This is a genomic window from Paenibacillus sp. FSL K6-2859, from assembly GCF_038008265.1.
Lineage (GTDB): Bacteria > Bacillota > Bacilli > Paenibacillales > Paenibacillaceae > Paenibacillus_AQ > Paenibacillus_AQ nitricinens.
Genome location: NZ_JBBOYU010000001.1, coordinates 4,551,167 through 4,608,837, shown reverse-complemented (window position 1 = coordinate 4,608,837; position 57,671 = coordinate 4,551,167). Strand labels below are relative to the sequence as shown.

General features: G+C 41.2%; 60 protein-coding genes and 1 pseudogene (2 of these 61 running past the window's edge). 44 read left to right on the top strand and 17 right to left on the bottom strand.

From position 1 onward, the window contains the following. The 5 genes from MHB64_RS20650 to MHB64_RS20630 form a co-directional block, all read left to right on the top strand. On the top strand, positions 1-1,629 hold the 3' portion of the coding sequence (locus tag MHB64_RS20650) for a methyl-accepting chemotaxis protein (RefSeq protein WP_094870211.1). It extends 480 nt beyond the left edge of the window; only the last 1,629 of its 2,109 coding nucleotides appear in the window; the start codon falls outside the window, past its left edge; its stop codon occupies positions 1,627-1,629. A gap of 284 nt (positions 1,630-1,913) precedes the next feature. Then, positions 1,914-2,114: a cold-shock protein gene (locus MHB64_RS20645; RefSeq protein WP_036685790.1), complete on the top strand. Its 201-nt coding sequence runs from the start codon at positions 1,914-1,916 to the stop codon at positions 2,112-2,114. A 121-nt stretch (positions 2,115-2,235) separates the two neighbouring features. After that, entirely contained in the window at positions 2,236-2,463 is a 228-nt protein-coding gene (locus MHB64_RS20640) for a helix-turn-helix domain-containing protein (RefSeq protein ID WP_094870210.1), read from the top strand. Between the two features lie 240 nt (positions 2,464-2,703). After that, positions 2,704-3,798, top strand: coding sequence for an LCP family protein (locus tag MHB64_RS20635; RefSeq protein ID WP_094870209.1), 1,095 nt, complete (start codon positions 2,704-2,706; stop codon positions 3,796-3,798). A gap of 44 nt (positions 3,799-3,842) precedes the next feature. Next, positions 3,843-4,322 carry a DinB family protein gene (locus tag MHB64_RS20630; RefSeq protein WP_094870208.1) on the top strand — a complete coding sequence of 160 codons (480 nt, stop codon included), beginning with the start codon at positions 3,843-3,845 and terminating at the stop codon, positions 4,320-4,322. 25 nt (positions 4,323-4,347) lie between these two features. Here the strand turns inward: MHB64_RS20630 and MHB64_RS20625 are convergent, their stop codons facing one another. The 3 genes from MHB64_RS20625 to MHB64_RS20615 all read right to left on the bottom strand — a co-directional run bounded on the left by MHB64_RS20625 (position 4,348) and on the right by MHB64_RS20615 (position 6,887). After that, positions 4,348-4,557 (bottom strand): hypothetical protein, encoded by a 210-nt coding sequence (locus MHB64_RS20625; RefSeq protein WP_094870207.1) that lies wholly within the window; start codon positions 4,555-4,557, stop codon positions 4,348-4,350. 292 nt (positions 4,558-4,849) lie between these two features. Continuing rightward, positions 4,850-6,157: an ATP-binding protein gene (locus MHB64_RS20620; RefSeq protein ID WP_280786543.1), complete on the bottom strand. Its 1,308-nt coding sequence runs from the start codon at positions 6,155-6,157 to the stop codon at positions 4,850-4,852. Further along, entirely contained in the window at positions 6,150-6,887 is a 738-nt protein-coding gene (locus MHB64_RS20615; protein WP_094870205.1) for a LytR/AlgR family response regulator transcription factor, read from the bottom strand. The genes MHB64_RS20620 and MHB64_RS20615 overlap by 8 nt, the downstream gene beginning before the upstream one ends. A gap of 194 nt (positions 6,888-7,081) precedes the next feature. Here MHB64_RS20615 and MHB64_RS20610 point away from each other — a divergent pair, with 194 nt between their 5' ends. The 4 genes from MHB64_RS20610 to MHB64_RS20595 all read left to right on the top strand — a co-directional run bounded on the left by MHB64_RS20610 (position 7,082) and on the right by MHB64_RS20595 (position 9,564). Next, on the top strand, positions 7,082-7,993 hold the full coding sequence (locus MHB64_RS20610; RefSeq protein ID WP_280786542.1) for an ABC transporter ATP-binding protein: 912 nt from the start codon (positions 7,082-7,084) through the stop codon (positions 7,991-7,993). Positions 7,994-7,996: 3 nt separating this feature from the next. Beyond that, positions 7,997-8,794: an ABC transporter permease gene (locus MHB64_RS20605; protein WP_341135288.1), complete on the top strand. Its 798-nt coding sequence runs from the start codon at positions 7,997-7,999 to the stop codon at positions 8,792-8,794. 157 nt (positions 8,795-8,951) lie between these two features. Continuing rightward, positions 8,952-9,086 (top strand): hypothetical protein, encoded by a 135-nt coding sequence (locus MHB64_RS20600; RefSeq protein WP_256989810.1) that lies wholly within the window; start codon positions 8,952-8,954, stop codon positions 9,084-9,086. A gap of 118 nt (positions 9,087-9,204) precedes the next feature. Continuing rightward, positions 9,205-9,564: a hypothetical protein gene (locus MHB64_RS20595; protein ID WP_094870202.1), complete on the top strand. Its 360-nt coding sequence runs from the start codon at positions 9,205-9,207 to the stop codon at positions 9,562-9,564. A 34-nt stretch (positions 9,565-9,598) separates the two neighbouring features. On the opposite strand, the gene MHB64_RS20590 is transcribed toward MHB64_RS20595, so the two are convergent. Beyond that, positions 9,599-10,861, bottom strand: a complete 1,263-nt coding sequence (locus MHB64_RS20590) for a serine hydrolase domain-containing protein (protein ID WP_341135287.1) — start codon at positions 10,859-10,861, stop codon at positions 9,599-9,601. Between the two features lie 66 nt (positions 10,862-10,927). Here MHB64_RS20590 and MHB64_RS20585 point away from each other — a divergent pair, with 66 nt between their 5' ends. Genes MHB64_RS20585 through MHB64_RS20570 form a run of 4 tightly spaced genes read left to right on the top strand, consistent with a single transcriptional unit; the run spans position 10,928 to position 16,165 of the window. After that, entirely contained in the window at positions 10,928-11,611 is a 684-nt protein-coding gene (locus MHB64_RS20585) for a response regulator transcription factor (RefSeq protein WP_341135286.1), read from the top strand. A 2-nt stretch (positions 11,612-11,613) separates the two neighbouring features. Then, positions 11,614-12,888, top strand: coding sequence for a HAMP domain-containing sensor histidine kinase (locus tag MHB64_RS20580; protein ID WP_341135285.1), 1,275 nt, complete (start codon positions 11,614-11,616; stop codon positions 12,886-12,888). Positions 12,889-12,914: 26 nt separating this feature from the next. Next, a complete protein-coding gene (locus MHB64_RS20575; protein ID WP_341135284.1) occupies positions 12,915-13,820 on the top strand; it encodes an ABC transporter ATP-binding protein in 906 nt (301 codons plus the stop codon). A gap of 2 nt (positions 13,821-13,822) precedes the next feature. Further along, positions 13,823-16,165: an ABC transporter permease gene (locus MHB64_RS20570; RefSeq protein ID WP_341135283.1), complete on the top strand. Its 2,343-nt coding sequence runs from the start codon at positions 13,823-13,825 to the stop codon at positions 16,163-16,165. Between the two features lie 87 nt (positions 16,166-16,252). Here the strand turns inward: MHB64_RS20570 and MHB64_RS20565 are convergent, their stop codons facing one another. Further along, positions 16,253-16,681 (bottom strand): VOC family protein, encoded by a 429-nt coding sequence (locus tag MHB64_RS20565; protein ID WP_042189935.1) that lies wholly within the window; start codon positions 16,679-16,681, stop codon positions 16,253-16,255. Positions 16,682-16,869: 188 nt separating this feature from the next. Further along, positions 16,870-17,268 (bottom strand): DUF2871 domain-containing protein, encoded by a 399-nt coding sequence (locus MHB64_RS20560; RefSeq protein ID WP_094870196.1) that lies wholly within the window; start codon positions 17,266-17,268, stop codon positions 16,870-16,872. A gap of 349 nt (positions 17,269-17,617) precedes the next feature. On the opposite strand from MHB64_RS20560, the gene MHB64_RS20555 reads away from it, so the two are divergent. After that, on the top strand, positions 17,618-17,833 hold the full coding sequence (locus tag MHB64_RS20555) for a hypothetical protein (protein ID WP_234532155.1): 216 nt from the start codon (positions 17,618-17,620) through the stop codon (positions 17,831-17,833). Positions 17,834-17,950: 117 nt separating this feature from the next. Here MHB64_RS20555 and MHB64_RS20550 read toward each other — a convergent pair whose 3' ends face one another. Next, complete coding sequence (locus MHB64_RS20550; protein ID WP_094870195.1) at positions 17,951-18,916, bottom strand: NAD(P)H-dependent flavin oxidoreductase; 966 nt, start codon at positions 18,914-18,916, stop codon at positions 17,951-17,953. Positions 18,917-19,124: 208 nt separating this feature from the next. Between MHB64_RS20550 and MHB64_RS20545 the strand changes: the two genes are divergently transcribed. The 12 genes from MHB64_RS20545 to MHB64_RS20490 all read left to right on the top strand — a co-directional run bounded on the left by MHB64_RS20545 (position 19,125) and on the right by MHB64_RS20490 (position 32,716). Further along, positions 19,125-19,787 (top strand): MgtC/SapB family protein, encoded by a 663-nt coding sequence (locus MHB64_RS20545; RefSeq protein ID WP_042189928.1) that lies wholly within the window; start codon positions 19,125-19,127, stop codon positions 19,785-19,787. Positions 19,788-20,289: 502 nt separating this feature from the next. Next, positions 20,290-21,447 (top strand): ROK family transcriptional regulator, encoded by a 1,158-nt coding sequence (locus MHB64_RS20540; RefSeq protein ID WP_341135282.1) that lies wholly within the window; start codon positions 20,290-20,292, stop codon positions 21,445-21,447. A gap of 30 nt (positions 21,448-21,477) precedes the next feature. Then, on the top strand, positions 21,478-22,482 hold the full coding sequence (locus tag MHB64_RS20535) for an asparaginase (protein WP_094875560.1): 1,005 nt from the start codon (positions 21,478-21,480) through the stop codon (positions 22,480-22,482). Positions 22,483-22,571: 89 nt separating this feature from the next. Next, a complete protein-coding gene (locus MHB64_RS20530) occupies positions 22,572-24,176 on the top strand; it encodes a glutathione ABC transporter substrate-binding protein (protein WP_094870192.1) in 1,605 nt (534 codons plus the stop codon). Between the two features lie 113 nt (positions 24,177-24,289). After that, on the top strand, positions 24,290-25,213 hold the full coding sequence (locus tag MHB64_RS20525; RefSeq protein ID WP_094870191.1) for an ABC transporter permease subunit: 924 nt from the start codon (positions 24,290-24,292) through the stop codon (positions 25,211-25,213). Positions 25,214-25,282: 69 nt separating this feature from the next. After that, on the top strand, positions 25,283-26,194 hold the full coding sequence (locus MHB64_RS20520) for an ABC transporter permease (protein ID WP_094875565.1): 912 nt from the start codon (positions 25,283-25,285) through the stop codon (positions 26,192-26,194). Positions 26,195-26,207: 13 nt separating this feature from the next. Then, positions 26,208-27,209, top strand: coding sequence for an ABC transporter ATP-binding protein (locus MHB64_RS20515; RefSeq protein WP_341135281.1), 1,002 nt, complete (start codon positions 26,208-26,210; stop codon positions 27,207-27,209). Next, positions 27,206-28,198 carry an ABC transporter ATP-binding protein gene (locus MHB64_RS20510; protein ID WP_341135280.1) on the top strand — a complete coding sequence of 331 codons (993 nt, stop codon included), beginning with the start codon at positions 27,206-27,208 and terminating at the stop codon, positions 28,196-28,198. The genes MHB64_RS20515 and MHB64_RS20510 overlap by 4 nt, the downstream gene beginning before the upstream one ends. A 41-nt stretch (positions 28,199-28,239) precedes the next feature. Continuing rightward, the gene (locus tag MHB64_RS20505) at positions 28,240-29,694 is read left to right on the top strand and encodes a leucyl aminopeptidase family protein (RefSeq protein WP_341135279.1); all 1,455 of its coding nucleotides are present in this window, start codon (positions 28,240-28,242) and stop codon (positions 29,692-29,694) included. Between the two features lie 24 nt (positions 29,695-29,718). After that, positions 29,719-30,411, top strand: a complete 693-nt coding sequence (locus tag MHB64_RS20500) for a copper homeostasis protein CutC (protein WP_094873472.1) — start codon at positions 29,719-29,721, stop codon at positions 30,409-30,411. 27 nt (positions 30,412-30,438) lie between these two features. Next, positions 30,439-31,389, top strand: coding sequence for an ROK family protein (locus tag MHB64_RS20495; RefSeq protein ID WP_094875572.1), 951 nt, complete (start codon positions 30,439-30,441; stop codon positions 31,387-31,389). A 49-nt stretch (positions 31,390-31,438) separates the two neighbouring features. Then, entirely contained in the window at positions 31,439-32,716 is a 1,278-nt protein-coding gene (locus MHB64_RS20490; RefSeq protein ID WP_341135278.1) for an alpha-L-fucosidase, read from the top strand. Between the two features lie 78 nt (positions 32,717-32,794). Here MHB64_RS20490 and MHB64_RS20485 read toward each other — a convergent pair whose 3' ends face one another. Both MHB64_RS20485 and MHB64_RS20480 read right to left on the bottom strand, forming a co-directional pair. After that, on the bottom strand, positions 32,795-33,790 hold the full coding sequence (locus tag MHB64_RS20485) for an HAAS signaling domain-containing protein (protein WP_094873466.1): 996 nt from the start codon (positions 33,788-33,790) through the stop codon (positions 32,795-32,797). Further along, on the bottom strand, positions 33,777-34,124 hold the full coding sequence (locus tag MHB64_RS20480) for a PadR family transcriptional regulator (protein WP_280786530.1): 348 nt from the start codon (positions 34,122-34,124) through the stop codon (positions 33,777-33,779). Before MHB64_RS20480 ends, MHB64_RS20485 begins: the two co-directional genes overlap by 14 nt. A gap of 262 nt (positions 34,125-34,386) precedes the next feature. On the opposite strand from MHB64_RS20480, the pseudogene MHB64_RS20475 reads away from it, so the two are divergent. The 4 genes and pseudogenes from MHB64_RS20475 to MHB64_RS20460 all read left to right on the top strand — a co-directional run. Continuing rightward, positions 34,387-34,590: pseudogene (locus MHB64_RS20475) on the top strand (phosphotransferase family protein); the annotation flags it as partial. A gap of 108 nt (positions 34,591-34,698) precedes the next feature. Then, the gene (locus MHB64_RS20470) at positions 34,699-35,166 is read left to right on the top strand and encodes a MarR family winged helix-turn-helix transcriptional regulator (protein WP_094873465.1); all 468 of its coding nucleotides are present in this window, start codon (positions 34,699-34,701) and stop codon (positions 35,164-35,166) included. Positions 35,167-35,260: 94 nt separating this feature from the next. Then, a complete protein-coding gene (locus MHB64_RS20465) occupies positions 35,261-36,232 on the top strand; it encodes a ring-cleaving dioxygenase (protein ID WP_094873463.1) in 972 nt (323 codons plus the stop codon). Between the two features lie 339 nt (positions 36,233-36,571). Continuing rightward, complete coding sequence (locus MHB64_RS20460) at positions 36,572-37,666, top strand: winged helix DNA-binding domain-containing protein (protein WP_094873461.1); 1,095 nt, start codon at positions 36,572-36,574, stop codon at positions 37,664-37,666. A 207-nt stretch (positions 37,667-37,873) separates the two neighbouring features. Here MHB64_RS20460 and MHB64_RS20455 read toward each other — a convergent pair whose 3' ends face one another. Together MHB64_RS20455 and MHB64_RS20450 are read right to left on the bottom strand one after the other, a co-directional pair. Further along, positions 37,874-39,142 (bottom strand): alkaline phosphatase, encoded by a 1,269-nt coding sequence (locus tag MHB64_RS20455; protein ID WP_094873459.1) that lies wholly within the window; start codon positions 39,140-39,142, stop codon positions 37,874-37,876. Positions 39,143-39,270: 128 nt separating this feature from the next. Continuing rightward, a complete protein-coding gene (locus tag MHB64_RS20450) occupies positions 39,271-39,879 on the bottom strand; it encodes a methyltransferase family protein (protein WP_341135277.1) in 609 nt (202 codons plus the stop codon). Positions 39,880-39,977: 98 nt separating this feature from the next. Between MHB64_RS20450 and MHB64_RS20445 the strand changes: the two genes are divergently transcribed. After that, on the top strand, positions 39,978-40,508 hold the full coding sequence (locus tag MHB64_RS20445) for a peptidase M56 (RefSeq protein ID WP_341135276.1): 531 nt from the start codon (positions 39,978-39,980) through the stop codon (positions 40,506-40,508). Here MHB64_RS20445 and MHB64_RS20440 read toward each other — a convergent pair. Further along, positions 40,478-41,026, bottom strand: coding sequence for a MepB family protein (locus MHB64_RS20440; protein WP_094873454.1), 549 nt, complete (start codon positions 41,024-41,026; stop codon positions 40,478-40,480). The two genes, MHB64_RS20445 and MHB64_RS20440, sit on opposite strands and share 31 nt — an antisense overlap. 119 nt (positions 41,027-41,145) lie before the next feature. On the opposite strand from MHB64_RS20440, the gene MHB64_RS20435 reads away from it, so the two are divergent. From MHB64_RS20435 to MHB64_RS20390, 10 genes are all read left to right on the top strand, one after another. After that, positions 41,146-42,048: a phosphotransferase family protein gene (locus MHB64_RS20435; protein ID WP_341135275.1), complete on the top strand. Its 903-nt coding sequence runs from the start codon at positions 41,146-41,148 to the stop codon at positions 42,046-42,048. A 145-nt stretch (positions 42,049-42,193) separates the two neighbouring features. After that, positions 42,194-42,391, top strand: coding sequence for a cysteine-rich CWC family protein (locus MHB64_RS20430; protein WP_256989992.1), 198 nt, complete (start codon positions 42,194-42,196; stop codon positions 42,389-42,391). Positions 42,392-42,478: 87 nt separating this feature from the next. Further along, on the top strand, positions 42,479-43,045 hold the full coding sequence (locus tag MHB64_RS20425; RefSeq protein ID WP_094873450.1) for a 5' nucleotidase, NT5C type: 567 nt from the start codon (positions 42,479-42,481) through the stop codon (positions 43,043-43,045). A 155-nt stretch (positions 43,046-43,200) separates the two neighbouring features. Further along, complete coding sequence (locus MHB64_RS20420; RefSeq protein ID WP_094873448.1) at positions 43,201-43,527, top strand: PadR family transcriptional regulator; 327 nt, start codon at positions 43,201-43,203, stop codon at positions 43,525-43,527. Between the two features lie 6 nt (positions 43,528-43,533). Next, the gene (locus tag MHB64_RS20415; protein WP_341135274.1) at positions 43,534-44,496 is read left to right on the top strand and encodes a permease prefix domain 1-containing protein; all 963 of its coding nucleotides are present in this window, start codon (positions 43,534-43,536) and stop codon (positions 44,494-44,496) included. A 151-nt stretch (positions 44,497-44,647) separates the two neighbouring features. Next, entirely contained in the window at positions 44,648-45,271 is a 624-nt protein-coding gene (locus tag MHB64_RS20410; protein WP_341135273.1) for a TetR/AcrR family transcriptional regulator, read from the top strand. A gap of 45 nt (positions 45,272-45,316) precedes the next feature. Continuing rightward, entirely contained in the window at positions 45,317-47,656 is a 2,340-nt protein-coding gene (locus MHB64_RS20405) for an ABC transporter permease (protein WP_341135272.1), read from the top strand. A 15-nt stretch (positions 47,657-47,671) separates the two neighbouring features. Further along, on the top strand, positions 47,672-48,436 hold the full coding sequence (locus MHB64_RS20400) for an ABC transporter ATP-binding protein (protein WP_341135271.1): 765 nt from the start codon (positions 47,672-47,674) through the stop codon (positions 48,434-48,436). A 133-nt stretch (positions 48,437-48,569) separates the two neighbouring features. Continuing rightward, the gene (locus tag MHB64_RS20395; RefSeq protein WP_341135270.1) at positions 48,570-49,058 is read left to right on the top strand and encodes a GNAT family N-acetyltransferase; all 489 of its coding nucleotides are present in this window, start codon (positions 48,570-48,572) and stop codon (positions 49,056-49,058) included. Then, positions 49,055-49,807, top strand: a complete 753-nt coding sequence (locus MHB64_RS20390) for a hypothetical protein (RefSeq protein WP_341135269.1) — start codon at positions 49,055-49,057, stop codon at positions 49,805-49,807. Before MHB64_RS20395 ends, MHB64_RS20390 begins: the two co-directional genes overlap by 4 nt. 23 nt (positions 49,808-49,830) lie before the next feature. Here the strand turns inward: MHB64_RS20390 and MHB64_RS20385 are convergent, their stop codons facing one another. Both MHB64_RS20385 and MHB64_RS20380 read right to left on the bottom strand, forming a co-directional pair. Then, a complete protein-coding gene (locus MHB64_RS20385; protein WP_341135268.1) occupies positions 49,831-51,096 on the bottom strand; it encodes an MFS transporter in 1,266 nt (421 codons plus the stop codon). Between the two features lie 48 nt (positions 51,097-51,144). Further along, entirely contained in the window at positions 51,145-52,056 is a 912-nt protein-coding gene (locus tag MHB64_RS20380; RefSeq protein WP_341135267.1) for a LacI family DNA-binding transcriptional regulator, read from the bottom strand. A gap of 311 nt (positions 52,057-52,367) precedes the next feature. Here MHB64_RS20380 and MHB64_RS20375 point away from each other — a divergent pair, with 311 nt between their 5' ends. Next, positions 52,368-52,919, top strand: a complete 552-nt coding sequence (locus MHB64_RS20375; protein WP_094873430.1) for a polymer-forming cytoskeletal protein — start codon at positions 52,368-52,370, stop codon at positions 52,917-52,919. Positions 52,920-53,055: 136 nt separating this feature from the next. Beyond that, complete coding sequence (locus MHB64_RS20370) at positions 53,056-53,301, top strand: hypothetical protein (RefSeq protein WP_341135266.1); 246 nt, start codon at positions 53,056-53,058, stop codon at positions 53,299-53,301. Positions 53,302-53,365: 64 nt separating this feature from the next. On the opposite strand, the gene MHB64_RS20365 is transcribed toward MHB64_RS20370, so the two are convergent. Continuing rightward, on the bottom strand, positions 53,366-53,983 hold the full coding sequence (locus tag MHB64_RS20365; RefSeq protein WP_341135265.1) for a histidine phosphatase family protein: 618 nt from the start codon (positions 53,981-53,983) through the stop codon (positions 53,366-53,368). A gap of 155 nt (positions 53,984-54,138) precedes the next feature. Here MHB64_RS20365 and MHB64_RS20360 point away from each other — a divergent pair, with 155 nt between their 5' ends. Next, positions 54,139-55,074 carry a LysR family transcriptional regulator gene (locus tag MHB64_RS20360; RefSeq protein ID WP_341135264.1) on the top strand — a complete coding sequence of 312 codons (936 nt, stop codon included), beginning with the start codon at positions 54,139-54,141 and terminating at the stop codon, positions 55,072-55,074. Between the two features lie 42 nt (positions 55,075-55,116). On the opposite strand, the gene MHB64_RS20355 is transcribed toward MHB64_RS20360, so the two are convergent. Continuing rightward, positions 55,117-56,946, bottom strand: a complete 1,830-nt coding sequence (locus tag MHB64_RS20355; protein WP_341135263.1) for an ABC transporter ATP-binding protein — start codon at positions 56,944-56,946, stop codon at positions 55,117-55,119. Continuing rightward, a protein-coding gene (locus MHB64_RS20350) for an ABC transporter ATP-binding protein (RefSeq protein ID WP_341135262.1) crosses the window boundary here: on the bottom strand, positions 56,943-57,671 show its 3' portion. 1,113 nt of this gene lie beyond the right edge of the window; 729 of the gene's 1,842 nt are visible here — the last part of the coding sequence; its start codon lies beyond the right edge, outside the window; its stop codon occupies positions 56,943-56,945. The genes MHB64_RS20355 and MHB64_RS20350 overlap by 4 nt, the downstream gene beginning before the upstream one ends.

Sequence of the window (57,671 nt, the reverse complement as noted above, 5' to 3'; positions counted from 1 at the left end):
ACCGGAGATTACTACCTTATACCTAAAAAAAATAAGAAACCGATCTATCTTGAACCGTATTCTTATGAGACAACTGTTGGGTCTATGCAGATGATTTCGATTATACAGCCCATTGTAACCAATTCGGGTACTTTTCTTGGGACTGTGGGATTTGATATCTCGCTAGCAGAGCTTCAGGCAAAAGCGGTTAATTATAGACCTATGGGAGGTTATGTTGCTCTTATTTCAAATGATGGGAAATATGTAGCGAATCCTAATGATCCACAGAGTGTACTTAAAGATTTTGGGGATACGGAAGAGAAAGCTGCATTGTGGAGACAAGTGAAGAACGGGAAGAGTGTACAGGGGTATACCAATAATTCCAAAGGAGAAACTGTGCTCCGAATTTTTGTTCCAATCCAAATGCCAAAAAGTGAACAGGTATGGTATACCCAGACAGCCATTCCTAAATCTACAATTATGGCGGACTTCGAACAAGCCAAAACAGAATCTTTTATTATCATGTTAGTTGGGATGACGATTTTAGGACTAGTTGTAGGCTTTCAACTATGGTTGATGGTGATCAAACCGCTTCGAATGTTATCTGAGAAATTGCAGCTTATGTCTCAAGGGGATTTAACCCAAACCTTGCAGGTTCGAAATAATGATGAATTCGGCAAGATGGCTACGCATTTTAATCAGATGACACATAAGCTTCGAGAAATGTTTGGACTTGTAGCTGACTTGTCGATGTCAGTGGGTGCTACTTCTGAAGAGTTGACAGCGAACGCTGAACAGACAGGGAAAGCTGCTGAACAGATTGCTGTGGCTATTGGACGAGTCGCCGAGGGAGCGCAACTGCAGAATGGTTATGCAGGAGAATCTTCTCTGGCCATGAGCGATCTTAGCGTTGGAGTGCAACGTATCGCTGACTCTTCATCAGCGGTGTCTGCATCTGCCGATGAAGTAACCGATCAAACGAAGAGAGGCAGTGCACAGCTTCAAATGGCGGTGAACCAGATGACAGAGCTTAAGCAATCCGTGGACGAGACGAGTCTGGCGATTGAACGACTAGGTGAAAGATCTGTACAGATTAGTGGGATTATTGGTCTGATCTCGAGTATCAGTAAACAGACTAATCTATTGGCATTAAACGCAGCGATTGAAGCATCCAGAGTGGGTGAACAAGGTCGTGGATTTGCTGTAGTAGCTTCGGAAATACGGATGTTGGCGGATCAAACGAAACAAGCTGCCGAACAAGTTACTGAATTAGTCGAACATGTTGTCCAAGATACTAATAAAGCCTCACAGGCTATGGCCGTTGGTAATGAACAAGTACGTATCGGTGTGCAGGGTGTATCTGACAGTGATCTTTTGTTTACATCGATTCTTGCTGAAATGACACAGGTTACAGATCAGATTCAGGAGGTATCTGCAGCCGCACAGCAGATGACCGCTGGTACAGAGGAGATTTCAGCTAGTGTCAAAGTATTAGCCGATCTTGCATCGGAAGCTTCCGCAGATTCACAAAGTGTAGCAGCAGCGTCAGAGGAGCAGCTTGCTTCTATGGAAGAGATAACTGCCTCGACGGAATCCCTCAGCTCAATGGTGCAAGATTTGCTGGATAAATTGTCTTATTTTAAGATTTAAAATAATTGAGATGTTGTAATTGTAAGTGGGAAACCCGGTTCTTTTCTAAAGGATCAGGGTTTTTCCATTTCTTACATAATCTAAAAGGTATCTAGATGGCATCGGATGTGCTATAATCAATATATCGAAAGTAGTTACCTGCTAATTCACATAGCGTAGAGGGTTATTCTTAAGATGACAATAACCTTGTACCATATGTGAATTTTTATTTTTTTAGAGATTTTGTAAGAGATTTTTTTGGGATAAGAATAACATGTAAATTAAAAAAAGGTGGTAATTATATTATGCAAACAGGAACAGTGAAATGGTTTAACGCGGACAAAGGCTTTGGTTTTATCGAGGTTGAAGGTGGAGAAGACGTATTCGTACATTTCAGCGCAATCACTGGTGACGGATTCAAGTCTTTGGATGAAGGACAACGTGTAGAATTTAACGTAGTTCAAGGCAATCGTGGTCAACAAGCTGAGAATGTTGTAAAACTCTAAAGTTGTGAAAAAAATCCCCAAACTTATAGTTTGGGGATTTTTTTAAATATAAGAAATTATAAGTTTCACACAATACTATATGTCTTATATTTCTCGCTTAGTTGAAAGGTGGCGGATGTAAGTGCAGGTGTTTGAAGACTGGAATTTAAAAGTGAAGAAAACCTTTAACGCTACAAGCAACAAGGAAGTATTGACTGTGTCTGAAGCCGGTAGTTTACTTGGTCTGTCTAAAGATCAAATGAAAAGTTATGTAGACCAGCATAAGTTAACCAAAGTCCCAATTATGAGAAGTGTTGTCAGGTATCTTATACTGAAAAGTGAAATCGATACGATCCTGAACAAAACCTAATGTATTCTCAATAAACTTTGCAGACCCATCCTTCATAGGATGTGGTCTTTTTTTTTTTTTGCCTCAAAAATTTCTTATAAAAAGAAACTTATCGATCCAATGATCGTCTATAATTATGGGATATTTAGGTAATGGGGTAGGCATAAACAGTAATAGAAGTTTAAACGTAATTGTGTGGAATAAAAGGTGATGTTCATTAATGGTGAGAAGTCGCATAAACAGAAAGGGTAATTCATCCAAATGAAAAATAAACAGAGCACTCATCCATCTGCTTCATTTACTTTAAGCAGAATCGAGAAAAAGAAAGTGAAAAAAAATAAAATCAGTAAAAAAATGAAAATTTGGTACTTTTCGATGGCTATCGTACTTATTATTGGACTGGGATCTTTTATTTTCCGTAAAGAATTAATGATTTTTGGGTTTAATAATGTTGTAGCCCCAACGATTGAACACACCCTTAAGGACTCCTATGTGCCATTAGAAGACAGCGGAGAACCAGGATTACAACCAACGATAGAAAATAAAGACCGTCCTTTTTCTCTCCTTCTACTAGGCACCGATCAGCGTGGCAAAGAAAACGGGCTTTCTGATTCCATTATTTATACAGTTATTCGACCTGAAGACCATAAAGCACTGCTCGTCTCCATTCCCCGTGATTCCTATACAGAAATTATTGGAGCAGAAAATATCAAAGGAGCAAGAAAAGAAACCAAGATTAATGCGGCACATTCCTACGGAGGTCCTCAAATGAGTGTGGATACCGTTAAGAATCTTTTGAATGCGCCAATTGATTACTATGCTACGATTAATTTTAATGGGCTTGTGGGTGTTACAGATGCTCTTGGAGGAGTGGTGCTTCCAATCACCAAGGTGATAGAGAATAAGAGTCCCGATCATGAGAAACTAAGAATTGAGCCGAACAAACCGATCTATTCCGGTAAGGAAGCTTTAATGTATGTAAGATATCGGGAAGATTCTGATTTTAAGAGAACAGAGAGACAGCGGATTTTCTTGAAAGCAGCGCTTGATCGGATGAAAAGAATAGATAATATTCTTAATATACAGAACATTATCGAAATTGCTGGCAGTAACTTTAAAACGAATATGAAGTCAGATTTTATTTTGGATTTGGCTAAGAAGGTAATTCTTGAAGGTGGAACCCCTGAAATAACGAGTCATATGCTCCAAGGGGAAGGAAGACATACGGATCAATGGTATTATATACTCGATGAAAATGATGTAAAGCGTACTCATGATATGATTGAGATTTGGCTGAACCCAGACTCTACTGAGGCTGATTTAATCACTGCTTCTAAGGATGATGCTGCTGCATAATATTTTTGCTATTCTATTTTATATTCACACGGAGGTTAGCTTCTATGGCATTAAAATCAAAGGAGCAAATGATACTCGAATTTAAGTCTCTTATTCCATTCGTGAAATCATTAGAAGAGGTGCCAGATAAACATTGGGATAAGCCCATAGCTACTGGTAAATGGACCGTGAAGGATATTCTCTGTCACCTCATGCTATGGGATAAATATTTCTATGAAGGTGCTATTAAGCAGATTATTTTGAAAGAACCATTAACAACGAAACATTTGGATTTTAACGAATTTAATGCTAACGCGAGGGAGTATGCCAAATTGTTATCCAAGCAGACCTTGATTGAACAATTTGTGCTCTACAGATCTAGAATTTTAGATGCAGTCTCTGGATTAACGGATGAAGAATGCGAATTGGAATATAAGGATGGAGACCACAAGAAGTTCAGTGTTCGCAAGTATTTGAGAAGTTTTATCCCACATGATAAGCATCATAAAAAACAGATTGAACAATTTCTAAACTGCATCGAGTAGAGATGAATTGTTGTCTCCTTATGGCTTAAGCTTTAGCGCGATTCTGAACCATTTTCATGGATTGGCGAATAAGTATTGGACCGAACATGCTGCCAGCATAGGCGGCTATAAAAGAATGTAAGGGAAACTTTATAGCGAAATAAATGACCGATCCAGCTACAAAATCAATAAGAATGAATTTCTTGATCTCGGATAGTGGGATTGTGACGAATACAAATGATTCTTTATTTTTCAAACCGTTGGCCTCCTATTTGAAAATGTTTCAAAATAAATCCACTATTCATTCTATTTTGAGAACAAGATGTCCCATTCGAAATATTTAGACTAACGGCATACGATCATTACCATCGGGCTTATAAGACCATAATATCTGGGGTACGAATTTCCCTATGTGGTACGGTGAAGATGCAGTATTTCGTTTTCGTCTAAATTTACAATCGAACCGTAAGTAAAATAATAGATGTACTTGTGACTGAAATGCACCCCTTAGAATAAACATTGGAAAACCTTCTGGGCCCGATGTCTTTCTAGGAGGTGCATTTTTGCTCAGTTTCTGCAACTGATAAGATCTCAATGTTAAAAAGACAAATTTCCACTTGGAAAATTTGGTTTTCATAGGTAATATCCCATATTCCGCCGATTTCTTCTACCGCATTCTTTACGCTTTTTAGACCGATACCATGAAAATGCTTGTCTCGTTTTGTTGTGGCTAATTCTCCGAAATGATTCGTACGTATGGAATGCTGATATGGATTCTGTATTCTGATAAATAAAGTACCCTTATGATAATGAAGTTGGAACTTAATATAAGGCTGAGTCACACCTGGATGCTTGCATGCTTCTATAGCATTATCAAGGGTGTTCCCTAGAATAATGCTAAATGCATAAGCATCTAGGTCAAGCTGAGGTGGAATCTTAATATCTGTTTGAAAGGAGATACCCAGCTTTTTGGCAAATTGCGACTTGTAATTAATGATAGAGTCGATTAGGATGGAGCCGGTATTACTTTCACCTGAAGAGAGTTCTATTACTCCAAGAAGCTTATCTACATCATTCAGTCCGGCTTCTTTTTCCCCAGCTTGTAATTGAGACCTCAGGCCGAGCAAGATATTCCTGAAATCATGTTGAAACGTAAAGACTTCTTGCTGCCTTTCTTTCGTGAGCAGATACTGGTTCATATAGTAGGTGTTCTGCTGTTCCAACAAGTAGTTTTTATTCTGTGCCGATTGTATGGTTAATACACGATCACACAAAAGAATGATCAGGAAGTTGATCAACAGCATTCCTCCGGACAAGGCCGGATACAACGCCGGATATTCCCGCAATGACAGCTCGCCCGATAATTTTGCAATACTGAGAATACTGATAAACGGAAAGCAGAACAACCCGATCCAATACCAACTGCTTAGACTGCCCTCGCCAAAAGCTTTGGTAAAACGAAGCGTGATCTGTACCAGTATAAACATCAGAATCTTAGACAAAAACAAGGTAAAGATGTATCCGCTTGTCGTATACACAGGTGCAGTTGCTGCATCTGAAAGAATAATCAGTGCGACTATAAATAAAGCAGCACCAATACGCCATTGTATTTTTCCTTTATACAAAAAGGACAATAGAACGATCCCCACTATATTAAGCCCTAGCATCCATAAGCCTGGAAGTGGGCTGTTATGAAGGAGGAGTACGAAAATATAATAAGCAGTGTATACGGAATAAAGGATTACTTTGGATTCCCAAAGCCGTGGGAAACAATGATCATAGAAATAATGAATGATAAATGGGAGAGCTGCCAGTGTGAGGGCATAGAACAGCTCATCCAGTAGAATATTATTCAAGCAGACTCCCCCTGAATTGCAAATAACTCTTTTTCACTACGGTGCTTTGCTTATCGCTAATCGGAAGTTCTTCCCCACTCGTTAATACAATTTTTTTGCCCTGAATTTGTTTTATGTAATCGAAATTCACAAGATACGATTGATGAATCCGCACAAACTGCTTCGAAGGTAGCTTTCCTTCTTCTATAGATAAAGTACTGTAATATTCCGTTTGATCTTCCGTTGTTTGCAAAATGATTTTTCGGCGATCACTTGCCAAGTACATAATATTACGGATTGGAATCAGTAGTTTAGTTCCACTTTGGTGTACAGGCAGTAATTTTGGTTGATTTTGCTGACGCTTGACCTTTATTTGCTGAATCATAGAGAGTAGTTTTTTTTCAAAAGACTCGTTATGTATAGGCTTCTTTATAAAACCGGAAGGTTGAACGTCAAATAGTTGAACATGATATTCTTCGTGGCTCGATACGTAAATCAACCGAACCCTATCATTATCACAATCTCTCCGTAATATATGACCCGCTGTTATTCCGCTTATTCCCTTCATTTCTATATCCATAAAAATAAGATCAAATGGACAACCATGTTGTATGGCTTTCGTGAAACTTTCACCAGAATAGAATATGGATACCTCTATCTTTACGGTCTGCTGAATGGGATGGTTAAGGATCAATCTCTCCATATATTCTGTTGCCTTGAAATCATCATCACAAATAGCAATATGTATCATGTGAAATTCCCCTCCTGTGTTATAAATAATAATACATTATATGGGATTATAATCAACCTTTATCCTTTTAGGGATCACTTGGAAGTGGCGAAAGTTACATTTATTCCCGTGTTTTTTACCATAACGATTAGTAATTCTAGTAAACATGCTAATTTAATATCAATTAGTAGCAGACGGTATGGAGGAGTTGAAAAATGAATACAACAATCTTTGAAGCTGAGGGATTAACTAAACAGTACGGCAGTGCAAATGCGCTTCAAAATATAAATATGAAGATTAAACAGGGTGATATCTATGGCTTTGTAGGTGAGAATGGAGCAGGTAAAACCACACTCATGAAAATAATTAGTGGATTAGTTTATCCTACAAAAGGGACTATCCAATTGATGGGTAAAAGTAATGAGAAGGACCTCGCACGAGTCAGAAAAAAAATGGGGGTTTTAATAGAGCTACCTGCCCTCTACCCCCATATGAATGCTGAAGAGAATTTAAGCTTTTATTGCAAGATTCATGGTATTTCGGATTTCAAGAGAATTAAAGATGTGCTGAATTTAGTGGGACTAACGGATGTTGAAAACAAAAATACTACGGAATATTCTCTGGGCATGCGTCAACGATTAGGGCTGGCCATCTCCCTTCTCAACGAACCGGAATTTTTAGTTTTGGATGAACCGATTAATGGGCTTGATCCTACAGGGATTGTAGAGATGAGAAAATTATTGGCTAAGCTGGCACATGAAAAAGGGGTTACCCTCTTGATTTCCAGCCATATTTTGAGCGAGCTCCAATTGTTAGCTACCAAATTCGGGTTTATTCATAAAGGGCAGTTCATTAAGGAAGTCTCTGTGGAAGAACTCTTGCAATCAGCCGAAGCGCAAATTTGTATTAAGACCGTTGAAATAGCTGCAGCAATAAACGTGCTTAAGAACGATCTTAATATTCATTCGATCACATTGTCAGAGGCCGGAGAAATATTGGTTCCCAAGGATTTGACAGATCTTGAACAGTTAATGTCAACGTTAATTAGAAATGGAATTCCACTTGAAGGAATCAACCTGTCCACAGCGAATCTTGAGCATTATTATATGGATCTGATAGGAGAATGAGCAATGAGGGATTTTCTGAAAGCTGAGTCTTACTTTATAAGAAGGGATATCATGTTTAAGGGAATTTCACTGCTGTTCCTTATAGCAAGTCTGGTATTAGCAATCTGGATTGGCGGTAAATCTGGTTTTGAAATCGGTAATCTCGCGGAACCCTTAACGATTGTGACACCTTTATCTTTACTTTTTTATTTTATTATTCCAGTCTATGTATGTTTTTTTGCCACCGAAGGATTTGAATATGGATCTATCAAAGTTATTCTGGCTTCCGGACAAAGTAGGTTTATCTATATCACGGGGAAATACCTTTCTGTTTTTAAAATTATTATATGGTGGATTTTACAATTTACAGTAGTGTTTTATCTCGCTTATATGATAGCTGCTTTGATAATCGGGACTGACATCGGTAATCGTAATTTTTCTGCTGACTTGATTCAGGTTTCCCGTGTACTGGGATTAAATGTCCTTTATTTATCAGCTTATGCTGCTCTAATCATTATGGTTGGTATTCTTATTAAAAGAACGGCTTCAGCGGTGGTTGTAACTTTTCTAATTATATTCGGCGACTTCATGATATCCGGTTATTTCCGTGATGCTTCCTCCGCATGGTTAAGGGGGATTTCAGACCATGCTTTAACGACCCAAGTTATGAAGTTTTCCGGAATTTACGTCGTTAATTCACAAAATATAGTCCTAACAGGAGCAAAGAGCTTTATGGAAGTGGTGCTAATTCCTGTGATTATTATAGCTATTAGTTTGTCTGTCACCTATATTTCGTTTGGAAAAAGAGATATACACGCGTAGATAAAAGGAGGAATTGAAATGGACAGGGGTAATAGATCACCAAAAACGATCGTTATTGTAGGTGCTTTGCTAGCTATTGTAGTTTTTGTTGTTCTTTTTGTTGGTATTGAGATGGGATGAGGCTAGTCTCAGTATATGTCGCGGGGAGTTATGTGAAATGAAATACAATGTAGTATGGATCAGTATTAAAGAGTTATTTCATCCTTACCGTAAAAACATTTGGATAATCAGTATTGTTATGTTGGTGACTTCTATAGGGAGCTTTTTGACGCCTTGGTTTACCAAGCACTGAGAAATTTCTGTCCTTAAAAAATTTCGTGCGTATGGTCACAGAGGATTATTTTAATTATCGATATAATGAAAGCGTTATCTTTTTATTGCGGTTTACTTAAATTAAAAGGAGATAAGCTATGAGAGTGAGCAAAGTTTCTTTTAACCAGCTTGTGTTTATTTGTTTAGGGATTCAATACATGTTAATGCATTTGTTCTCTGCAGGCGAGGCGATTGTCATCACATCCATAGAGCTTGTTATATACATGGTTTTTACCGTTGTTGGCCTTGTAGGATTATTTATGCGGAGCAGAAAAGTGGATAGTGAGGCGATTTCTGGATTGGTCGCGCTATTCTTCAGTGTATTATGGATGGTATCTTTATTCTCCCAATTTCGGAAAGAAAGCTACCCGGATGCTTTAACAGTAATTAATTCGCTTGGTGTAACTACTGCCTTACTTGTACTTCTCGTTGAGTTTATCATTATAGCCAAGGCCTAGGGCAGACACGAATCAAAAAACAAGACAGGTCTATTTAAGACTTGTCTTGTTTTTTGTGCATCCCCAGAAATGAAAGCTCACCCTGAGCATTCCGCTTAAATTCATATTCCGAATCATGCTTCGTATGATGGAATCTTGTTTCCGAGATGGGATAAAAGGGAGTGACTTCTACATCATTCCAGACAAAATAGTAATCTTGCCCACTACGCTCCACGCTCGCTTTGCAGCCATATCCCTCATAGGTTCCCATATATGAAGCATAAATGCTGTCATCAAGAGGGAAGGCTTGTGGAGAGACAGGCACCCTTTCAGGTTCACCAAATATTAATCCAGCTAGAGATTCCGTTAATTTGGTGACGGGTACGCAATCGTAATTGGTCAACATGATGACGCTTGTTTGATCTTCAGGATATCTATGTAGTTCACTTCGGAAGCCGCGGTAGGCGCCGCCGTGATACATTCTTTTTCGATCAAAACGTTCGTCCAAGAACCAACCAAATCGATATTTGAGATTACTGGAATGAAAAGCCATCTCAAGGGTGTTATGAGACACTAATTGATCGGAGTACAAGGCTTGATCCCACAGGAAAAGATCGGCAGCCGTCGAATACATCCCGCCAGCGGATAAGATAGAGCTCATATCTATGTATTCCCCCTGAGTATACTCTCCCCAAGAAGAATGATAAGGCGAGGCTGATTTTGGAATAATCTGCTGATTGTTATAAACTCCTGTATTTACCATGCCCAGAGGCTGTAATATAAAAGTAGTGATATAATCTTCAAATGTCATCCCTGTAATCTTCTCAATAATCATCCCCAGCAAATAATAACCTGAGTTGTTATAGGCAAATGAAGTGCCAGGCATAAATGCAGGGGGTTGACTCACAAATAGCTGTAACATCTCTTGTGGAGTCAGCTTTAGCTTATTTAATTTTTGATTATATTCGGGTATGGAAGTGTAGTTGGCTATACCAGAGGTATGTCCCAGCAGGTGAAGGATGGTAATCCCCTCTAGTTGATGCTGCTGAGGGAGATATTTTAGGATTGGATCCTCCAGTCTAATACGTTTTTGTTCTTTTAGCATCAGGATAGCCATGCCAGTGAATGATTTGGTAAGTGACCAGATCCGGAATTTGGTATCTAAAGTATTCGCGACCTGATGTTCAAGATTGGCATATCCGTACGCTTTATGTAACTTGATTTCTCCACGCTGAGCTAGTAAGACTGTGCCACTTAATGGCCAGCTTTGTTCGTATTTATCTAAATAGTGCTCCAGACGCTGGAATTGTGTATCCACAGGTAACCCCTCCTTAAAGGCATATTCTAACATATTAATAAATTCTGTTGAAGCGGAGAGAAATCGATGAGATATGATTGTTTGATTATTGATGATGAAATTGAGCTTGCGGAGACCACCTGCGAATATTTTAATTTGTTTGATGTTCAAACCGCATTTGTTACGAGCGCCGATGCCTGCCGGAGCTTTTTGTGTGAGCATCAGGTGTCGATGTTACTCCTTGATATTAATTTAGGCGGTGAATCCGGCTTTCAGTTATGCAAAGAGCTGCGTCAGACGACCGGGATTCCCATCCTGTTTATTAGTGCCCGCTCCAGTGAGGATGATGTATTGATTGCACTTGATATCGGGGGAGATGATTATATTCATAAGCCGTATACCCTGAGAGTGTTGCTGGCAAAAGTAAAAGCGGTGCTTAAACGGTACAACAACGAAGTTGTAGCCGAGTCCTCTCTTCTTGAATCCGGCCCCATCCAGATTGATCCCGAACTCAGAAGGGCAAGTCTTAACGGCGTACCCCTCAAGCTGAAAACAATGGAATATAAATTGCTTAAGTTTTTGATCCAGCATAAAAATCGGGTAATCCCTAAAGAGGAGCTATTTACAGAGGTATGGGGGGATGTTTTTGCGGGAGATGGCACCTTAAATGTACATATCCGTCATCTTCGTGAGAAGATTGAGCAGAATCCTAACGATCCACAGTACATCCGTACCGTATGGGGTATCGGTTATGCTTTTGAGGATAAATAGCGATGACTAAAAAATTGCTACTGGCCCTAATGCTCACTATACTCGCTGCAAGTATAACTCTCTTATTCCTGATATTCAATTTGAAGGTGGAGACCTCCACAGACCGAGTGGCGATCAATACCATCGTTAAGCTTACAGAGCAGCATTGGGATAAAATTGATCCGAAACTGTACATGGAAAGTCCTTATGATTTCGCCATTATCGATACGTCTGGTAAATTAAAATATCAGACTGAAAATGCGATTTCCATTAGCATTAACGAAGCTATCAATAATCGGGATACCGTAGTCGACGTTGTTGTTCAGGATCAGCTGGTGGGTAAAGTAATTATTAATAATGATTACTGTACGATTTTTATACATATGAAACAACAATTTATACAAGTTTCTGTTGCGATGCTGCTTTTGCTTACAATTCTCGGCATCCTCTATATTTGGTTCCTGAATAGATCCATTCTTCGTCCATTTCGCAAAATGCAGCTATTTGCGAACCATATCGCAAGAGGTGATCTTGAAGTGCCACTTGCGATGGATCGTAATCATCTATTTGGTGCCTTTACCGAAAGCTTCGATATGATGCGGGAAGAGCTTGCGGCGGCTAGGCATAGTGAATATTTAGCGAACAAGAGTAAGAAGGAGCTGGTTGCCAGTCTTAGTCATGATATTAAGACCCCCGTCGCTTCGATGAAGGCGATTACGGAACTGATGTTATTAAGCGCAAGAGATGAGAAGACAAGCAGACAGCTAAACACCTTATATTCCAAAGCGGATCAGATTGATCGCTTGGTCACAGACATGTTCCATTCCACCTTGGAGGAGCTGAATGAACTAAAAGTCAGCTTAACGGAGGAGCATAGTCATCTGCTGACCCAAATTATAAATAATGTGAACTTCTACGAACGAATTTCAGCTGCATCTGTGCCAGACTGCATCATTATGGCGGATCCATTACGGCTGCAGCAGGTCATCGATAATGTAGTGAACAATTCCTATAAATATGCCTTCTCCGGTACACACATCGATATTAAATTCGAGATTAGGGATCATTATCTGGAGGTTGATATTCTGGATTACGGTCCTGGTGTTCCTGAGGAGGAATTACCTTTAATATTCAATAAATTTTTTCGGGGCAGTTTAGCCGTGAGCGAGAACGGTGCAGGCTTAGGTCTGTACATTTCTCGTTATATGATGCAAAAAATGCAGGGCGATATTGTATGCTCCAATCGGGAGGATGGATTTACTGTAAAGCTGCTGATTCCTTTAGCAGGAAAGAATTAAGAATTCGCTAAGGATTGCACAAAGACATGTTAAGAACATTTAACGTACGATTAGGTTGCAATTACGAATCAGCCAGTGATTGCAGCCATTATATTGTGCGAGAGCAAGGTTTACTGTTAACGCAATTAATGAGCATGAACGTAAATGGAGTGTTCAACATGAACGAAGTGAATAATAAAGTATTGATGCAGACCCATAAGCTTGGAAAAACCTTCTCCCATGGAGGAACTCAGCAGCATGTATTAAAAAATCTAGATCTGACCTTATATCATGGTGATTTCACGATTATCATGGGCAGCTCTGGTTCTGGTAAATCAACACTGCTGTATGCCATTTCGGGAATGGATAAGCCAACGCTTGGAGAGGTTTTGTTTGAAGGTCAAGATATTACGGCGATGAGTAATGATCAGCTGGCGATATTCCGGCGGAAGAACTGTGGATTTGTGTTTCAGCAGATCCATCTACTCGATTCAATGAGTGTCCTCGACAATGTATTATCAAGTGCTTTTCTTGTACAAAAGGATAGGGCCGGGGCTGTGGAAAAAGCCAAAAAGCTGCTCTTAGATGTAGGCTTGGATGACTCCATCTGGGGGAAGTTTCCGGCGCAAATCTCTGGAGGTGAAGCTCAGCGTGCCGGAATTATCCGGGCCCTGATCAACAGTCCAAAAGCGGTATTTGCTGATGAGCCAACTGGAGCGCTAAATAGCTCAGCTGGAATAGGGGTACTGCGTGTCCTAACCGAGGTGAATAAGCAGGGGCAAAGCATAATTATGGTAACACATGATCTCAAAACTGCGCTGCGTGGTAATCGGATCTTGTATCTGCAGGATGGAGTAGTCATTGGAGATTTGCGCCTTTCCCCTTATAGCGAAGATAGTGGACCTGAACGGCAACAGCAATTACAGTCCTTTCTGACCGAATTGGGGTGGTAGGGATGAGAAGCTTAATAGGGAAACTTGCTTGGTCCAATATTCGCAAAAGAAAAAGTGCAACGATTACGCTCTTCGTATTGATCATGATAGCTGCGCTGCTGTTGAACATTGGTCTCACGGTCAGCTTGAAGCTTAATTCTTTTCAGCAAGAAAAAATGACTGAATTAAAGACTCCAGAATTAAGTGCATATTTTGCAAAAGATGATCATCTAAAAGAGTACGAGGGGCTTGTGGATAGTTATCCATATACCGAATCTTGGGAGAATGAAGCAGCGATTCTATTAGCAGACGCAAAAATGAAGTATGGAGAAACGGATACAACTGTAGCTTTTATAATTCTCAATGCGGATACACCGCGGACAATGGGACTATTCAAGACTATTACCCCGCTCGAATCTAGGGATCCGAACTTGATCTATCTGCCTTATTTATTCCATGTAGGATCGGGGTATGAGCTAGGTGATAGCTTTTCTTTTGTATACAATAATAACCAATTCTCTTATACCATCGGCGGATTTATTGAGGAGCCACTACTAGGGACGTTAACGAATGGAGCTTTAAAAGTATTTCTAAATGATGAAGGCTATAAGCAATTGGAGGAACGTCTTGGAACTGAAGCTCAGTATAGCTTTCTATCAGCAGATGTGACCGATCCTTCAAAGGATGTAAAGCTGGAACAAATGATAAGTGAGCGGATTTTTGCCTCAGGAATTAAGAGTCCATTTCAAGTAATGCGGGCGGAAGTCGGACTCGAAGGGAACCGTGTTTTTGTTAATCTTTTAGCAGCTATTTTGATCGTATTTGCACTTATTATGGTTCTGATTTCGCTTATTGTAATCCGGTTTCAAATATTAGGACATATTGAAGATAACTTGACTAACATCGGTGTTTTAAAGGCGAATGGTTATACCTCATGGCAGATCAAAAACTCGCTTCTCCTTCAGTTCACCGCGGTTTCCATCATCGCAGCTATACCGGGAGGAGGGGTAGCTGGGTTAGTTATGCCCTTGGTAGGGAATATGATTTCGTCTTCGATCGGGCTGCTGTGGCCTGTATCATTTGAAGTGGGCAGTGCAGCGCTTAGTTTGGTTGTCGTCTCTGGACTGGTTGCTATTGTTACTTATTTGTCGAGCCGGCGAATTCGGAATATTACTCCGATTGCTGCTTTGCAGAGCGGAATCCATGCTCACAATTTCAAGCGGAACCCTATTCCACTCGAAACATCCCGAATGAATCTGCAATTCAGCTTAAGCCTTAAAGCTTTATTAAGACAGATGAAACAGAATATGATGATCATATTGATTGTTGCCGGATTAACCTTTTCTAGTATTTTTTGCTCTATACTGAATTTCAACTTTAAAGGAGATACCTCCGCCGTTATAAAGTTGGTAGGCATAGAACGAAGCGATTTCATGTTGTTGCCAAAGAACGGAGATCTGCAGCAGGGGATGTTTAGTGAATTAGAAGCTATGCCAATAGTTAAAAAGTTGACTGTATTGGATAGCCTGGCCGCTTCGATCAAAGATACTAACTTTATGCTTCGAGTGTCAGACGATTTTAGCCAGCTGGAGACGCAAACAACATACAAAGGCAGGCAACCCATTTATGATAACGAAATTTCGATTTCCGGTGTTATTGCAAAATTGGAGAATATAAATGTAGGGGACGAGGTTCCGGTCACTTTTAATGGTGTAACGGTGAATTATTTAGTCAGTGGTCTAAGCCAGCAGATTAATCAACTTGGGATGGTAGCGAGCATGACTGGTGATGGAATGAAAAGACTGCAACCGGAGTACACCCCTCAGTCCATCAATGTGTATCTGAAAGACGGGGGAGATTCCAATGCTTTTGTGAAGGATCTGGAAGCGCGTTTCCCCGGACAATGGAGCATTACTAACGTTCGAGAAGCGATGGATAGTACACTTAATACTTTTACCTCAGCAGTATCTTCTATGACAGCGGTGATTACTGTGGTTACGATTTTTGTAGTCAGTCTAATTTTGTATTTAGTGATTAAGACGTTGATTATGAAACGTAAGCGGGAATTCGGCATTCTTAAAGGTATCGGATATACCACCTTTAATCTAATGACACAGATTACGTTCAGTCTTTTTCCGGTGATTGTAGTTGGAGTAGTGCTGGGGAGTTTAGTGGGGTATATTTTCTCGGATTCGGCGTTTGTATTATTGCTTTCAAGTCTAGGCATCTATAACGTTCAGCTGGCGGTTAGTTTGCCTCAAGTGCTTCTACTGTGTGCGGTCATTCTAGTAGTTGCTTATGTGGTATCCATGCTAGTTGCAAGACGGATTCGGAAGGTTAGTGTATATGATTTGATTATGGACTAAGCGCTTGAACAAGAAACAACGAGTTGGAGGTAGGCCGCACCTGTATTAATAGGTTTCGCAGCCACTCCATACTCGTTGTTATTTTTATTACATATTCATTCGTCCGTCATCATAATTGAATTGCCAATCGATGCCGAATTTATCTTTTAGACTGCCATAACACGAGCTCCAGAAGGTTTCTTGTAATTCCATGCCTACTTTGCCGCCTTCTTTAAGCTTATGGAAATATTTTTTTATGCCATCCAAATCCTTACTTACTACCGAAAGACTTATGTTGTTTCCTTCCACGAAAGGCATGCCTGGAAAAACATCAGAGAACATTACATTACTGCCTTCGATATTCAAGCGAGTGTGCATAACTAAATCTTTGGCTTCTTCAGGAAGAGTGAAATTGGGATCGGGTGGTGTTTCGCCAAAGGTCATGATTTGTGGACGTTCAACACCAAACACCTCCGCGTAAAATTCTGCAGCTTGACGACAATTCCCGTTGAAATTCAGATAAACATCGATAGACATTACTTCACTCCTTAAAAGTTTTGGTGGCATCGAAAGCATAGTTTAAAGTTAAAATTTAAGATATCTCGCGACTTCCATATTGTATCATTTACCAGTGTATAAACAAATATACTTATAGTCTCATTTGGTATGAACTTAAATATGACTAATCAAAAGAGCCGCTGGAATAAGATCCAGCAGCTCTTTCCCTATGATTTAATTCGTTTACCGAGCAGAATTAGTAGCCATATGATACCAGCACCTACTATGGCATGGCCGAGACCTGCAATATGCGGTAAGAAGCTGATATCAGTCCCGTTAATTTGCAGCATCCCGCGAGTGGCCATAGTACCGATCGTGATCAGGAGACCAATGTTATATACAATGTACCATGCACCAAAGGATTTAGCCTCATGGATATTAAATAACTTGGCCAGGATCAATGCGATTATAAAGAAGAAGAAGCCCAGTACAAGGATATGAGTATGAAGTGCAACTAAGATGGTGTTTCCTTCAAAATCATTCATTTTGGTAATTTCACGATAAGCAACACCCGCTATCAAACCAAGAATGGCATAGAAAAAAGAAGTGTAATACAATTTTTTCATGATCATGACTCCTTTATGTTTATTGTTATATTGAAATCATATCTTGCAAATAAGAACGCAGTATGAACAAATGAATATGTAGTGATTAATTTCACGAAATTGACAAAATTTAAACTCTTAAGCATGTCCCACATAGTTTCCACACAATATTCATCTATAATCATTAATATTATTGAACCCCACTATTCATTGGATTCAGGGTGTTCGATGGCACGGGAGGATGAATATGAAAAAAGCGGATTGGATTATAGCCATTCTAGTTATGGGAATGGGTCTGATGTGCATGTTGGTTTCAGCAAATTTTTTTCGTATTGATTTTTTCCGTATTATAAAGTAGGAGATGGTTTTTTTGAAAAGAGGAGTATTTGCAGTAATCTGTGTAGTTATTTTGTCATTTGGAATTGGAACAGCAGCTTATGCTGCCGGGTTTGCTCCAAGCACTTTTAAAGAGATGTTGCCCTTTATGAAAGAAAGACATCCTAACTTAGGTGATTCCGAGCTAGAACAAATGTATAAGAGCTGTCATCAACAAGAGGGCATTTCTAATACTCGTGGAATGATGTAAGGCGATGTTGATATAGAATCAACTTATATTTAACGCCTTTTAAAAAGAGCTCTTTGTTGCATACAACAAAGGGCTCTTATTTTATCTGTATTATCGCATAAGCATCGTATTATAATCTTAAGTTGCGGGGTTCAATGCTCCTTGATACTCATGCATTAAATTGTCGATTATCTGCTGTACGGACAATATCTCTTTAATCTCATGAACTCTGGACCCGGCAAACACTAACCCGTTCTTAACATCTCCCCTAAGGGAAGTTAGCAGAGATTCCATGGTACAAAAGCGATGAGAACAAACCTTTAGACAATTAGAGCATTTGGCTATTTTTAATTTGGCATCATCACTAATGCGTTCTGTGAATTCATTACGAATTGCTCTGCCATCTAGCCCCACTGTAGACTTAATTAGAATAGTATCGCCTTGCTGGGCATCTACATATTTTTGCTTAAAGGCCAGTGGAGCATCACATTCATGGCTCGCCACGAAACGAGTCCCCATCTGAACACCAGAAGCTCCAATCCGAAGGGCTTTTGCGATATCTTCTCCTGTCAGAATTCCACCAGCAGCAATTACTGGAATCGAAACGGCTTCTACAACCTCAGGAAGAATTTCGAACATGGATCTCTCTGTACCCAAATGGCCCCCAGCTTCAAATCCTTCCACTACGACTGCAGAGGCACCAAGTCTTTCGGATATTCTGGCTAATTTGGCGGAGGAAACAATAGACACCACAGGTGTACCATACTCTTTACCCCAAGCATAAATATCTCTGGAAATCCCGGCTCCAGAAATAATAAAGTCCACTTTTTCTTCCAAAGCGACCTTCATTTTTTCGGCAAAATCCTTCATCGCGAATAGAACGTTCACCCCGATATATCCAATCCCTTTTGAGAGCTCTCTTGTTTTGCGAATATGCATTCTCAGTTCATCAGTGGTGATTCCTGTACCAGAAATGGTGCCGATCCCACCTGCATTGGCTACAGCAGCAGCTAAGCCACTTAAGGATATGCCTACGCCCATACCCCCTTGAATTACAGGAACCTTGGATTTAATATGCCCAAATTGGATTGTTGGCAGTTTCATATACGCACCTCTTTCACGAGTTGTAGACCGTAATACAATGTCTACTGGAGTAACAGCTATAAAGGTATCACAGTTAAATCTTTGCAGATGTGACTGTGCGCATGCTCAAACTATGTTAAATATCATGTCCATCATATAGGAGGGGGAAATATAGAAATCCGTTTATGATACAATAAATAGCAATATTAAAAGGAGAGAAGGACTATGTATGGAGTTTGAATATTTACTTCGTGTAGTTGGAGCTGGAATTTGTGGTGTTTTAGTTGGCTTTGAACGAAAAAGCCGGATGAAAGAAGCGGGAGTTAGAACGCATTTTATTGTTGCTTTAGGTGCTGCACTTATGATGATCATTTCAAAATATGGATTTCAGGATCAAGCGGATTGGTCCTATGTTAAACTCGATCCCGCACGTATAGCTGCCCAGGTAGTAAGTGGAGTGGGATTTCTTGGTGCAGGAATGATTTTCATGCATAGACACACTGTGAAGGGCCTGACAACTGCAGCGGGGATCTGGGCAACGGCGGGACTAGGGCTGGCGATTGGATCGGGCCTATATATTCTGGGTGGAGGAGCAACAATTATTATCTTACTCGGGCAAAAGATTTTGCATGGACGATACAGTTGGCTGGCCTCACCGAAAACGCAACAGATTGTGATCTGTCTGACTAATTCAGAAGGAGCCGTGAGTAGAATTCAACAGCTCCTTGAAGAAAAAAATATTACCATTTTAAGCTTTCATGCTGAAAATAATAGTCTTGCCTCCGAATTGAATTTAGAAATAATCGTAAAATTTCCTGAATCGTTTAATGCTGTGAAATTGTTGTCACTGATACAAGAGGACGCGTCTGTTAAGGCAGTAGAGTTTCAATAATTTTTTAACACTCGCATCAAAAGTTGGTTTCTATATGAAGAACTTGCTTTTGATGCGGGTGCAATCTCCATTTCACAAAATCCGCGCACAATTCTACCCTTTTTCCAATATTCAGATTCACAAAACTTCTGCATCGATCCCAAACCTCTTTTTGTTTTTGAGATATTTCCACCACTTCTAAATTAAGTTTTTCCTATTTATAGTTTCCACTCGTCTATTATGAGAGAGTTTTGGTCTTTAGTGTTATGTTTATGTCATGTATTTGAGGAGATTGTTATAAAAATCACATATTAAACGCTTTCATTTATTTCGAATAAAAAAATATGTCATTTATATTGACATACAATCAATGAGCCTTTATTATTAATCCCATCACTGGAGAAACTAAACTGAAATTTAATCAAATATTACATTAGCGTAGCTTAATTGGCAAATTTTTTCTTATTTTTATAGTTTTATTAGTTTGATTAATGCACTGAAGAAAATAATTAGGAGAATGTCTGTGAAAAAGCACGATCAGGATTTTATGAAGCGGCAAAATCGTTTGACGGTCTTCGAAATCATAAAAAATCAACAACCAATTTCTCGCGCTTCCATCGCCAAACAAACGGGTATGAGTCCTACAACTGTAAGTCGGATTGTTGGGGAATTAACTGAACAAGGGTATCTACTGGATTCGGATCAGGTATCTTCAGGATTAGGTCGGAAATCAACGTTGCTTGCTATGGTTGACGCTTCTGTGTTGTCGGTTGGGGTTGAACTGGATCGTAGTCTTATGATTGTAGGTATCGTAGATTTGCAAGGTAAGCTTCTTTGCAGCAGGCAATATCCGCGTACTCCGGACGAGAGTCCAGACAAGACACTGGAACGAATCAAAGAAGCAATTGAACAACTGACACAGCAGCATGTGATTGATAGAACTCGAATCGTCGGTATTGGCGTTGGACTTCCTGGCATTGTGAATAACGAAGAAGGGATTGTCGTCTTCTCGGTTCAGCTTGGATGGAAGAATGTACCCTTAGCTAAACGCCTAAAGGAACTAACCGGTTTTGAAATTGCTGTGGATAATGAGCTGAAGGTTAGAGCTCTTGCTGAACATCTCAAAGGTGCTGCTGTTGGATCTGTCCGTACCGCACTATTGGGCTTCGGGCAAGGCGTTGGCTCGGCGATGATCCTTGAGGGAGAGATCTATCGCGGGGTGATGAACAGTGCTGGTGAAATAGGGCATACGACAGTGGATCCTAACGGAATGATGTGTGAGTGCGGTAAGGCGGGTTGCTTACAGACCTATATTAATATCAGCTCATTGTTGTCAGAAGCCAATCGGATTCGTCCGATTCGCACAATCGAGGAGTTGTTTGAAGCAAAAGATGCAGGAGAGCATTGGGCGGTTCATTTGATTGAGCGAGCACTCATGTATATGGCGATTACCATCAACAATGTCGTATGCATGTATAACCCCGATAGTGTGATCCTGAGTGGAGAACTCGTTGACAAATTTCCGGATGTTTATGAAGCAGTCGAGAAGCTATATCTTTCACGCTTCACATGGGAACCCCTTCGTGGGTCTTTCACCATTCATCGTTCGATGTTGAACGAGAATGGTGTAATTATCGGATCTGGACTACTATCGCAAAATCGTTTTTTCGCATTGGATTAAAAATAAATACATCGAAGGAGGCCTGTACAGATGGGATTTACAACATTAGTAGAAGAATATCGCGGTGGCTTACTAGAGAATGTACATTACGGTGCAGTTAGTGTGGTCGATGAGAAAGGTAATATTTTGTATAAAGCAGGTAATCCGGAGCATATAACCTATCTTCGTTCAGCAGCTAAACCATTCCAAGCTTTACCGGTTATGAAGCGTCGGATCGATGAAGTTTATGGTTTGACAAGTAAGGAAGCCTCACTCTTTACTGCTTCGCACCGGGGAGAGGCCTTTCATATTGAAGCACTTGAATCTCTTTTTCAGAAAATGGGCTTAAAAGAAGAGGGACTTCATTGTTGTTCTACATACCCGCTGAATGAGGAAGCCAAGGCAGAGCGCCATCGGGCGAATGAGCCGACTCGTAAAATCTTTCATAATTGCTCAGGTAAACATGCAGGGTTAATGGGCCTTAGCAAATATATGGGTTGGGATATAGATACTTATTATGATCCTAACCATCCCGTGCAACAGGAAATCATTGATATTATGGCTTATATCGCAGAAGTATCGAAGGAATCCATTCCTCAAGGGATTGATGGCTGTGGTCTTCCTATCTTCGCACTCCCTCTTCATAAAATCGCTTATTCCTATTTAAAGCTAGCCTGTCCTGATTTGATTGAGAATACGGAAATACGTAACGCAGCTGCTGCGACTGCAAAGCTTATGAACGATAATCCAGTGATGATTGCAGATACGAAATTCGTCTGCTCGGAGCTTCTAAAGGATGATAATCTTACGGCAAAGGGCGGCGCTAAAGGTGTATATGGAATTGGTCTCCGAAAGGAGCGAATCGGTATCTCGCTAAAAGTATCCGATGGTTCTGAGCAAGTCTGGCCTTGTATCATCGCATCGATTCTGGAACGTTTAGGCTATAGCAATCAAGATACGATTGATCGTTTATACGCACTCGTGCCGAACACTATTGTTAATGATGGCGGCACAGTTGTAGGCGAACGCCGTGCTGTATTCCAATGGGAAGTCTGATTATAAGGATCGAGAATAATCTTCAAGTCTCATGAATAATTGGACTGGGAGCTTTTCTAATACATCGTTTCTAAAGGGGAGTGTATAACATGAAAGTCAAAGGAAAAGTATGGTCAATGTTCATGCTGCTGCTTATTACAGTAGTAGTGACTGCAGGGTGCGGCAACAAAGCAAACAACGAGGGACAAGGCGGCAATACCGCTGGTGGAACTGAAACTAGCACCCCAACTACAAAAAATGATAAAGACATTGTAATTGCCATCAATTCTAACTTTATTACGCTGGACCCTCATAACGCAAGCGATACACATTCAATCAGCGCTGCCAGAACGATGTACGAAGGTCTAATGGGTTTTGATGAGAATATGAACGTTGTTCCTGTTCTTGCTTCAAGCCACACTATTAGTGAAGACGGATTGGTATATACATTCACTCTGCAAGAAAACGTTAAATTCCAAGACGGCACTGATTTTAATGCCGAAGCAGTGAAGGTGAATATTGCCCGTATTCAGGATGAGAAGAATAATCTGAGACTGCGCAAAAGCTTCGCCAAGGTGGCCAAAGTGGAGACTCCTGATGCCAAAACCGTGGTTATTACACTCAGCGAGCCATACAACGCATTTTTAAACAAGGTTGCAATGGCGCCTATCATTAGCCCTAAAGCTATAACAGAGAATGGGGCCGATATTTCAAAAAAACCTGTAGGTACTGGCCCATTTAAGTTCAAAGAGTGGGTGCAAGGTGATCGTCTAGTTGTTGAGAAGAATGCGGATTACTGGCAAAAAGACTTGCCGAAAGTGGACAGTATCACCTTTAGACCTGTACCAGAGAATGGATCACGGATTGCGATGCTAAAAACTGGTGAGGCTGATTTCATTTATCCAATGCCAACCGAGCAAGTATCCGAGGTTGAAGGTCTTGAAGGAATTACTGTAGATACCATCGATTCTACCATTGTTCGTTATGTAACGTTAAATACGATGAAAAAGCCTTTCGATGATGTAAAGGTACGTCAAGCCATTAACTATGCTATCAACAAAGAAGCATATATCAAGGTTGTGAAATCGGGTCTTGGCGCTAAGCTTGATTCCACGATGTCTTCCAAAACACAATATTACTCCCAACAAACAGGTTATGACTATGACATTGAAAAAGCTAAGCAACTGCTTGCTGAAGCGGGGTATCCAGACGGATTCGAAACCGAAATTTGGGGAGAAAACGAATCTGAAACCATGAAGGGTATGCAATTTATTCAACAACAGCTAGCACTTGTAGGCATCAAGGTAGAAGTGAAGTCTATGGAAGGCGGTACATTGTCTGACCAAATTAATGCTGCTAAAACACCTGAAGAAGCAAAAATTCAAATGTGGTATGTCAGCTGGTCTCCATCCTCCGGTGATGCAGATGGTGCTACTAGAGGTTTGTTCAGTAGTGAAATGTTCCCACCAGCTGGCTCGAATACAGCTTATTATAAAAATGAAAATGTAGATAAATGGATTGCGGAAGCAAACAAATCTGTTGATCCGGAAGCGGCTAAATCTATTTATGCAAATATTCAAAAAACAGTATGGGAAGATGCTCCTTGGGCATTCATGGGCGTTGACCAAATCATCTCAGGCAAAAGATCTAATCTGGAAGGTGTTAAAGTCTTCCCGGATGGTTCCATTAATGTCCTAAATGCAGAAGTGAAATAATTCAAGTCAAACGCAAGATTTAATTTCCCAAGAATTGAACGAGGCCGCTTCTTAAGAATGGTAGGAGGCGGCCTCAGTTAAATCATTTGTCGATACTGAAGGGGGCTTATGAGTTGGGTAGATATGCTTTACAAAGACTCCTCGGGGTTATTCCGTTGCTATTCATTGTATCGGTATTAGTCTTTCTGTTTATTCACTTAATTCCGGGCGATCCGGCCCGGCTTATTGCGGGTAAAGACGCCACACTTGAAGAGATTCATGGCATTCAAGAGCAACTAGGTCTCAATCTGCCGCTGTGGAATCAATACATAAACTACATGAGCGATCTACTGAGTGGTAATCTGGGCAATTCGATTCGATCAGGGATTCCAGTAACCGATATGCTAGAAAGTAGAGTAATGCCTACCTTGTGGTTAACGTTTCTCAGTATGGCTTGGGCGCTTGTCATTGGTCTTCTAATTGGTGTTATTTCAGCGGTTTATCGCAATAGATGGCCTGATCACTTAGGCACATTGACAGCCATTTCGGGGATGTCGATCCCTGGATTCTGGTTAGGTTTGGTACTCATTCAGATTTTCTCGGTAGAGCTTGGCTGGTTTCCGACCGGTGGTGTGGATTCCTGGAAGTCTTATATTCTTCCTTCCATTACACTTGGAATGGGGATTATGTCGATGCTGGCTCGTTACTCTCGGTCATCGATGCTAGAAACGTTACGGGAGGATTATATCCGAACAGGACGTGCGAAAGGCTTACGCGAGTATGTTGTTATTAGCAGGCATGCGCTGCGTAATTCTCTTATTCAGGTCGTTACTGTAGCTGGACTTCAATTTGGGTTCTTGCTTGGTGGATCGGTAATGGTTGAGACAGTTTTCAGTATTCCTGGTCTTGGAAGACTGCTGGTGGATTCCATTTTGTTCCGGGATTATACAGTTATTCAAGCTTTGCTGCTGCTGTTTTCAACACAATTTATCCTTATCAATTTAATTGTAGATTTATTGTATGGCGTACTTAATCCGAAAATCAGGTTTTCTCAGTAAGCTAGAGTAACTGAGAAACAGAATTACGATAGTTTTCTGGAGGGTGAATATAGGATTAGGAGGGATATCATGAGCGACAATTCGGCGGTAATGGGAACTAATTCCCCTATACCCGGAGAGGTAATAGCCCCGGAGAAAACAAAAGGCCGCGCGGGTGTTTTTATTCGCAAGTTCAGCAAACAAAAGATGCCCCTTGTGGCTGCATTTTTTATCATATTGCTTTTTTTAATTGCCATTTTCGGGCCATTTCTGACCCCTTATAATCCAGATGAACCGAACTATGATGCGCTAATGCAGGGCCCGTCTGCCAAGCATTGGGCGGGAACGGATGAATACGGCCGTGATATTCTAAGTCGCTTAATTGATGGTACAAGGTTGACTTTGGCGGTCAGCCTGAGTTCCGTATTGATTGCAGGTGTACTTGGAACCATCCTTGGCCTTATCAGTGGATATTATGGCGGTTGGCTGGATCGGATTATTATGCGTGGCAGTGACGTATTGTTCTCATTCCCTGATTTACTGCTTGCCATTGGGATCGTCGCTATACTTGGGCCTGGTTTATCCAACGTTGTGATTGCAGTTGCAGTCTTCGGTACACCCTCGTTTGCCCGCATTATCCGGAGCGTAACATTGTCTGCGAAGGAAACGTTGTTTGTTGAAGCAGCCCGTTCAATGGGTGCGAAGAATCGCCGAATCATTTGGCGACATATTTTTCCTGAAACGGTCCCTAGTATTATCGTTAATCTATCCATGAAAATTGGCGGGGCAATCTTAGCCGCTGCGTCATTAAGCTTTCTTGGAATGGGTGCGAAGCCAACGGAGCCCGATTGGGGGGCAATGTTAAGCATGGGGCGCGATTATTTAAGTATTGCTCCACATATCGTTTATTTTCCGGGTTTAGCTATATTTTTGACAGTACTTGCATTTAACCTGGTCGGGGACGGACTGCGCGATGCTCTTGATCCCAAAATGAAAAACTAAGGAGGGACAAGACATGACTCAAAATTTGCTGGAAGTACAAGGGCTGAAAACGGAGTTTAAGCGCGGCGATGGAAGTATAACGGCAGTTGCAGGTGTTGACTTTGTGATTAAGAAAGGTGAAGTGCTGGGTCTAGTTGGAGAATCCGGCTGTGGCAAAAGTGTTACCTCACTGTCGATTATGCGGCTTCTTAAGGATACGCCAGGCAGAATTTCTGGCGGTTCTGTTCGTTTCGAGGGAACGGATCTAACAAAGGTTACGGACAAAGAGATGCGCCAGATACGGGGAAATGAAATGGCGATGATTTTCCAGGAGCCGATGACTTCACTTAATCCTGTGCTGAAGATTGGCTTGCAATTGATGGAGCCGATCATGTTGCATCTTGGTTATGGTCGGAAGAAGGCTCGTGAACATGCCATTCATATGTTGCGGTTAGTTGGTATACCACGTGCGGAAGATTTGGTGGATGAATATCCGCATCAGCTCTCTGGCGGTATGAGGCAGCGTGTAATGATTGCGATGGCGATGTCTTGCCACCCGAAACTGCTGATTGCAGATGAACCAACAACGGCGCTTGATGTGACGATTCAAGCTCAAATCCTTGATCTAATGAAGCACCTGAAAGAAGAACAGGATATGGGGATGCTGCTTATTACCCATGACCTTGGGGTTGTAGCTGAACTATGTGATCGTGTAGTTGTAATGTATGCTGGCCGTGTAGTGGAGGAAGCTTCCGTTCATGAACTATTTGCAAGACCGCAGCATCCGTATACGAAGGGTTTAATACAATCCGTTCCAAAGCTGCGTCAAAACGTACGTCGCTTGGATTCCATTAAAGGGAATGTACCTGACCTTTCACAAATGCCAACGGGCTGTAAGTTTGCACCTCGCTGCGATTATGTCACGGAGCGCTGTCTCTCGCAGGAGCCAGAGTTACTTCCGATTGAGGGACTAGAGCGAAAGAGTCGTTGTTGGCTTACACAGCAGGAGAACGCAGAAGGAGGGGAAGGTTTGTGAAGGAGACTCCACTCATTGAAGTTAAAAGTCTGAAGAAGTTTTTTTCGGTGAAGAAGGGCTTTTTCGGAACTACTAGATATTTGCACGCAGTTGATGGGATCTCATTCGCTATACGTAAAGGAGAAACGTTCAGTCTTGTAGGTGAAAGTGGCTGTGGTAAATCTACTACAGGAAGATTAGTGACTCGCTTGCTGGAGCCAAATGACGGTGAAGTGTGGTTTAAGGGTCGAAATATTAGCCATATCTCAGACAATCAAATGCGTCCTATTCGTAAAGATATACAAATGGTGTTCCAAGACCCTTATGCTTCGCTTAATCCACGAATGAAGGTGAAGGATCTTGTGGCTGAACCTCTGCTTATTCATACAAAGCTCTCGTCCAAAGAACGGGATAAACTAGCATGCGAGTTACTAGAGACCGTGGGATTAAATAGTATCCACGCCGAGCGCTACGCTTTTGAGTTCAGCGGTGGACAGCGACAACGGATTGGAATCGCCCGGGCATTGTCTGTTCGACCAAGCTTAATCGTGGCAGATGAACCTGTGTCAGCACTGGATGTTTCGATTCAGTCACAAGTGCTAAATCTGTTGCAGGATCTGCAGGAAGAGTATGGCCTGACGTATTTATTCATTTCACATGATCTAAGTGTTGTTGAGCATATTAGTGATCGAATCGGAGTTATGTATCTGGGTTCCCTCGTAGAGACGGCGGATAAAGATACCTTGTATGATCGTCCAATGCATCCATACACACAAGCACTGCTATCTTCTGTACCTGTACCCGATCCTACCTTAAAGAAGGAGCGCATTATTCTGAAGGGAGATCTTCCAAGTCCGGTTGATCCACCGTCGGGATGCCGTTTTCACACAAGATGTCCTTCCTGTATGGAAATCTGTAAGCAGCATGTTCCGATATTTCGAGAAGTCGAACCAGGTCATGAGGTTGCATGTCATTTATTTGATGAAGAAATGTTGAAATTAGAGCGGTAACTGAAATTGTGAGATCACTTTACGGAAAAGAAGGGACAGCGATGAAAATCTTATTCGATTCCGCTAATGTGGCGGATACTATTGTCTATTTAGCTTATGAAGAGGAGTCTTTTCCTTTTAGGCTGGGAGCGCCCCACAAACAGTGCAGCAGTGTGACTTGGTTACATGCTCGCACTGAGGAAGAGTCTGATGTGTTAGCGGTAGGAATGGGAAAGCGCAAGGATATTACGCTTGAGAGGATTCGCCGAGCGGGTGGATCTGCTGCTCGTGCAATTCTGAAGGAAGGACGAAGTAGTGCTTCACTTGTTCGCTTAGCATCCGAGGCAATAAATAGGAATAGGGATATTTCTGCTGCTGATGAATTACAAGCTTGGATAGAAGGTTGGATTCTCGGCTTATACCGTTTTCAAACTTATCGGGGAACTACCAAGGTGGAAGGCTCTGTTGATTTACAGCTTCAATCGATAGATTGGCCTGACCTATCATCAATTGAAATGGAAGCTGTACGGGTTTCTGCACAGATACGCGCAGAAGGTGCCGTAGTTGCTCGTGATCTTGTGAATGAGGTACCTGGTACACTGAATCCTGACCGTTTTGCGGAATGGATGGCAGAATTTTTCGACCGTGATGATGCTGCTTTGAAAGTCCATATCTATCGAGGACAGGAGCTTGTGGAACTTCAGATGAATGGGTTGCTCGCAGTTGGAGCAGGAAGTAAGCACGCTCCAGCCCTTGTTGAAATTCGTTACAAGAGTAACCCTGACTTACCGATGTTAGCACTGGTAGGAAAAGGTGTAACCTTTGACTTAGGTGGCATGAATGTGAAGACGGCTAGCGATATCAGCGATGCACGCATGGATATGGGTGGTGCGGCTGCTGTAATTGGGGCTATGGATATTTTGATAAGGAAGCATGCCAATGTAAATGTGACCGCACTTATTCCAGTCGTTGATAATGTGCCAGATGCTAAGGCGATGTTACCTTCTTCTGTTATCCGCTACCCTAACGGGCTAACCGTTCAGGTTGCGAATACGGATGGCGAGGGTCGACTTATCATAGCGGATGCGCTCATTCATGCCGCAAATATCGGAGCAAAGCAAGCTATTGATATTGCTACCCTAACTGGAAATGTCGGTGCGGCGCTCGGATTAGGCATCGCGGGCATATGGGGTGATGTTGATATAACGCAGAGCCTAGTGGAGATCGGTGAGCGCAATGGAGAACGACTGTGGCCCATGCCGTTAATGGATGAATATGAAGCAGATCTCCAGAGTAATTACGCTGATCTCCGCAATGTAAGTACTTCCCCCTTTGCAGGTGCGATTACAGCAGCCTTATTTATTCGGCGCTTTGTAGCAGAATCGATGAGCTGGGTTCATATTGATATGGCTGGGACGGTACAGTACAAACAGGATGTGGAATACTCAGAAGCTGGAGCGACGGGATATGGTGCACGCCTGCTCGCCGATTATGTTATGAAGCAAGTGCATCATTAACAACTGGAAGAGTGGGTGAAAGTTATGAGATTGGAAATCATCGCTACTTGTATGGATGATGCTCTAACGGCTGAGGCGAATGGCGCAGATCGTCTTGAGCTCATTACTGCCATTACGGAAGGTGGATTAACACCAGGAATAGGGTTGGTGGAGCAGGTAGTCAAATCGGTTAGCATTCCTGTCTTTGTTATGGTCCGTCCGCACAGTCGATCATTCATCTATTCCACGAATGATATTTTGACTATGGCTGCAGAGATCAGGCAGATTGCAGCCAGTGGTGCTTCGGGAGTTGTTCTAGGCGCATTAACACCGGAAAAAAAGATTGATGAGCATGCGCTTGAAATATTATTGCCGTTGACAGATGGCTTACAAGTAACCTTCCATCGTGCTTTTGACGAGCTGGAGGACCAAATTGCAGGTTATCGGACGCTTTGTAATTACCCGCAAATCACTCGTATACTTACCTCTGCTGGACCAGGTCCGGCACCTGATGCCATTCCCGCTATGCGTAGGCTAGTAGAGGAATCAAGAGGTAGTTCGATAAGTATATTGGCTGGAAGTGGTTTGAAGCCAGAAGGTATTACATCTTTTATTCAACAGACTGGAGTCACAGAAGTACATTTTGGATCGGCTGTTCGTCATGGCAAAGACGCTTTGTCGCCAATCGATCCAGCAGCCCTACGGGCGTTAGCTAAGAATATTCATTCGAACGGCTAATAATAGATAGTGAAAAGGTGAATGGTTATGCATAAGGCTGAGAGCTATGTAGTAGGAATTGATTTAGGTGGAACAAAAATTGCCGCAGCATTATTCGATTCAAAGGGTACTGTGTTGAATCGGGAATTAATGGAGACAGCTGGCGCGCGCACCGCTGAAGAGGTGGTGCAGCGAATGATCGGAATGATCCGCTCTGTATCCGAAGGCCGACCGCTGATTGGGGTCGGACTGGCTTCTCCTGGAGCTGTGAACAGCCAGGATGGAATCGTAATTCACGGTACCAATCTTCCTGAATGGGATAATGTTCCACTGAAACATTGGATGGAGTCAGAACTTGGCATAGAAGTGAAAGTGGTAAACGATGCGAACGCTGCGGCATGGGGCGAGTATGTAAGAGGAGCTGGCAAAGGCTCGAACAACATGGTGTATGTTACCTTCAGCACAGGAATTGGAGCTGGAATTGTCATGGATGGTGAGCTACTGCTCGGAACGAACTCATTTGCAGGAGAACTCGGCCATAATATTATTGACCCGAACGGAACGGAATGCAGCTGTGGAAGATATGGATGCTGGGAAGTATTTGCTTCGGGTACAGCGATTCGGGACATGGCACTGCGGAGTATGGAGAGCAGAACGTCGATGATTACAGAGCTGGCTAGTAGAAGTGGTGAAAAGATTAATTCTCGACATGTCTTTGAAGCGATGGCACTAAAAGATCCGCTGGCTGTCGAGGTGATTGAGCGAACGATTCATTATATGGCGATTGGATTAGCTAACGCGGTACATACGTTTAATCCTGATCGCATTGTAATCGGTGGAGGCGTAAGCAAAGCTGGTGCACTACTGTTTCCGGCGCTGAGAGAGAAAACAGAAGAACTTGTCATGAAGCCGTATAAAGGAACTTATACTATTGAATCAGCAGGTCTGAGGGATGATGTAGGTCTTATAGGCGCTGCGGCATTATTTCATACCGTCTAGACTATCTGAACCATTTATCAAAGCTAGCAAAAACGGAGGGGCTGAAGAGATGGGTACAAGAGAAGAAAGAACGAGATGGTTCTTGCAGGATAGATTCGGTATGTTCATTCATTGGGGATTATATTCCATTCCAGCACGAGGTGAGTGGATACGTGGAAACGAGCGAATGAGTAGAGAACATTATATGACGTATTTCAATGAATTTGACGCATCTCGATATGACCCGAAGAAGTGGGCCAGCGCAGCAAAAGCAGCGGGGCAGAAGTATGCGGTCCTTACGACCAAGCATCACGACGGATTCTGCTTGTTTGATAGCAAGCTGACAGATTTTAAAGCGACTAACACGCCTGCTGGACGTGATCTCGTTCAAGAATATGTAGACGCTTTCCGGGCTGAAGGTATTGCTGTAGGTCTGTATTACTCTATTATTGATTGGCATCATGATGATTACCCTGGATATGGCGATAAAGCTCATCCGGATCGGGACAATGAAGCGGCTAAAGACAAGCCGATTGATTTTGATCAATACTTGGAGTATATGCATGGGCAAGTGAAGGAACTGTTGACGAATTATGGAAAAATCGACATCATGTGGTTTGACTTCTCCTACGACAATATGACCGGAGAGAAATGGAAAGCAACGGAGTTAATCCGTATGATTCGCTCTATCCAGCCGGATATTATTATCGACAATCGTTTAGGTGGGAATATCCGCGCGGCCGAGCCAGAAGAATATGCTGGAGATTTCTTTTCTCCAGAGCAGATCATTCCTCCCGGTGGGATTGTTGACGTGAATGGCCAATCCGTTCCATGGGAAGCATGCATTACGCTTAATGATAACTGGGGCTATCATTCCGAAGATAAAAATTATAAATCCACCCAGCAGATCATTCGCTCAATGGTCGAATGTATCAGTAAGAATGGTAATCTCCTCCTTAATGTTGGACCTGATGCTAAAGGTGAAATGACACGGGAATCACTTGTCATCCTTGATGAAGTGGGCGAGTGGATGCGCCTGAATGGTGATAGTATTTATGGCTGCGGCAGCTCATTGCTTGCTAAGCCAGAGTGGGGTCGTTATACGCAAAAGGGCAACAAGTTGTATGCGCACGTCTACGACCGTGGAATTGGCCCGATCTATTTCCAAGGCTTGAAAGGGAAGATTAAAAAGGCTAGATTACTACGTGATGGTACCGAATTAAAGGTGGAGGTGCCGTGGATGGCTGAGGAATATTCGGATGTTGACGGCGGAGCGTTTATTACATTAAAAGGGGCTAAGCTTCCCGACGAGATGGATACGGTTGTTGAGCTTGAACTTTTTGTATAGTTGTTATTCACTATTATATCTCTTATGAGAACAGATCCTAGGGATTCACCTTAGGATCTGTTTATTTTGTTGAAAATATCAGAGGCGGGCCTTGCGGAAGCCTTCATATATATTGAGGACCGCAATTAAAATCAAGACTGCTATTCCTCCACCTACTAGCCCCGTTTCAAACTGGTTAGCTGTAGTAGTTAATAAATTAGACATGTAGTTAATGAATTCTTGGTTAAATACATTCGGATTAATAAGGATAATAGCGAATACAATAAGTACTAAAAGCTCGAGGGCCGTATTACATAATGCTAATTCTCTAGTCCATTGTCTCTTGATTAATTTATATATAGTTAATGCGACTTCTAATCCGATCACAATAAGAATAATAGGCCAATAATCAAGTAACACATGCTGATTAAAAGCTGGGGCTACGAAGTTAAGTGCGCCTTCACCGCCTCTATAGACTCTGATCAGGTGTTCAGCATTAAAATAAACAGTAGCCCAAATGGCAGTCCAAAGTAAACTTCCGAACACTTCGAAGCTTGTAATTGCTTTTTTCTTATGGACAAGCGCGATATCCTTCAAATCATCAGGAGTCCATTTCCTTAATTTTGTAGTAAGTGGATGACCTTCCTTTCCTTTATCCGCCCGTTCGATAATAGCGAACACAACAGTTATCCAAAAAAAGACTTGGATTCCTACTTCAAGGAAGGTTCCAATTCCTGTACTTATAACTGCAGTAACAATATCCGAAACTGTTTTATCGCCGTTATAGCCAATCAAGTAATCAGCAACCAGAGCGATTAAAGAAACAACTACAGCGATGGGTATAATCATTTTTAATAACGTAACATATAAATCGAAATAGCGTGGGCCGATGAGATACATGGGCTGATCGCGGTACTCACTAGCTAAAATAGCTGGATTGCCCAATTTTGCAAGGACGGCTTTTACCTCTTTTTCGTCATAATCATCCGGTAACATATCCTCGATGGTTGATCGTAATTCTAATGCGATGTCTTCCCGATTTTGTTCTGGTAACCTCCGAGTAACTTCATGAATGTAAATCTCAATCAGCTTCATGGTCATCCTCCCCTTGTAATAGGCCGTAAAGTTCTTTCGAATTCTTAAGCCATTCTTCCTTTAGCTGTGAAAAAATTTCTACGCCATAGTCACTTAGAACATAATACTTACGGGGTCTGCTCTCGGATGTGTCCCAGCTGCTCGTCACTAATTCCTGTTTCTCTAATCGGCGAAGTAATGGATATAGGGTGCTTTGATCGATGATGATGCTGGATTCCTCCAACAATTGAACGAGCGAATATCCATACTGGGGTGTTCGTAATTGACTTAAAACGGCTAGCGTTAACGTACCTCTCCTAAGCTCTGTGATTAAAGAATTTAATAAAGTACTCATTCACCCACCTCATTATATTTCTCGTTTAAACGCTATTCGTCCTTGAAAGGAGGCCGAAGACGTTTATATTTACTGTGTATCATACAGTATGTGTTTTATACTATGTATCATACACTATTGTTGTTCCAACATCAATTGAATAAAATAATCTCCTAAGAAATAAATAAGAAAAAATTATATTTGAGTGAAATACTCTAATTAAAGGAGGTTGTGAAATGATTTCATTCTATAGTGATATCCCGAATGCTTCTACATGGGAGGTGGGTATTTTAATAACAATGTCCCGGACTTGTTCTTCAGAATGATGGCTCTATCTATTGCTAGCAACCAGCTGTCAAGCATTCATTGGGCGATTCCATTTGGGGAAGAAGAAGTTGCTAATATGCTGAGCCGAGCGGAGAGTGTTCTGGAGTGGTATGATGATGATCAAACCTATATTCCGAAGTGGTATTTGGCAAGCGTGTAGGATTCCTACTGAGCTTGACTCCTTATCAGTTTACTAGTATACTCATATTAACAAATCAAATAACACATAAAATAACACATAAAATAAACAAACGATGGACGTGACCAAATGAGAAGCAATGGATTCACTGAAGATAACCAATTAAGCTTATTGATCTGGTTGCGGCTGGTTAGGGTATATGAGAATAGTAACGATCTTTCCAATGAATTCTTGAAGCAATTTAACTTAACCGTTAATCAGTTTGATACCTTGGTACAAATATTATTACACCAGCCTGTAACACAGATGGAAATTGCCGAGCATCTAACCATTACTAAAGGTGGGGTATCCCATATGCTTGGCAGATTAGAGAAGGAAGGATGGATTGAACGCAAACAGGATTGGAAAGTGAAGTACATTACTTTAACGGAAAAGGGCCAAACACTTATTGAGAAGGTACTACCCTTACAATCGGATTTCCAAGCCTCGTTATTCGATCCACTGACAGATGATGAGAAGAAAGTGTTTTACAGCATGCTTAAAAAGATTCATCGCCATAGCCAAGATGAGAATCGACTCCCGCGAGGTGTTCAGTAGTGACGCAAAAGCTTTATTGATAATAAAGCTTACTTTTTTCTTCGTCAGTATACTAGTAAACTAAAATACAACATTTATTTAGGAGGCTATTATAATGAAACAACAACTAATAAACGGACAACATCATGTATCGATGATTACTAAAAACGCTAAACAAAACTTATGGTTTTATACAGAGGTACTGGGACTGAGACTTGTAAAGAAAACGGTCAATCAAGATGATCCATCCATGTACCATCTATTTTATGGAAATCGTAATGGCGCCCCTGGCACTGAGGTATCTTTCTTTGAAATGCCAAATGCAGGTCAGACCCGCAAAGGGACGAACAGTATTAGCTCTTTCTCCCTTCTTGTCCCTAGCGATGAAGCCTTGTCGTATTGGGCTAGTCGATTAGATTCTTTTGAAGTTCTTCATGAAGCGATTGTAAGTATCGGGGAACATAAGTCGCTTACTTTTTATGATAGAGATGAATTGACGATCCATTTAGTATCGGCTGAAAAAGATAACGGTATCGAGTTAGTTGAGCCGTGGATTACAGAAGACATCCCTCCAAAGTATGCCATCGTTGGGTTAGGTCCTGTTGTATTGACTGTACGTGAGACTAGCCGCACAAAGGCGGTTTTGGAAGATATCTTGGGCTATACAAAAGTTCGGACAGTACCCTCCATGGGGGATTCGAAAGTGATGGTAGATATATATGAAACAGGGAAGGGTGGTTTATACACCGAGATCCACGTCAAAGAAGTAAATGATAAAGACCGGGAGAGACCAGGGAAAGGCAGCATCCATCATGTGGCTATAAGAGTGAAGGATGTCGAAGAACTAACCGAATGGGCCTCCAAGATCACTGCCGCAGGCTTTAAAAATACAGGGGTCATTAATCGTTATTACTTCCATTCCTTGTATTTTCGGGATCCGAACCATATTCTTTTTGAGCTTGCTACAGATGGCCCAGGATTTGAGATTGATGAAACTTTTGACGCGCTAGGAGAGAATTTGACCTTACCTTCCTTTCTGGAAGAACGTCGTGAAGAGATTGAATCGAAGCTTCCTCCTATCCAATGAACCTATTATAATCATGAAAAGAGGACATAATCATGATGGAATAATATAGAATCGATGAGAATAAAGGGTTGGAGCTAGGTTTATACACATTAGGTGATCACACCACAGATGCCTTAACAGGAAGCAGCGTTTTTCTTTTAAAAAGAAGGACACTGTTAGCCTGTATATGACTATCTATTGCACATTATGCAATGGAATGGAGTTCATATTCTAGATAAATCTCGTAAATCAATAGAATCAATAATAATATCGACATAGACATGAGCAAGAACTTATCCATTTTGTTAAATAACTGGAAGTATATTATTTGAGGATTCATTTCTGAAAAGGGGGAGTAGTGTGACGAATAGCCTTATTGCAAATAGCAGGTTATATAGTCAAATGATTGCAGGCTCTTTACATCACACACCAGAGCAGGTCGTGAAGAAAATGGGGGCTATGCAAGCGCAAGACTACATGCAGGCGGTTTGGGCCATCGGACTACGTTCTCCTGCTGCGAAATTAGCTGATATAGAGCGTGCAATCGCTGACCGTAAAATTATTCTTACTTGGACGCTGCGGGGTACGCTTCATTTCATCCCAGCAGAAGATGTAAAGTGGATGCTACAGCTCACTGCACCGCGTTTAGCATCACAAACGAAGCGGCGAATGGCTGAGCTTGGACTTGATGATCAAACACTGGAGCGCTGTAGAAAAATTATAGTGGAAGCTTTAAAGGGCGGGAAGCAAAGGGATCGTTCGGCCCTACTTCAGTTAATAGAAGAAGAAGGCATCCATACAGGGAATCAGCGGGGTTATCATATGCTCTGGAATAGTGCCTATCAAGGACTGATTTGTTTTGGTCCTATGAATGGTAAACAGCAAACGATTGTATTGTTAGAGGAATGGGTGCCAGATTGCCGAGAACTATCTTATGAGAAATCGTTGCAAGAACTCGCCTTGCGGTATTTTACAGCCCGTGGATGGGCGACCGTTCAGGACTTTGCTTGGTGGGCAGGCATAACCCTTACAGATGCTAGACGAGGATTAGAAACTGTGAAAAATGACCTTCAATCGGCGGATATAAATGGCAGGGAGTATTGGATGTCTACCGATCAACTAGCTCGTGCGGATGAAGACTCCACGGGTGTCTATTTACTTCCGGGTTATGATGAGTACATTCTTGGTTATAAAGACCGGAGTGCTGTACTTGAGCCTGAGACGGCTCCTTTAATTGTCCCTGGAAACAATGGTGTTTTCCTGCCGATGGTTGTTGTAGGTGGCCAAGTTATGGGTACATGGAAACGTACGATTAAGAAAAAAGGAATAGAAATGGTCATTCATCCTTTTGGAGAGCTCAGGAAGGCTGAAGAAGCAGTGTTTAAAGCTGCTGAAAAATATGCTGCATTTATCGGGCTGCCGATCCTCAATCTTAGCGTGAAACGGACAACATAATCATTATTTGCCCATAAAAGCTCATTTTTTAGGTTATCGGACTCCAATGCACTTATATCGTTCCAAGAGGCTCATTTTTGTATTGTTTCGATTAGCTCTGTATAATAACGGAACCCGCCAGGCGTCACCTGCCGGGTTTGCTACCCCAATTACATGATCAAAAAGACTAACCAGAAAAGTCTGGCTAGTCTTTTATTCTGCTGATTTTTATTTTTTTACTTTTATGCCCATGGCTTGCGCAACCTTAGTGAATACTTCAGTGTTTTCGTATACTCCTGTAAACAACTGAGCGTTTTTGCCCATGGCCGTAATTGGAATATCCACTGCTGTATGACCTGAAGTCGTCCAGTCTACAACGAAATTCTGTTTGGAGTTAGCGATGGCAAACGGACCATCTTCTTTGGAAATGCCATCACCTGATTCATCTTCAGCGTCTACGGCTTCAATAGAGAATCCACCTGTTTCATGGTCGGCGAGAACAAGGACAAGGGTATCCGGATTCTTTTTAGCAAAATCTTTGGCAACCTGCACGGACTTATCTAACTCTTGCCCCGCTTTAATCGTCATCTTGGCATTGTTTTGGTGTGCAAATTCGTCGGTACCCTCTTCTTCAACCATCAGGAAAAATCCGTTTTTATTTGCTGCAAGCGTGTCTATCGCTTTTTTTGTCATTTCAGGCAGGGATACAACCGGGTTGTAGATATCTCCTTCACCCTCTGGCTTCTGCTGGAACATTTCCTCATTTGCAAATAATCCGAGAAGCTTGCCGTTTTTCGCCTTTTGCATATCTGTTTTATTCGTTACGTAGGAGTATCCAAGCTGCTTAGCTTTGTCTACAAGGTTACCTTGCGTACCTTTGCTTTTCTCTGAAGGATCTTCAGCTGGCTCATCTGCGAACTTACCTGGATTCCCAGCAGGATACCAGAAGTCTTCGCCTCCACCGAGAAGAACGTCAACTTTGCTCTTGGTCAGAAGCTGCAGAGCGATGTCACTTTGTTTGGAGCGATCTTCGACATGTGCACCGAAGGCAGCGCCTGTAGCATCAGTAATTTGGCTGGTAGTTACAACGCCTGTAGATTTCCCTGCTGATTTTGCATATTCCATAATGGTTTGGACGGACTTTTTATCTGCATCCATCCCGATGGCTCCGTTATAAGTCTTGACTCCGCTGGCATAGGCTGTGGCTGAAGCAGCTGAATCTGTAACAGGGACAGTGGAGCTTGTATGAATTAGTCCAGCATATGGCATAGAATCCATCGCTAGATTACCTTTTTCACCTACTGTAGCTAGGCGGATGGCATTGCGCTGGGCAGTACCCATTCCGTCACCGACAAACAGAATCACATTTCTTGTGTTAGATGAAGCTGCATTGGCCTGATTTGGTGCTTGTGTAGTGACTACGTTGGAAACGAAGAGAGCAGTTGCTGCAGTGGCTACAATTGCCGTCTTCACGCCGTACTTTTTCGGTGATTTCATAATTTCCCTCCTAATGTATGTCTACAACCTCATACTATAGTAATTACATTAAGAGAATGTTTTCGGATATTGTAAAAAATGTAAATTGTAGCGTGCTTGAAAGCATAGGATTTACAGTAGGTAAGATTTCAAAATAAAATATATCTAGGTGTATTATTACAATATTGAATATATTCATTTCCAAATACAGATTTTAAATGCTGCTCTTCCTGAAGAATAAGTAAATGAATGGCTATAATGTTAAGAAAGAATATAATTAGTGTTAATGAATTTGGATACATAAGATACAATCCAAGAAACATGAGATCAAAACCGACAAATGCGGCATTTCTACTAAATTTATATATACCGTGCGTGATGAGCTTTGTTACAGTAGACTTATCAATCCCAACTCTCCACGAAGTACGCATGGCAATCATTGCTTGTATGAAAATGGAACATCCGAGCGTTACTACACCAACACCGATAAAGTGAATCACCGGATGATTAAAATGTTCTCCTACTAGTGTAACTATGTATGACTCCGCTAAGGAAAACGTAAACCACGCTGCTCCCCACACAAAAGTAGTAGTCTTAACGAACAGCTCGGTATAATGGATTATAGATCGTTTTTTTCCTTTAGCTAATACGTTTCCTTTAATATGATTCTTCTTGTAAAGTATAACGAGCTTCAAAAGGTAAGATATAAGGAATATGGAGAAAAGAATTAGGGATAGGATATTTTTTAGATTACTCATTGGAATTACCTCCTCACTAATACATATGAATGATTGCTCATATGTTTACTTGTATCTTATTTCCTGATGCTGTGCATGTCAACTAATAGGAGGATAATGTGAAAACGTCAACGTATAAAAGATGGTGGCTAGGGGTCCTGTTTATAGCGCTTGTTGCATTAGTAAGTACTGGAATCGGAATGCTGGTCAAGCCATCGGGGGTGTCAACATATATTTCAAAAGAGTATAAGGTCACTTTGAAGTATCCCTCCGAGTGGGTAGTGAATCCAGAATATGATGAGAGGTATCAGGGGCACGACGGATTTTTTCAATTATCCGCTATTTCTGGAGAGGGGGTATCCATCGATGAAGTAGCAAACAGGGATGCATTTCATCAACTGAAGCCTTATGGCTCCGATCCACAAATTATTGAACTGACACTAGAGGGGCTAAAAGCGGAAGAGAAAGCACGATTGATTGTGCCTTCTGCTGATCAGCAAGAGGAATGGAATCATCAGGCTGCTATTATTTTAAAATATCCAGAAGCGGTAAAAATAGGAGATTCCTTCTACAATTATTTTATTTTATGGGCGGATATAAAACATGTGGAGGACATAGGTCAGACTGTTCGATTTACTGAAAAACCGTAAAGTGTTTGCGCACGAAGAAAGTCTGCTGGCTGAATTACCGGTATTTCTAGGAAATATTCCAACTGCCATTTTTGTGTTTTTTGAGCTTGACGACTCGTGGGATGATCCCATGGCGGGTACACTCGTAGTGCTCTTTTGCCACCGTCACCTTTATTGGATAATATATCTTGTTTACCTAGCACAGCTTTTGGAAATACAAATTGACCAAAGTGATTCTCATTGCGTGTACTTATAACGAAGAGATCAGCAGTATCTGATATATCATAGGGCTGGATGGGGCCATCTCCAATTCTCTCCCATAACGTGACAAACTGCCCGATCTTTGTAGGTGTGATTTTTGCAACACGAAATCTAATGGATAGTGCGTTTAAATTAAATATATACGCCCCATAATCAGCATTGTGTGGTTCATGAATGAGGTCAGGGCAATCAAGATTGCACGGGTTATATACAAGCTCTTGGGTAGCGAGCAGATCACTATGAATGATACTTGAACCGCTTTGATTCTTAAATTTCATCTGTTCAAATCTCCCGGTTGAGTTCCTTAGAAACTCCTAATGTTCTTTATCTTAATGCAAGAATAGGGAGTTCACAACCGTGAACAGAGCAGCTTTCCCTTGAGACTGGAGGTAGTCGTATGGAATCCATACATAAATTAATTGAAATTTTTAAGCTGAGTGTTCTGAATATAGAGTCTGTTCCTGATTCGTTCAGTTCTGAAGTGTATAAACTTACTCTTTTTAACCTAGACAACGTATACGTGAAAATTCCATACAACAGGGATAAACTAGTTCGTGAATTTGAGATGCTTGAAAGACTAAAGGGTGTTATACCCGTTCCAAAAGTATTGGATTTCTGGGACGGTGATGATAGGAGTGTCGGTGCATTGCTTCTCTCCGCTATAGATGGGGGGCCTTGTACGAGTAACCTTGATCAGAGTCTGGCGTTTCAAATCGGTAATTATCATGCCATGCTTCATGAAGTTTCCATGCCAGCGTATGGATGTTATGGATCCGATGGTTTTCAGACAGTAGAGAACAATAGCTGGAGATTATACCTGAAAAATAATTTTGAAAAGTGGAAAGAGCCTTGTAAGGAGGTCCTTCATCCTGATTTATTTGAGAAATGTATTACTCACTTTGATAGCGTATATTCGGCGTTACCTGAACCGGATGGGCCTAGTGTTGTTCATATGGATTTTCGACCAGGCAATATATTAATAAAAGATAATCGAGTCGTTGGTATAATTGATTACGAGAGCGCTCGTGGTGGTTCCACTGGAATTGATTTCACAAAAATAAACCGATACGTCTGGGAAGTGAACCCGCTAACACGGCTCCCTTATGTGCAAGGCTACGAATCGGTTCGTCCTTTACTTGATCTGGAAGCTATAATACCGTTTTATAGTTTTTATGATGCTTTTAGTGCGGTAGTTTGGTGTAAAACCAGAGGGATCGAGAACAATAAGGCCTTTCTTCAGGAAAGTATAGAGGTATTGCAAAGATCTATAGAAGGAATAAATGGATGGGGAAAAATATGAAATTACTTTATTGAATAATACTAACCATAGTTAGGCTAGACTTGGAATGTTCAGAAGGTGTTATGACGAAAGTGTTTGAATTTCAAGGAAAAGAAAAGTAAATAAATAGAAGTAAAATGTTTAATCGTATGGGGGAGTATAAGCTTTGGAAATAAAGAATAAACAAGTCGAACAACGGTATTGCCCTTTATGTAAAGAATTAAATCATTGTGGTGCTAATAATGGTGATTGTTGGTGTTTTCATACGGAAATTCCTGCAGAACTACTAGAAAGGGTACCTTTGGAACTGAGTGGTAAAGCCTGTATCTGTCAAAGCTGTGTAGAGGCGTTTAAAAAACATTAGACAGAAATTTAACTAACTCAAGACGAAAACAGTAATTATATTGTGTATACTTAAATAGTAATATAAAAAAACATATGGGGGACACAGATGAGAAAGCCTATAATTGCAGTTGATATGGATGACACGATATGCCATCTAGTCAAACGAGCTATATACCATAACAACAATGATTTCCCCACTCATGTACTGAAGTACGAGGAGATGCTTGATTGGAATACGGATCATTTACGTCATCCAGATTGTACACAAGATGTATTCTATGGGCGGCCTGGTTTATATGAGGAGCTTGAATTATTCGACGAGCATGTTGTAGGTGAAATGGAGAAGCTACACAATGCATATGATGTTATTATTGTTACCGCGGCCCAGCCCAATGCAGTTGTTGAAAAATGGAACTGGCTGCAGAAGCATATGCCGTTTATTCCCATTGAAAATTTCTTCCCTTGCAAACGAAAGAATCTTATTAATTATGATCTTCTGATCGATGACGGGGTTCACAACTTGGTTCCTGCCTTACAGGACGGAAAGAAAGTACTCTGTATTCCGCATCCATGGAATTTGAGAGCCCGTGAACAATATGGATTTCCATTATTGACCTCCTGGGAAGGTGCGAAAGAGAAGATTGATCAGATGTTTGAAAATTCAAGAGACTAACTGATTTGAGGAGAGTTGCCCACATAGAGCAATTCTCTTTTTTTATGCTTTTTAGATTTTTTTACCTATTTTTACGTAACTACTTCATCTGTCGTAGTAATTATGGTATACTGCAACTACTACGACAGATGAAGTAATCATAGGGGGTACCATTTTTGATCAGCAGTGATGTTATACGTGGTTACAACGATACGATGATCCTCTACATGCTGCTGGATGGGGAATCCTACGGGTACGAGATTTCCAAGAATATCAGGCAGCTGACTCAGGAGAAGTATGTCATGAAGGAGACAACGCTGTATTCCGCCTTTACCCGGCTGGAGAAGAACGGATACATTGAATCCTTTTATCTGGATGAGAGTCTTGGCAAGCGGCGCACATATTACCGGATTACCCCGCTGGGTCTCGCCTATTACCGAGAAAAATGTGAGGAATGGAAGATTACGCAGGAAGTTGTAAACCAATTTATCAAGGAGTGGTGATAGTGCATGGAGACGATCATAGTATATCTGGATAATATGTTTGCTGGTCTGCCAAAGACTTCGGAACTGGAGCATTTGAAGCAGGAGCTGCTGTCCGGAATGGAAGATAAGTACCTGGAGCTGAAGCGGGAGGGCAAGTCTGAGAATGAGGCGATCGGTATCGTTATTTCGGAATTCGGAAATATTGAGGAGCTGACTGCTGAGCTAGGCATCCATCCAGCCGGACAGGAAAAGACTGTGCCCATACTTGGTGAAGAAGAGGTTTATGCTTATGCGGCTGCCAAACGTAGCTCTGGATTATGGACCGGTCTCGGTGTTTTTCTCTGCGCATGCGGGGTGGCGCTATTGATTACTCTTAGTACATTGTTTGAAAATAATGCTGATATGGCTGATAAAGGTTCGATGCTGGGGATGGTCGGAATGTTCGTGCTGGTCGCTGTGGCCGTTGGGATGTTCATTCATAGCGGCATGAAACTCGAGCGCTTCGAAAGTCTAGAGCAAGGCTTTCAGCTACCTTATGCGCTCAAAACGGCGCTTCAGCGCAGTCAAGCCCTTTATGCTCCGACTTATCGCCTGGCTTTGATTGTGGGCGTCTGTCTTTGTGTGCTGTCACCTACCTTTATCTTCGCAACTTCGTATGTCAACGATGACTATGCTCCATATGGAGTTGCTGCTTTTCTGTTTATTTCGGCTGTGGCGGTGTTTCTGTTCATTTATTACGGGAATATTCAGGGAACTTATACGAAATTGCTGGAGGAGCCGAACATCACTGCAGAGAAGCAGGAAGAAAACCGATTTGTTGGAGTTGTTGGGGCTGTGTTGTGGCCGTTGGCGACGGCAATTTTCCTGTTTACGGGCTTTGTCTATGGGCGCTGGGACGTTAACTGGGCTGTATTCCCAATTGCTGGAATCCTGTCCGGCATGTTCAGCAATGTGTATCATATTCTAAAGCGCAAAAATGTCTCCTGATTATGCTGACTGCACATTAAGGTAACCTCATCCTTTGGAGGTTACCTTTTTTCTTTCGTCCAATTTGCTGGAACATCATTGACATGATGTATTAAATGTATTTAAATGGAATAGACCGACGGTCGGTCTATAAAAGGAGGACTCAGAATAAATGAGAATTTCCAAAGAAGCAGAAGAACGCAGAAATGAAATATTAGATAAGGCAGAAATGCTCTTTTTTACGAAAGGTTATGCGGGAACTACAGTGAATGACATCTTGCAGGAGATTGGGATTGCCAAAGGTACATTCTATTATTATTTCAAGTCGAAGGAGGAGGTTATGGAAGCAGTAGTCACACGATTCATCGATGCTGGAGTGGACGTTGCGAAGATCATTGCTGCTGATTCAAAGCTCTCCGTACATGAAAAGCTACTACAAATCATAATGGCGCAGAAACCTGATTCGGAGAGAAAGGGTCACATGATTGAACAGTTTCATCAAGCTGAGAATGCACTAATCCATCAGAAAAGCTTGGCTGAAACGATTTTGAAGCTGACCCCTGTGTTGACAGAGGTGATTGAGCAGGGAATCGAGGAGAGCTTGTTCCACTGTCCTTATCCTAAAGAAACGATGGAATTTCTGTTGGTCGCCTCACAATTTCTATTGGATGAAGGGATTTTCAAGTGGCAACCGGAAGAGATCATTCTCAAAATTCAGAGCTTTATTTATATTATGGAAACTACGTTAGGAGCTGAAAAGGGAAGCTTTTCCTACGTAACGCAAATGTTTGAGTAAGGTCCGAGCAGGGAGGATGAATGAGATGCAGGGGAGAGATCGGCAATGCTGCTACAAATTGTGAAAAAAGATTTTCAAAGAAATAAAATCATAACGATTGTTTTATTTATTTTTATGATGTTATCGGCGTTGCTTGCTGCTTGTGCTTCTCAAGTCATTATGGAATTGTACGGTTCTTTAAGTCATCTGCTGGATAAATCAAAAGCTCCCCATTTTGTTCAAATGCATGCTGGTCCAATAGATCACGCAGCTATTCAAAAATTCGCCGCTACAAATCCACTTGTTAAGAATCAACAGACCGTAGAAATGCTAAGGATAGATGGCTCGAAGATTGTCTTGGGGAACAGCAATAAGTCGGAAGAGAACAGCGTAATGGATATAGGTTTTGTTAAGCAGAACCCCTCATTTGATTTGCTGCTGAATTTAGAGAATCAAGTGATTAAGGTATCTGAAGGAGAAATCGCAGTTCCTATTTATTATATGAAGCAGAATGATCTGAACATAGGTGATCAGGTTACCCTTTCCAATGGACAGTTAGATCAAAAATTTATTGTTACGGATTTTGTTCGAGACATCCAAATGAATCCAGCTATTGTTAGCTCTAAGCGCTTTGTCGTAAATGACACGGATTATAATGTACTTAAGAAGAACCATGGAGAAGTTGAGTACCTAATTGAATTTCAAATCACCGATTTAAGTAGACTTAGCGAGTTCCGGAATGCCTATCAATCCTCAGATATGCCCGGTAAAGGACCCATGATAGACTATCCTTTGTTTAAGACGCTGAATGCGCTGACAGATGGGATTATTGCAGTTGTCATTATTTTGGTAAGTATCCTTCTTATGATTATTGCCGTCCTATGTTTAAGGTTTACGATGATCGCGACCTTAGAGGAGGATTATAGAGAGATTGGCGTCATGAAAGCCATTGGGATCTCGCAGCGAGATATTAGAAGGATCTATTTGGCAAAATATATGGTGATGGCAGCATGCGCTTCACTGCTAGGATATTTATTATCTTTGGGTGTGGTGCGATTGTTTACAGCGAATATCACATTGTACTTGGGGACTGCTCCGAAAACGATCCTTCAGCCTATTGTTCCAGTCTTAGCGGTCGGTCTAATTTTCTGGATTATTGTGTTCTTTTGCAGCGTTATTCTTAGAAGGTTTAATCGTATAACCGTAGTAGAGGCTTTAAGGTCAGGGACTGTGGGAGAGTTGAAAGGCAATAAAAGAAGAATAGTGCTGAGTAAGCGCAGGCATATAAATGTGAATGTTTTTCTTGGCCTAAAGGATGTTTATGGACGCTTCACCATGTTCGGATTGTTATTCTTCGTATTTGTGATCTGTCTGTTTATCATTCTTGTGCCAGTGAATATATTGAATACCCTTCAGTCCCCTCGGTTTATTTCTTATATGGGTGTAGGTCAGAGTGATATGAGAATAGATCTACAGCAATCTGATCAAATAGACAAGCGATTTAATGAACTGATAACAACGCTAAACAAGGACTCCGATATAGCTAAGTTCTCACCATTAATTACTTCTCGATTTAAAGTGCTAGGCAGCGATGGCGTATGGGAGAATATCAATGTTGAAACAGGAGATTTCTCTATTTTTCCGCTCACCTATGTAAACGGAGGAACCCCTGAAAGTAGGGAAGAGATTGCCCTTTCTGATTTGAATGCCAAGGAATGGAATAAAAGGGTAGGGGATAGCGTTCTTTTGGAGGTTGACGGCACTTCGAAAAAATTGAAGGTTAGCGGGATCTACCAAGATATAACGAATGGAGGCCGAACTGCAAAAGCCCGATTACCTTATGACCCGAAGTCCGTGCTATGGTATATCGTAGCTTTAGATGTGAATCCGAATGTTTCCGTTCAGGAGAAAATGGATCAATATGCAAAGTTATTTTATCCAGCCAAAGTTACTCATCTAGAAAGTTATTTATCTCAGACGCTTGGGAATACGATTCGCCAATTAAAGCTCGTCACTGGCTTATCCATTGCCATCTCGATATCAATTTCAGTATTAATTACTGCTTTATTTCTAAAAATGCTGCTAGCGAAGGACGTCTCGCAAATTGCAATTTTGAGAAGCATTGGCTTTACGTTAGAAGATATTCGAAAGCAATATCAGGTAAGGCTACTACTGGTTTCGGGCCTCGGAATCATTCTAGGAACCTTTGCAGCTAATACCATCGGTCAAAAATTCACTCAATTATTCGGATCTTTTATGGGAGCATCAAAAATACAGTTTGTAGTTAATCCGGTGGTAGCTTATCTTGTTCTCCCTCTTTTTTTCATGCTCATTGTAGCACTCACAACCGTAGTAAGCACGATATCGATGAAGAAATCCAATTTATCTAAACTGATTGTCGAATGAGGGTGAGGTGGTAATATGTTCATATTAGAGACGAAGGGGTTAAATAAAACGTTTGTAACCGGGCAAGGAACCCCACAGACGGTATTAAAAGATGTTCATCTACAGGTATCAAAGGGTGAATTCGTAGCTTTAATGGGACCTTCTGGCTCAGGGAAATCAACCTTGCTCTATACGATCAGCGGTATGGATCAGGTGACTACAGGCAGTGTTGTTTTTAAAGGGCAAGAAATCAGCGGTCTTTCTGAGAGTGAATTAGCTGAACTTCGTCTACATCAAATGGGATTTATTTTTCAGCAGATGCATCTTTTAAAAAACCTGACGATTCGGGACAATATCATTTTATCCGCTTATCGAGCTAAAATCGTTAGTCGTAGAATCATCAATAACAGAGCCGCTGATCTAATGAAAAAAACCGGAATCTCCGCGCTAGCTGAACGGGATATTACACAAGTGTCGGGTGGACAACTGCAAAGAGCAGCAATCTGCAGGTCTATCATCAATGAGCCTGATATTCTCTTTGGTGATGAGCCAACAGGTGCACTGAACTCTAAAGCTGCTAGTGAAATTATGGAGATCTTAATAGATATTAATCAGGCGGGTACAACGATTGTGCTGGCTACGCATGATGCGAAAGTCGCTGCTCAGGCAGAACGGGTTCTGTATATGCTGGATGGCAGCATAGCTGCTGAGCACTGGCTTGGAAAATTCAATCACATAAATGGGGACTTAAAAGAGCGGGAAGAGAAGTTGTCGACGTGGTTGTTTAAAATGGGATTCTGATTGTATAGGAAAGGGATATTGGTCAGGCTTTGAATCGGGAAGTGTAAGCAAAGATGCTTTTTGTACGCTTATTAAGGCATACCGCGATCATGGCGGCGGGGTGTAACTAAGTATATTAAAGGAGAACTTATATATGGTTGTAGTAAACGCTACTATGGAGGATATAAGAGGATGGCTGGACCTGGCGGCAGAGGTGGAGACCCTTTTTGGACCGATGGTAGAAGATCCGGATTTCACTCTAGCGTTAGAAAAAAATATCACTCGACAAAGCGCTTTTTGTGTACGAGAAAACAATGGTTCGCCAGGTTCAAGATTACTAGGAGCTGTGTTACTCTCTTCATCCAAAGCCCCTAATTACAAGATTGGGTGGTTATCTGTTTCAGCCATAGAGAGAAATAAAGGAGTCGCGACAGCCCTTCTTAACTATATTCTCGAAAGTATCGAAACCCCAGCAGAGATATTCGTTACTACATTTGGTGAGGATCATCCAGAGGGTCAACCTGCTAGAAGATTTTATCAGAAGTTTGGTTTTGTTCCTCTGCAGGATAAGGAACCGGAGGGTCCTGAAGGTGGCTCAAGGCAAAATTTTAAGCTGGCGATTACTCCCAAGGGTTGGTTATGAACAAAAAGATTGTTTTATCGACAATTTCATTGTTCTTCTTAGCGATTTCTTTCAGCCCATTGTTCAACTATATCCGTGAGTATATGATTTCAGATCAAATCAATCAGCGTTATGAGATCAACCATGCTGAAAAAGGATATAACACGTTAAACGTTCAAGAACTAACGGTTGATGATAAGCATATTAAGATTGAGGAAGAACATACAGGCAGGAAAGCAGAATTGACAATTTGGGATGAAGAGGAGAATGTCCCGCCTGGAGATATTGTGAAAGTTCAGTTTTTATTAAATGGTCAAAAAATCTCAACCCCTGATGAAATATGGTTGTCTAATCGGGAACGAGGAAGCAGATATTTCTCATGGATAGATATCCTTACTGTAAAGGATCGAAAGACTGATGAGAAAGAAATTAGTATAGTCCAAAGACTTACAGATGATAGTCAGCCGATGGAAAAGAGAAAATGGAAAATAATCACGATCTCACATGATGGCAGTATAGAAGAAAAGGTGCTGAGTTATGCTCAAAGAAGTAACAATCATCTAGGGGTGAAGCTGATCGAGTTCTCGGTTACATCACTTATGGGTATGGGCTACTATTCGGATATTACTAAAAGTTATCCAAGTGTATTTTCCCCTCTAATTTATCCATTTTTAACAGGTGTCGTGGGAATCTTCTTATTGATCATTATAGTTGTTCAATTACTGATCGAGCTTCATAATAGACGCGTTATTAGGGAAAACGGGCGATAACGGTCATAAGATATGTTCTAAAATTACTTATAATTACGAATCACCTTTAACTTGGTCAAGGTTAATAAAGCAAACAGTAGTAGCAGGACTCCGATGGAACCCATGACAGGGGCTGGACTGAAGTGATCGGACAGGAATGAAACAGCTGTAAGACCAAGTGAGGGTGCTACACTCATAATGGAGCCAAGTACACCGAAGACTCTACCTTGTATATCCTCCGAAACTTCCAGTCTGAGGATTGTATTTATCAGCAATGTACAGAATGAGAACATAAAGCCAATTAGAAGAATGATGGGAATGGCTAAGGTAGCAGTAGTGACGAACGATAATAGGAGGTACAGGGGACCCAGACACAGCAGTCCAGTCATGATAAAGAAGCCGCGATTCTTTAATTTGGAGCCGAGAAACAAGATCATGCTGGAACCAATCATATAACCTAGAGGAATGCAGGCTTCCATGAGTCCAAACTGAAAGGGACTAGAATTCCATACTTTGACGGCCATAACTTGCGTTAGCATCAGTGAAGGCATAAAGAACAAAGTAAGTGTGGGGAGCATGATGATTATTGCCCGGGCGAAGGGGTATCTCCAAATATAACGAACGCCATCCGCAAGATCCTGTGTAAATTTTCTTTCTTCTTTAGGTCCGGTATTCACTCGGTTTGGGAGTGGAAGGGAGCGGACAGTAAGAACTAGTAGAAAGGAAACGAAAAATGTAGCTCCATCAAATAATATGGCATCTGCCGCTCCAAAACTCGCTACAAAAATACCTCCAGCGGAATACCCAATCGTCCGAAAGACATTCTCTGACAGGTTCAGAATCCCGACTGCTTTTTGTACATGTTCTTTTCCAACTACAGTGGTAATTGAAGCTTGATACGCAGGGGATTGGAATAATGCTGAGACTGTCGTAAGTCCCGTTAATATGGCCACGATAATGAATGATGTAGAAGACATGGAAATGGCTAAAGCAAGCGTAACTGCTAGACCGCAGCTTATCAAATCAGTGATTAACATAATGGTTCTGCGATTGATCCGATCTGCGAGTGTGCCTCCTATCGATCCGAGGAAAGAACTGAGCAATAAATTGATTATCGTAATAATGGCAATCATTTTAGCGCTTCCGGTGGTCTGAAGTACCCATAAACTTAAAGCAATGCTGTGAAAGGTATTTCCAAACAAGGAAATGGAATACGAGCTGAGTAGCAGCATAAATCTCCGGTTTCCCCAAAGAGTTGGATAGGATTGAGCAGTGGTGGATGCATGTTTTCCTAATACAGGATCTGTCATGGTAACTCTCCTCTCAACTTAAACGCTTAAGTGAATATCGAAAAAAAATTAATCAACAAAATAACGATTATTCTCTTGTTTGGAGTAGTCAGGACGATGTAATAACTCCTGCATTAGTTCAAAGGCAGTGGCTGATTTATCCCCAGTGAATATGAATTTCTGAACGTCTTCTCCAAGCATTTCTGGGCAATTACAGGTACATAGAACAGAAAGACGTGTGAATACCCCGGATTTTTCAACACAACTTCCGATAAACTCATTAATAACTATGGCCTCTTTGTAAATCCCCTCCGATAAAATTGTATTCAATTCCTCCATATTTTGAACTTTGAATATTGCTTTCTCAGGTAAAGGAAGACTGTCTTGGATAAAGTGAGTGAGCAGGGTGTTATTGAAGCTCTCCATAATTAAACAAACCTGTGAAAGATCCTCCGGCATTATCTTTTGTAGAGCTGAACGATAATTGTAAAGAACTTGCTTAAACAGCTTATCTTCAATCATGCTGCCGATCAAAATTAAGGGAATCCCTTCTACAAAATGCTTGGAAATCGAATAGAAGGATTCCTCGCGGACATCAATCAGAAAGACGGCTTCGAGTTTTCTTTCGACGATGATATCCAGTGAAGGATGGTCGGTACCAAGAGAGTATAACATCGTATGATATCCGGCATCCGTTAAACGCTGTTCCAAAGTACGGATAAATGTGAACTGGGCATAGAGTTTCCAAGGGGGCATATAAGCAGACTTATTGATAAGTATTCCTATTAATCCCGTTTTTTTATTAGCTAGCGAACGAGCTGCTAGGTTTGGAATGTAATGAAGCTCTTCAGCCAGTAACAGAATTTGATTGCGGGTTTTCTCAGGAATGGTTTGGTTATTGACGCGGTTCAGAACATAGCTCACAGTTGCAACGGAGACATTTGCTCGTAGCGCGATGTCCTTCATTGTAGTCTTTTTCACCAGTAAACTTCTCCCTTGCTGAGATATTTATTTCCAAATATTATCACTAAAACTTGAGAAGAGTCAACGAGTGACTTTATACCAAGAAGAAAATGATTTATGTGTTCATTTTTATAATTTGGGTAAATAGATTTAAGAACCTAAATCAGTCAGCGAGAAGAGGTGTGACTCATGGGAACGAATTTTAAACGGGAAGCGGGAGAGTTGTGAAACCGCTTTAGATACTGACACAAATTTGTGAAATCATTCACTTAATTATTAAGAATTTTAATATATAATTAATTTATAATCAAAATTAGGGGGAAACGAAAATGAGACTATTTAAAATGATTTTAGTGGCTGGGGTTTCGGTAGCAGTATTGGCAGGTTGTGGAGCAAATGAGGATAAAGCAACCAATTCGGCGGCAACTACGGCTCCGGCTGCTGAGCAGACAGATGCTGTCACTACAGCATCGATTGTCAATCAAGCAGATGCATTTACTAAGGCTGTTAGCAAAGATGGAAACTGGATTGTTGCGATTCTAAATGATGTAACGATTCCAGAAGAGGTTGTTGTAGCTGGAGAATTCCATGATAAAGGCGCGGCTGATGGCGACATCTACCGTAAGATTGCCCTTTATTCGCAAGATGCTGATCACAAGATCACTGCTACTTATACACTAACCGTACCAAAGTTTACAGTACAAAGTGAGAATTTGAAAGTTGAAGGCGGAACGATTAAAGGCGATGTTTATGTAGAAGCGAAAGGTTTTACTCTACCTGAAACCGCAACGATTGATGGTAATCTTTACTTCACAAGTGAGGATCTGAAAGCATCTGCAAAGATTGATGGAAAAGTGACTGGAACAACAGAAGTTAAATAATTTCGTAATTAACTTATACAGTAGAAGCCAATCCATAAACTATGGGTTGGCTTTTTTCTTTTCGTTTATATGAACTTTAGTTGATTTTCTTAATATTGAACTTATAATATTACTACCACTACTAGGAGGAACACATATGTCTAAGGAGTATTCACGCACATATATCGAAAGTGTAAAGCTTGAAATGTTAAATAGATTGGGACTTAAGCAAGTGTTCTTTAAGGAGCAAATAGGTGACGGCCTGATTTTTGAAGCGGTTGGTTTTGATAAAGGGAGCAAGCATCGTTTTTGTGTTAGACCGAAGAAGAAAACAATTGACGAGTTTATTTCAGGAAAATGGATGAAGGTCCGCAGCTTTACAATCAAAAGTGTGGAAATTTAAAATTGAATTCTAAAAAGGGAACCTCATTTAAATTGGAGTTTCCTTTTTTATTTTTGAGAAGGCTTCATTGATAATGTGAAGTATCGCCGTACAGATCGATGGTTGTATTGTTGTCAGTTAAGGTTACTTTACACAATGCTGTAGAGAGAATATCCGGTAGTTCCCCTAATTCCTGCAGTGATTTATTGAGAAAATGAGCCATAATGACTTTCAGGGTCATCCGATGCGTGACAATAAGTACCTCATGTCCTTCATTATCGTTAATGATACGCTCAATAGTCGGCGTTACTCTTTGTTCAAGCTGACTATAGGTCTCCCCTGGGGCTAGTGGAATAAAAAGATCAGGTCTGGTGAAAAAATGGGTGTACTGTAAAGGATATTCTTGTTCAATCTGATCTGTGTTCATTCCTTCCCAAATGCCCATGTTAATTTCCATTAAAGAAGCTTGCTGTTGAATCGGTAAACTCCGATTTCCTCGTAAAATCTGCGCAGTATGCAATGCTCTTGGACTAATACTAGAATAAATGGCTCCTAAATTCTCACCTTCCAAACGTTCTCTCAACCATTCCGCTTGCTGTTCACCCAAGGTTGTTAACGCTGAATTTTGATGTCCTTGCATTCTTTTCTGCAAATTCCATTCAGTCTGCCCGTGCCGGGTTAGAAATAATACTGTCTTTTTCATTAACGAAACCTCCCTTTTGAATAGTTGTAAGTATAAGATAAATAATTATAAATAAACAATATATAATAGTTAATATCCATAATGTATAGTTATAGTAAGAAGGCCGAACATCCGTTAAATATGATTTTATTTTATATAGTTAGGAAGAAATCAGGATGAACTATCATGTATTAAAATTGTTTTATTATGTTGCGATAACAGGGAGTGTGACCAAAGCCTCCGAACGTTTGCACATAAGTCAACCCGCTATATCAGCGCAGATCCGCAAATTTGAACGGGAGAATAATATCGTATTATTAGAGGTCATAGGAAAGAGAATGGTGTTAACACCGATTGGGGAAAAACTGATCGAACCACTTGAAAAGTTATTTGTGATGGGTGAACAGGTACAGCAGATAATTGAGGATTATCATAAATTTCCTGCAGGCCATATTCGGATTGCAGGTAATTATCTGGCCACAAGTATACTCATCCCCCGGTGGGCATCATTATTCAAGCAATCTTTTCCGGAGGTTAAAATTCAGATCTCTACTGCTAATTCTCATGAAGTCATGGAACAATTAAATAACTTTGAAGCGGACGTGGCGATTTATAGTGATATGGCGTTTCCTTCTCATCATACAGGGGTGTTCGAACATCGGGAGTTGTACAAGGACGAGTATGTGTTCGTAGTTTCTTCAAATCATTCTTTAGCCAAGCAGGAGGTTAGTTTTGAGGAAGTGATGGCTGAGGCATTTATTATGAGGGAGGAAGGTAGTGCAGCCAGAGAGAGAATTGTACAATTATGTGAAGAAAGAAAGGTACAACAACCGAAGATCGAACTGCAATTTAATGGAGTAAATGAGGTTATTCAAGCCGTGATTGCCGGTTATGGGATTAGTTTTGTATCGGCGTTGTTAGCAAAGCCTTATCTTGATCAGGGTATGTTAGCCAAGGTCGAAGTGGAAAATGTAGTCTCTAAGCATTCGATATGGATGAGCCACAGAAAGAAAGAGCTTCAAGAAAGCTATATCCAGTCATTTATTAAGCTTGTCATGAAGCAATTAAAAGAAGAGGATAATTTATACTCGATTCCAACGCATACACCTTAATTAAAATAACGTATGAATTATGATGTATGCATTGAACTGAGATCAAAGATTGGCGTGTAATTGAAGCAACTCAGGTGCACTAATGTCTTCTGCTTCTGATGATTTAAATTGAATGTTATATAATTGTGAGTATAGCCCATTCATTTCTAATAAAGACTCATGTGTACCTTCCTCAACAATCGAACCCTCATTTAACACGATAATTCTAGACGCTTCACGTATGGTGGATAGTCTGTGTGCAATAACTAATGTGGTTCGATTCTTCATTAATAAATCAAGAGATTGCTGAATCATTCGCTCAGATTCGTTATCGAGTGCGGAAGTTGCTTCATCTAGAAGTAGGAGTGGAGCATCCCGAAGAAAAGCCCTGGCAATCGCTATGCGTTGTCTTTGTCCACCAGATAAAGTCGATCCATGTTCACCTAGGATAGTGTCATAACCATCCTGCATCTTCGTAATAAACTCTTCTGCACCTGCGAGCCGAGCGGCTTCTCGAATCCCCTCTTCGCTAGCTGTACTAGAACTGAAGGCGATATTATCTCGTATAGTTCCTGAGAACAAATATGGGGTTTGGGGAACATAGGTAATCATTGCTCGTGCTTCTTCAAGCTGATCATGTACAGACTTTCCATAAACTGTGATGCTTCCTGCAGTAGGCTCATAAAGTCCATTACATAATCGAACGAGCGTCGTCTTCCCTGACCCGCTGGGCCCGACAACCGCGATAGTTTCTCCATGTTGTACATGAATATTTAGCCCTGTAAATAGGGAGGCTTCATTATCCGTTGTCCCCGAATAGTTGTAGTGGACATCCTCTATATGTAATGCAGCCACCTCTACAGAAGCAAATGTTGATGAGCTGGATTCTGGCAAAGGATGAGTAGCTCCTTCATCAGGTGCATCAAGTATAGCGAATACGCGGTCAGCTGCACCTAAAGCCTCCTGCACACCTCCCCATGTTTGAGACATATGGACAAAAGGCCATTGAACCCTACCCATCAAAATAATAAAAGCGAGTACTTCACCTGCTGATGTTCCGCCACTTAGAGCTGATAACGCAATTAAAGCGGCGCATGTCACCATTACGAGATTGTTGATAAAGGCGGAAGATTGCCATAAGAGACCATTTAGAAGCGACTTTCGCAGCTGCATTCTTCTTAACTTCTCGCGTTCTAGCGCATATTTATTTAAGAGAGTTTCTTCAAGCGAAAAGGCTCTGACGACCTTCATTCCTTGAAGTGTTTCTTGTAAGATACCTCGTAATTCTGCCTCCTTTGCATATATTTGAGTAGATAATTTTCGTAATCTGCGATCAAAGAAACGTCCGGAAAGAAAAACAAGGGGGCCTGATCCAAGAGCTAACAGGGCGATCCAAACATCCATTCTGGCCAAATATAGAAAGGAAATGAAACAGAGAAGTAGATTATAGCCTAGATCGTATACGATGCTGTTTATCATCCCCATGGCCATCCCTGCATCCTTAGTGTTACGCGAAGTCAAATCACCTGAATGCATGGACTGAAGGTAACGGAATGGAATTCGGTGACTTTTGTCAAAGAGCTTCGCACGAATATCCCAAGCCATCCGACTTTGCATAACAAAGCGGAAGTAATACTGCACCATAAGACAGCAGATAATGATGACACAAGCAATGGCACAGATTACAGTTATACGTGTTAATGCATCCATATTGGCGTTGTTGATCGTATCAATAAATACTTGCTGAATGGCTGCAAATCCTATGTCCATTACGAGTTTAGCAGAGAGCAGGAGTACAGCCACAATAAATCCAATTCGATAAGGGCTTGCGTAAGAGAATAATCTACGTAGAGCATACCCTAGTTTTAGATTCTTGGTTTCCAGCTCATTCATATCTCTACCTCCCTGACCAGAGTAGAAATATCAGCCTTCTTCATGGAGGTCTCAACCATATTGTAATACTGTCCTTGTAAAGTCATTAAGTCCAGATGAGTCCCAGCTTCAACAATAGAACCCGCCTCCATATAATAAATGTGATCCGCATCTCTGATGGTAGATAGTCTATGCGCGATAACAACCGTTGTACGATCATGCATGAGTTCTTGCAGGGCTTGGCCGACAATCTCCTCATTTTGGCTATCAAGTGCAGCTGTGGGTTCATCAAGAAGGAGGAGTTTAGGCGCTCGGACAAAAGCTCTGGCAATGGATAGCCGCTGCCTTTCGCCGCCAGATAAGGTATGGCCCCGTTCCCCAATAGAAGTCTGATATTGAAGTGGGGTTCTCATAATAAATTCATGTATCCCTGCACTTTTTGCTGCTTTAATAATTTCTTCATAGGTCGCGTCAGGTCTTCCCCATGCAATATTTTCATATAAGGTTCCAGTGAACAGATAAGGCTCTTGAGAAACATAAGCCAAATGATTACGCCAAGCTCGAGGGGGGATGCTGCTTAACGGCAACTTACCAGATTGGATGCCCCCTTCAGTAGGTTCATAGGTTGCGAGTATTAATTGAAGGAGGGTGCTTTTTCCACTGCCACTAGGACCGGCAAATGCAGTTACTTTACCTGGTTCTATGGTTAGATTGACGTTAGTTAATACTTGATGATTACCATAATG

Bases quoted from the DNA above. Each gene is read 5' to 3' on its own strand.
- MHB64_RS20440 (WP_094873454.1), bottom strand. From the start codon at position 41,026: ATGAAATTTAAGAATCAAAGCGGTTCAAGTATCATTCATAGTGATCTG.
- MHB64_RS20595 (WP_094870202.1), top strand. From the start codon at position 9,205: ATGAGAGTGAGCAAAGTTTCTTTTAACCAGCTTGTGTTTATTTGTTTA.
- MHB64_RS20500 (WP_094873472.1), top strand. From the start codon at position 29,719: ATGAGATTGGAAATCATCGCTACTTGTATGGATGATGCTCTAACGGCT.
- MHB64_RS20400 (WP_341135271.1), top strand. From the start codon at position 47,672: ATGTTCATATTAGAGACGAAGGGGTTAAATAAAACGTTTGTAACCGGG.
- MHB64_RS20615 (WP_094870205.1), bottom strand. From the start codon at position 6,887: ATGATACATATTGCTATTTGTGATGATGATTTCAAGGCAACAGAATAT.
- MHB64_RS20550 (WP_094870195.1), bottom strand. From the start codon at position 18,916: ATGAAACTGCCAACAATCCAATTTGGGCATATTAAATCCAAGGTTCCT.
- MHB64_RS20535 (WP_094875560.1), top strand. From the start codon at position 21,478: ATGGGATTTACAACATTAGTAGAAGAATATCGCGGTGGCTTACTAGAG.
- MHB64_RS20375 (WP_094873430.1), top strand. From the start codon at position 52,368: ATGAGACTATTTAAAATGATTTTAGTGGCTGGGGTTTCGGTAGCAGTA.
- MHB64_RS20570 (WP_341135283.1), top strand. From the start codon at position 13,823: ATGAGAAGCTTAATAGGGAAACTTGCTTGGTCCAATATTCGCAAAAGA.
- MHB64_RS20545 (WP_042189928.1), top strand. From the start codon at position 19,125: ATGGAGTTTGAATATTTACTTCGTGTAGTTGGAGCTGGAATTTGTGGT.
- MHB64_RS20485 (WP_094873466.1), bottom strand. From the start codon at position 33,790: ATGAAGCTGATTGAGATTTACATTCATGAAGTTACTCGGAGGTTACCA.
- MHB64_RS20435 (WP_341135275.1), top strand. From the start codon at position 41,146: ATGGAATCCATACATAAATTAATTGAAATTTTTAAGCTGAGTGTTCTG.
- MHB64_RS20355 (WP_341135263.1), bottom strand. From the start codon at position 56,946: ATGAATGAGCTGGAAACCAAGAATCTAAAACTAGGGTATGCTCTACGT.
- MHB64_RS20405 (WP_341135272.1), top strand. From the start codon at position 45,317: ATGCTGCTACAAATTGTGAAAAAAGATTTTCAAAGAAATAAAATCATA.
- MHB64_RS20605 (WP_341135288.1), top strand. From the start codon at position 7,997: ATGAGGGATTTTCTGAAAGCTGAGTCTTACTTTATAAGAAGGGATATC.
- MHB64_RS20515 (WP_341135281.1), top strand. From the start codon at position 26,208: ATGACTCAAAATTTGCTGGAAGTACAAGGGCTGAAAACGGAGTTTAAG.
- MHB64_RS20450 (WP_341135277.1), bottom strand. From the start codon at position 39,879: ATGAGTAATCTAAAAAATATCCTATCCCTAATTCTTTTCTCCATATTC.
- MHB64_RS20505 (WP_341135279.1), top strand. From the start codon at position 28,240: ATGAAAATCTTATTCGATTCCGCTAATGTGGCGGATACTATTGTCTAT.
- MHB64_RS20580 (WP_341135285.1), top strand. From the start codon at position 11,614: ATGACTAAAAAATTGCTACTGGCCCTAATGCTCACTATACTCGCTGCA.
- MHB64_RS20575 (WP_341135284.1), top strand. From the start codon at position 12,915: ATGTTAAGAACATTTAACGTACGATTAGGTTGCAATTACGAATCAGCC.
- MHB64_RS20385 (WP_341135268.1), bottom strand. From the start codon at position 51,096: ATGACAGATCCTGTATTAGGAAAACATGCATCCACCACTGCTCAATCC.
- MHB64_RS20395 (WP_341135270.1), top strand. From the start codon at position 48,570: ATGGTTGTAGTAAACGCTACTATGGAGGATATAAGAGGATGGCTGGAC.
- MHB64_RS20480 (WP_280786530.1), bottom strand. From the start codon at position 34,124: ATGAGTACTTTATTAAATTCTTTAATCACAGAGCTTAGGAGAGGTACG.
- MHB64_RS20520 (WP_094875565.1), top strand. From the start codon at position 25,283: ATGAGCGACAATTCGGCGGTAATGGGAACTAATTCCCCTATACCCGGA.
- MHB64_RS20365 (WP_341135265.1), bottom strand. From the start codon at position 53,983: ATGAAAAAGACAGTATTATTTCTAACCCGGCACGGGCAGACTGAATGG.
- MHB64_RS20635 (WP_094870209.1), top strand. From the start codon at position 2,704: ATGAAAAATAAACAGAGCACTCATCCATCTGCTTCATTTACTTTAAGC.
- MHB64_RS20455 (WP_094873459.1), bottom strand. From the start codon at position 39,142: ATGAAATCACCGAAAAAGTACGGCGTGAAGACGGCAATTGTAGCCACT.
- MHB64_RS20645 (WP_036685790.1), top strand. From the start codon at position 1,914: ATGCAAACAGGAACAGTGAAATGGTTTAACGCGGACAAAGGCTTTGGT.
- MHB64_RS20560 (WP_094870196.1), bottom strand. From the start codon at position 17,268: ATGAAAAAATTGTATTACACTTCTTTTTTCTATGCCATTCTTGGTTTG.
- MHB64_RS20610 (WP_280786542.1), top strand. From the start codon at position 7,082: ATGAATACAACAATCTTTGAAGCTGAGGGATTAACTAAACAGTACGGC.
- MHB64_RS20495 (WP_094875572.1), top strand. From the start codon at position 30,439: ATGCATAAGGCTGAGAGCTATGTAGTAGGAATTGATTTAGGTGGAACA.
- MHB64_RS20410 (WP_341135273.1), top strand. From the start codon at position 44,648: ATGAGAATTTCCAAAGAAGCAGAAGAACGCAGAAATGAAATATTAGAT.
- MHB64_RS20530 (WP_094870192.1), top strand. From the start codon at position 22,572: ATGAAAGTCAAAGGAAAAGTATGGTCAATGTTCATGCTGCTGCTTATT.
- MHB64_RS20600 (WP_256989810.1), top strand. From the start codon at position 8,952: ATGAAATACAATGTAGTATGGATCAGTATTAAAGAGTTATTTCATCCT.
- MHB64_RS20565 (WP_042189935.1), bottom strand. From the start codon at position 16,681: ATGTCTATCGATGTTTATCTGAATTTCAACGGGAATTGTCGTCAAGCT.
- MHB64_RS20465 (WP_094873463.1), top strand. From the start codon at position 35,261: ATGAAACAACAACTAATAAACGGACAACATCATGTATCGATGATTACT.
- MHB64_RS20470 (WP_094873465.1), top strand. From the start codon at position 34,699: ATGAGAAGCAATGGATTCACTGAAGATAACCAATTAAGCTTATTGATC.
- MHB64_RS20390 (WP_341135269.1), top strand. From the start codon at position 49,055: ATGAACAAAAAGATTGTTTTATCGACAATTTCATTGTTCTTCTTAGCG.
- MHB64_RS20630 (WP_094870208.1), top strand. From the start codon at position 3,843: ATGGCATTAAAATCAAAGGAGCAAATGATACTCGAATTTAAGTCTCTT.
- MHB64_RS20415 (WP_341135274.1), top strand. From the start codon at position 43,534: ATGGAGACGATCATAGTATATCTGGATAATATGTTTGCTGGTCTGCCA.
- MHB64_RS20370 (WP_341135266.1), top strand. From the start codon at position 53,056: ATGTCTAAGGAGTATTCACGCACATATATCGAAAGTGTAAAGCTTGAA.
- MHB64_RS20425 (WP_094873450.1), top strand. From the start codon at position 42,479: ATGAGAAAGCCTATAATTGCAGTTGATATGGATGACACGATATGCCAT.
- MHB64_RS20490 (WP_341135278.1), top strand. From the start codon at position 31,439: ATGGGTACAAGAGAAGAAAGAACGAGATGGTTCTTGCAGGATAGATTC.
- MHB64_RS20585 (WP_341135286.1), top strand. From the start codon at position 10,928: ATGAGATATGATTGTTTGATTATTGATGATGAAATTGAGCTTGCGGAG.
- MHB64_RS20360 (WP_341135264.1), top strand. From the start codon at position 54,139: ATGAACTATCATGTATTAAAATTGTTTTATTATGTTGCGATAACAGGG.